The organism is Pseudomonas sp. GL-B-12, from assembly GCF_019955895.1.
In the GTDB taxonomy this organism is placed as follows: Bacteria; Pseudomonadota; Gammaproteobacteria; order Pseudomonadales; family Pseudomonadaceae; genus Aquipseudomonas.
Genome location: NZ_JAHBCX010000014.1, coordinates 57,389 through 105,679 on the forward strand (window position 1 = coordinate 57,389; position 48,291 = coordinate 105,679).

The window sequence follows — 48,291 nt, forward strand, 5'->3', positions numbered from 1 at the left end:
ACCTGGGAAAATGCGCAGTTCAGCGCCGAGGTGTTGCTGCCACAGGGTATCAAGCGTGTGGTACTCGTGACCCAGGCCTGGCATATGCCACGAGCGGTCTGGAGTTTTCGCAAGGCCGGGTTTGAGGTGGTACCGGCGCCAGTAGGGTTTCTGGGCGGCGACAATGCGCAGCCACTGGGTGGCTGGATGCCGGAGTTCAAGGCGATCTGGCAGAACGGGCAGTTGATGAACGAGGCGGTGGGGCAGGTCGGTTATTCGCTTTTCTATCGCTAAGCGCTAATCCCTGTGGCGAGAGAGCAAGCTCCCTCGCCACAAATGATTTCAGACGGTCTTGGCCATCCGGCTCGCAATCAGCGCCCAGCCAAACAACAACACGCAGAGAATGAGCAATGGCCACGAACGCCATTCCAGGTACGGCGTGAGGTTGTGCATCGGCACCACTTCGCCATACAGGATGCCGCGTTCGAACTGCGGGATCTGATCGGTAATCTGACCGAACGGGTTGATCAGGCCGGATACGCCGTTGTTGGTGGCGCGGATCATCCAGCGGCCGGCCTCCAGTGCACGCATCTGCGCCATCTGCAGGTGTTGCAGCGGGCCGATGGAGGTGCCGAACCAGGTGTCGTTGCTGATGGTCAGCAACAGGTCGCTGCGGGCGGCAAGGCTGGCGGCGAACTCCGGATAAACCACTTCATAGCAGATGAACGGCGCGATCTGATAACCCTTGGCCTGCAGCAGAGGCTGGTCGGCCGGGCCGCGGGCAAAGTCAGACATCGGCAGGTCGAAGAATGCGATCAGCCCGCGCAGCACATCCTGCAGCGGAACATATTCACCAAACGGCACCAGTTTTTGCTTGAGGTAAGTGCCGTCGCCTTCACCGGTAACGGTGATGCCATTGAAAAAGCGCTTCTCGTGGCGTACCTCCATGCGGACCGGGACACCGGTAATGAACGCCGATTTACGTTCGGCCGCGAAGTTGCCCATCATGTTCAGGTAGCCCTCGGCGGACTCCTTGAGCACCGGAATGGCCGTTTCCGGCCAGATGAGAAGATCGACGCGCCTGGAGCTGAAACTCATGTCGCGGTACAACGCCAGTTGCGCATTGAGCTGCGCCGGGTCCCACTTCATGCTCTGCTCGATGTTGCCCTGAATGGCGGCGACGCTCAGTGGCGGGCCTGACGGGCTGGTCCAGGCATGATGTTTGAGGGCCATGCCGAGCAGCCATGGACCGACCAACAGCAATGCTCCGGCAGCGATGAAGCCTTTGCGCCCCATGCGAACCAGGCGCAAGCCGTTGTAGATCAACGCAGCTGTCAGCGCCAGGGTGAAGGAAATCAGCCACATCCCGCCGATAGGGGCGAGCCCGGCCAGCGGGCCATCGAGCTGGCTGTAACCGGAATACAGCCACGGGAAACCTGTCAGGAACCAGCCGCGGAAGGCCTCCTGGCCGACCCACAGCGCCGCGAAGGCCAAGGCATCGGCCAGCGGCGCCTCATTTCGGCGCAGCCAGCGCGCCCAGATCCAGGCGGGCAGGGCAAAGAACCAGGCAATCGCCGCTGTGAAGAGCAGCATCAGGAAACCGGCCAGCAATACCGACGCGCCGCCGAAGTGGTGAATGCTGTAGTAGATCCAGCTGGTGCCGGCACCGAACAGGCCGAAACCGAAACACCAGCCGCGCCCCAGTGCCTGACGTGGGCTCAGCTCGCGCAGACCCGCATAGAACAGGCCGACGGCGAGCAGTGCCAGTGGCCAGATATCGAACGGCGCCAGGGCCAGTGTGGTGATTGCACCGGCCGCCACGGCCAGCAGGTTACCGGGCCAGCCGGGGCGGGTTGTCCAGCGCATTTCAATCCTTAGCGAGCAATGGGCGTCAGGCGAAGCAAGTGAATCCGACGGCTGTCGGCGTTCAGGATGCGGAAACGGTACGGGCCGATTTCAGTGATTTCGTTACGTTTTGGCAAATGCCCGAACGCGCTCATCACCAGGCCGCCAACGGTGTCGAATTCGTCGTCGGAGAACTCGCTGTCGAAAAACTCGTTGAAGTTCTCGATCGGCGTCAGGGCCTTGATCAGGAAATCACCGCTGGGCAGCGGCTTGATGTAGCTGTCTTCCTCGACGTCGTGTTCGTCTTCGATGTCGCCGACGATTTGCTCCAGCACGTCTTCGATGGTCACCAGGCCTGCCACGCCGCCGTACTCGTCGATGACGATGGCCATGTGGTTGTGGTTGGCGCGAAATTCGCGCAGCAGCACGTTAAGGCGCTTGGACTCCGGCACGAAGGTGGCCGGGCGCAGCAGGTCCTTGATGTTGAAGCTGTCGCCGTTCTCCTTGAGGATCAACGGCAGCAAGTCCTTGGCCAGCAACACGCCCATCACGTCATCGTGGCTTTCGCCGATCACCGGATAGCGGGAGTGGGCCGAGTCGACCACGGCAGGCAGGAACTCGCGGGGTGTCTGGGTCGCCTTGATGCTGACCATTTGCGAGCGCGGGACCATGATGTCCCGGACCTGCAAGTCAGCCACCTGGATGGCGCCTTCGACGATGGCCAGCGCTTCGCTGTCCAGCAGTTTGTTCTGGTGTGCATCGCGCAGCAGCTCCAGCAGCTCCTGGCGGTTTTTCGGCTCGTGGGCAAAAGCCTGGGTGAGCTTACCCAGCCATGACTTCTGCCCGTTGCTCGATCGATCTTCGCTCATAGCGATTACTCTGAATCCTTTGTTGTTTCGGTAGGGGATAAATCGGCTTCGTCGTCCGCGTACGGATCGGGAAAGCCCAGTTCTGCAAGCAACGTTCGTTCCAGTGCTTCCATTTCTTCGGCTTCGTCGTCATCAATATGGTCGTAACCAAGCAGATGCAAGCAGCCGTGAATCACCAGGTGTGCCCAATGGGCCTTGAGTTCCTTGCCTTGCTCGGCGGCTTCACGCTCGACCACGGCCACGCAGATCACCAGATCGCCTAGCAGCGGGATGTCGAGGAACTCATCCGGCACATCGGCCGGGAATGACAAGACGTTAGTTGCGTAATCCTTTTGCCGCCAGGTGTGGTTCAGCTCGCGTCCTTCGGCTTCGTCGACCAGACGAATGGTCATCTCCGAATCGGCGGTGCGCTGACGCAAAGCCAGTTCGCACCACTGGCGGAACTCGGCTTCGCTGGGGGCGCAGGCTTCGGTGGCGATTTGCAGGTCAAGCTCAAGCATCGCGGCGGCTATCCTTGGCGGCGGCATCATCGGCCGCTTTGGTTTCGAAGCGCTCGTAGGCTTCAACGATGCGCTGCACCAGTGGATGGCGCACGACGTCCTTGGGCTGGAAATGGGTGAAACTGATCCCCGGCACATCCTTGAGCACTTCAATAACATGGTGCAGGCCGGACTTGGTGCCGCGTGGCAGGTCGACCTGGGTGATGTCCCCGGTGATGACGGCCGTGGAGCCGAAGCCGATCCGGGTCAGGAACATCTTCATTTGCTCGACCGTGGTGTTCTGGCTTTCGTCGAGAATGATGAAGCTGTTGTTCAGCGTACGGCCGCGCATGTAGGCCAGTGGCGCGACTTCGATCACCTGGCGCTCGATCAACTTGGCGACGTATTCGAAGCCGAGCATTTCGTAGAGCGCGTCGTAGAGCGGACGCAGGTACGGGTCGATTTTTTGCGACAGGTCGCCGGGCAGGAAGCCGAGTTTTTCACCCGCTTCGACCGCGGGACGAACCAGCAGGATGCGGCGAATCTGCTCGCGCTCCAGTGCATCCACCGCGCAGGCCACAGCCAGGTAGGTCTTGCCGGTACCGGCCGGGCCGATGCCGAAGTTGATATCGTTACCGAGGATTTCCTTCACGTAGCGCAGCTGATTCAAGCCACGGGGGCGAATCATGCCTTTCTTGGTGCGAAGGGCCACGGACGGTTCGGCGGGGGAGTGGTTGTCCAGCTGCTCGACGGCCGATTCCTGCAGGAACAGGTGCACCATGTCCGGCGACAGCTCGGTACCCTTGGTTTCCCGGTACAGGCGGCGCAGGAGGTTTTCCGCGGAGGTGGTGTGTTTGGGTTCGCCGATCAGCTCGAACTGATTTCCGCGATTGCGGATCTCGATGGTCAGTCGCTGTTCGATCAAGCGCAAATGCTCGTCGAATTGCCCGCACAGATTGGCGAAGCGACGAGCTTCAAAAGGCTCGAGAATGAAACGATGTGGTTCTATGGGTGCGTTCAAGGTCGTATTTAGCCGCCCTGGGGCAATAGTGATGAATCAAGGATAGCGCCAGTGGCGTGGGTACGAAAGCTCTTATGCAGACCAAGTTAATTCACTGGCCTGGCGCTGTCCCTGTGGGAGCGGGCTTGCTCGCGAAGAGGGTGTGTCAGTCGACAATAATGTAGCTGACAGACCGCATTCGCGAGCAAGCCCGCTCCCACAGGGATCTTCGGTGTTACTGGACCAGCGAACCCCGCAGCGAGTGCGGCTGCGCGGCATCGATGTGCACGTCCGCGAACTGGCCGATCAGGGTCGGATTGTCACAGCGGAAGTTGACGATACGGTTATTCTCGGTCCGGCCTTGCAGCTCGCCCGGGTCTTTTTTCGAGTAATCGGTCACCAGGATCCGCTGGATCGAGCCGACCATTTGTCGGCTGATCTCGAAACCTTGCTGGTTCAAGCGATGCTGCAGGGCATTCAGGCGTTCTTTTTTCAGCTCTTCCGGGGTGTCATCGGCCAAGTCGGCGGCTGGTGTGCCCGGGCGCTGGCTGTAGACGAACGAGTAGGAAAAGTCGAAGCCGACGTCGGCAATCAGCTTCATGGTTTGTTCGAAGTCTTTTTCGGTCTCGCCCGGAAAGCCGACGATGAAGTCCGAGCTGATGCAGATCCCCGGCACGGCGGCCCGCAGCTTGCGCAGTTTGGATTTGTATTCCAGCGCGGTGTGGTTGCGCTTCATCGCGGCAAGGATGCGGTCCGAGCCCGATTGCACCGGCAAGTGCAGGTGCTTGACCAGCTCCGGCACGTCGGCGTGGGCCTGGATCAGGCTGTCGGAGAACTCCAGTGGGTGCGACGTGGTGTAACGGATGCGGTCGATGCCGTCGACCGCGGCGACCACGCGGATCAGCTCGGCCAGATCCGCCAGGCGCCCGTCATGGGTGAGGCCACGATAGCCGTTGACGTTTTGCCCCAGCAGCGTCACTTCGCGCACACCGTTTTCGGCCAGGTGAATGATCTCGGCAAGCACGTCGTCGAACGGCCGGCTGACCTCTTCGCCACGGGTGTAGGGCACCACGCAGAACGTGCAGTATTTGCTGCAACCTTCCATCACCGACACGTAAGCGCTCGGGCCGTCGATGCGGGGCTCGGGCAAATGGTCGAATTTTTCGATTTCCGGGAACGAGACGTCGACTTGCGGCAGTTTGCTGGTGCGCGCGGCGTCGATCATTTCCGGCAGGCGGTGCAGGGTCTGCGGGCCGAAGACCACGTCGACATAGGGGGCGCGATCACGGATGGCTGCGCCCTCCTGGCTGGCCACGCAACCGCCGACGGCGATCACCATGTCCGGGTTGGCCAGCTTCAGTTCGCGCCAGCGGCCGAGCTGGGAATAGACGCGATCCTGGGCACGTTCGCGGATCGAGCAGGTGTTGAGCAGGATCACGTCGGCGTCTTCAGCGCGGGCGGTGACTTCCAGGGCCTGATGTTCGCCCAGCAGATCGACCATGCGCGAGCTGTCGTACTCGTTCATCTGGCAACCGTGGGTTTCGATGTAAAGCTTCTTGGCCATGGAAAGAGTCATCACGTGATTCAAAGAACCGCGCATTATAGGGAACCTGTACCCAGGTTCCTACCGCTGCGCGTCCGATGGCTATGCTATAGTTCGCGCCCTCATTTTTATCCCCCGATGTATTTCGCCTGCCATGACCAAACGTGAAGCTCCAATCTACAAGGTGATTTTCCTCAACCAGGGCCAGGTGTTCGAAATGTACGCCAAGCAGATCTATCAAAGTGATCTGTGGGGCTTTCTGGAAGTGGAAGAGTTCGTCTTTGGCGAGCGCACGCAAGTGGTCGTCGATCCAAGCGAAGAAAAGCTCAAGGCCCAGTTCGAAGGCGTGGTGCGCAGTTTTGTGCCGATGCATTCGATCGTGCGTATCGACGAAGTCGAGCGTATGGGAACACCGAAAATCAGCGAAGCCCGTGGCGCGGTCGGCAATGTGATGCCGTTTCCGATGCCGATGCCTGAGAAGTAAGCGGTTTGCCTGATGGCTGAAGGGGCTTGTTGTGGCGAGGGAGCTTGCTCCCGCTCGGCTGCGAAGCAGTCGCAAGACCGAAACGCGCGGTGTGCCAGGCAGAGTGTGATTGCAGGATTTAGGGCCGCTTCGCGCCCCAGCGGGAGCAAGCTCCCTCGCCACAACAAGCCACCCCGCAGTCAGAAGTGCTCAGGGCAGTGGCGCGAAAGGCGTACGCCCGTCAGCGCTCTGCAATTCCATCAAATATTTACGGAAGATTTGCCCGAGCACCTGGGTAGCAAGCTCCAGTTCTTCGCGGGGCATCTTTTCGGTGACTTCGTCGGCGGTGTCCAGTGCGTCTTCGGCGCCGTTGACCGCCGCCATCTTCAGCAGGATGTACGCCTGAACGTTATTGGCCGGCACGCCTTCGCCGTGGAAGAACATGGTGCCGAGTTTGAATTGCGCCTGGGCGTGGCCTTGCAGCGAGGCTTTTTCGAAATAGCTCAGGGCTTGATTGAGGTCGCGTGGGGCGTTTTTGCCTTCGTAGTAGAACTCACCCAGCTCGTATTGCGCTTGCGCATCCCCTTCTTCCGACGCTTTCTGGCAGGCGGTGAGTGCCTGTTCCAGGTCTTGCGGTTGGGTATTGAGGGTGCAGCGACCCATCGCTGGGATTAACAACGAGTTGCCGCCTGCTTGTGCGTGCGCGAGCAGGGGCTGAAGAAGCAACAGGCAGCCCAGTGCAAGGGTGCGGCCGGTGCGGTTCATGGGAATCGACTTACCTCTGAAGGGCGCGCGGACCCATCGAGGGATCCAATAAGCGCGCATTATGAAATAAGCAGGGGCAACCTTACAAAGTCTTTACTCGTTTTTCTGCTGCGCGGGAAATTTATCGCCCACTTTGCGGGGGATTATTAGCAGATGAGTGGGAAAAATCGTGGGGTTGCAGGCGAAAGCTGACGCTGGCAAGGGCCAACGTCAGCATTTGAGCATTACTTCAAGGCAGCGAAGGCGCGCTCGGCGGCGTCCAGGGTCAGCTTCAGTTCAGCTTCGCCGTGGGCGATCGAAGTGAAACCAGCTTCGAATGCGCTCGGTGCCAGATACACGCCACCTTCGAGCATCAGGTGGAAGAAACGGCCGAACAGGGCTGCGTCGCTGGCCATCACGTCATCGAAAGTAACGATGTCGTCGGCACCGCTGAAGTACAGGCCGAACATGCCGCCGGCCTGGGTGGTCACGAACGGAATGCCGGCCGCATCGGCGCGCTGTTGCAGGCCGTCGAGCAGGCGAGTGGTGTAGTCGGTCAGCTCGGCGTGGAAGCCCGGACGGCTGATCAGACGCAGGGTGGTCAGGCCGGCGGCCATCGCCAGCGGGTTACCGGACAGCGTACCGGCCTGGTAGACCGGGCCCAGCGGGGCGATGCGCTGCATGATTTCGCGCTTGCCGCCGAAGCAGCCGACCGGCATGCCGCCACCGATGATCTTGCCGAAGGTGGTCAGGTCCGGCGTCACGCCGTAGTACGCCTGGGCACCGCCGAGGGCGACACGGAAGCCGGTCATCACTTCGTCGAAAATCAGCACCACGCCGTGCTTGTCGCACAGGGTCCGCAGACCTTCGAGGAAACCCGGTGCCGGCGGCACGCAGTTCATGTTGCCGGCCACTGGCTCGACGATGATGCAGGCCACGTCCTGGCCGACTTCGGCGAGCATGGTTTCTACCGCGTCGATGTCGTTGAACGGCAGGGTCAGAGTGTGTTTGGCGAATGCCGCCGGTACACCGGCCGAACTCGGTACGCCCTGGGTCAGTGCGCCGGAACCGGCCTTGACCAGCAGGCTGTCGGAGTGACCGTGGTAGCAGCCTTCGAACTTGATGATGCTGTCGCGGCCGGTGAAGCCACGGGCCAGGCGGATAGCGCTCATGGTCGCTTCGGTGCCGGAGCTGACCATGCGCACCATTTCCATCGACGGCACCAGCGAGCAGACCAGATCGGCCATCTGGGTTTCCATCTCTGTCGGGGCGCCGTAGGACAGGCCGTGCTCAAGCTGCTTGCGCACCGCGTCCAGTACGTCTGGATGGCTGTGGCCGAGGATCATCGGGCCCCAGGAACCGACGTAATCCACATAACGCTTGTCGTCCTCGTCGGTGACGTAGGCGCCTTCGGCGTGCTTGAAGAACAACGGCGTGCCGCCGACGCTCTTGAACGCGCGAACCGGCGAGTTCACGCCACCGGGAATGTGTTTCTGGGCATTGGCAAACAGCGTTTCGGAACGAGACATGATCGGGCTCTCAAATCAGATTTAAAGCTTAAATAGAAAACAATTCGTTGAAGGCGCGGGCGCGGCGGGTCACCTCAGCCGTGCTCTCGGCACCGAACAGGCCATGCACCACCGCCAGCAGATCGACGCCATGGGCCACCAGTGGGGCGGCGTTATCCAGGGTGATGCCGCCGATCGCACAGATCGGCAGGTGCAATTGCTTGCGTGCCTGGTCGAGCAGGTCGAGGCTGCAGGTCGGGGCGCCGGGCTTGGTGTTCGAATTGAAGAAGCGGCCGAAGGCGACGTAGCTGGCACCTTCCTTGGCGGCCTGTTCGGCCAGTTCGAGCTGCGCGTGGCAGGTCGAACCGATGATCGCCTGACGCCCGAGCAGTGCACGGGCCGGAGTCAGCGGGCCGTCGGTCTGGCCCAGGTGCACGCCCACGTTCAGGCGTGCCGCCAATTCGGCGTCGTCGTTGATGATCAACTGCGTCTTGTAACGTTCGCACAGCCCGCGCAAGGCTTCGGCCTCACGCAGGCGGCGGGCCTCGTCACTGCTCTTGTCGCGGTATTGCAGCAAGGTGACGCCGCCTTCCAGCGCCGCCTCCACGTACTTGAGCAACTTACCCTCCAGCAAATGGCTGTCGGTAATGGCGTACAGGCCACGTAGTTTCATCGGACAAGCCTCACCGCATTACAAATAGAAGTTACGAACAGAAATCCAGTGGCAAACGGCGCGGTACAAACTGGCCTTTGCCCAGCTGCTCGGCATCACGCAGGGTGCGCCATGTGTAGTTAAGCGCGGTCTGTACGGCACTGGCGAGATTTTCGCCCTGGGCCAGACGACCGGCCAGCGCACTGGCCAGGGTGCAGCCGGAACCGTGATAGCTGCCCGGCAAGCGCTGGCAGGTAAAGGTTTCGCGCAAGCCGTCGCGGCTGTACAGGCGATTGTGGATTTCGGTTTCGTCGCCATGGCCGCCGGTGATCAGCAGGTGTTTGACGAACGGCAAGAGTTTTTCAGCGCACTCGTCCGCGGTGCCTTCGGGCAGTTCGGCGAGGATGCGGGCTTCGGGAAGGTTGGGGGTCGCAATGATCGACAAGGGCAGCAGGCGTTCGCGCATGGCGTAGCCGACCTCGTCCTTGCCCAGGCGTCCGCCGCCGCCGGCGCGCAGCACCGGGTCGCAGACCACCGGCAAATGCGGGTGCGCCGAAAGCAGTTCGACCACGGTGTCGACCATTTCCAGGGAACCGAGCATGCCCAGTTTGACCGCCGCGACTTCGGAGTCGTTGAGCACGGCATTGGCCTGGGCCAGTACCCACTCACGGTCGAGGACGCGGAAGTCAGTGACATTGACAGTGTCTTGCACGGTCAGGGCGGTGACGGCCGGAGCCGCATGGCAACCCTGAGCGAGCAGGGCTTCGATATCTGCCTGCAAGCCGGCGCCACCACTTGGGTCGTGGCCGGAGAGACAGAGGACAACGGGGCGAGAGCTGTAGATATTCATGGTGCGCGAGCTTACCACCAAACAACGTTTTTCGGGTGTAGCGACAACCAGCCTGACTGTTGCATTGTGGCGAGGGAGCTTGTCGGATCGCCGCACCGTCCCGTTGGGTCGCGAAGCGGCCCCAACAAACTGTCAGGTTCATCAGTCGGCTGGATTTACGACTGCTTCGCACTCGAGCGGGAGCAAGCTCCCTCGCCACGGTGACTCATCAACCACAAAACGCCTTCTGGTAGTCGCTCTGAGACGCCCGTCCTAGAGCCTTTTTAGGAAAAATTTCAATGGTGTTTAATGGCTATCAACGGCTATGCTAGAGTGGATCCAAACCAATAACAGGTAATACCGGTTTTACGTCTGCTCAAAAGGAATGGGGGGCTTCCTGACAGAACCGGACAGGCCACGCTGGGGCTTCAATGCACTATTTGCTGATGTTGCTGTTGTGTTTGCCCCTCCTGGTAAACGCCGTCGAGTTCGATGAGTCCACTCAAAGCCTCCCCTTGGGCCGTACCCTGCAGGTCTATGAGGACGCAGGTGGTCAGGCGACCATCGCGGATATCCGTGCGCAAGCGGCGGCCGGCAACTTCAAACCGCACCACAAAGACACGCTCAACGCCGGGTACTCGCGTTCAGTGTTCTGGCTGAAAATCGACCTGCATTACCGTCCGGTCAATCCGGCGGCGCAACGGACCTGGCTGCTGGAATTGGCCTATCCGCCCCTCGATCATCTCGATCTCTATTTGCCCGATGCGGCCGGCAACTATCAGTTGGTCAGGCAGACCGGCGATGCATTGCCGTTCGCCAGCCGCGAGATTCGTCAGAACAGCTATTTGTTCGACCTGGCGTTCAAACCTGACCAGGCCGAAACCGTATTCTTGCGATTGCAAAGCGAAGGCTCGATCCAGGCGCCGGTGACCTTGTGGTCGAGCACCGCCTTCCTCGAAGAGCAGCCCTTGCGCCTTTACGTACTGGGATTGATCTACGGCGTGCTGTTGGGGATGCTGGTCTACAACCTGTTCATCTACCTCAGCGTGCGCGACACCAGTTACCTCTACTACATCTTCTATATCGCCTCGTTCGGCTTGTATCAGCTGTCGGTAAACGGTGCGGCCGTGCAGTATTTCTGGCCGGACAGTCCGTGGTGGGCTAATGCTGCGACGCCGTTTTTCATCGGCTGTGCGGGGCTGTTCGGCAGTCAGTTCGCCCGCAGTTTCTTGCAGATTTCTACCCACAGTCGCTGGCTCGACCGCTTGTTGCTGACGCTGGTTGCCTTTAGTGCGCTGGTGGTCGGCCTGTCATTGATGACCAGCTACGCCCTGGCCTTGCGCCTGGCCACGGCCCTGGCGCTGGCATTCACTGTGGTGATTTTTGCCGCCGGGATCTTTGCCTGGCTGCGGGGCCTGCGCGTGGCGCGGTATTTCATCATTGCCTGGTCGGCGTTTTTGCTCGGCGGCATCGTCAATACGCTGATGGTGCTGGGCTACCTGCCGAACGTGTTCCTGACCATGTATTCCAGCCAGATTGGCTCGGCCATCGAAGTGGCGTTGCTATCCCTGGCGCTGGCCGACCGCATCAACGATATGCGCGAGCAGCAGGCACAAACCCTGTTCGATGCCAGCCAGAAACTTGAAGTCCTCAACCAGCAACTGGCTCGCAGCAACAAGCTCAAGGACGAGTTCCTTGCCACCCTGACCCACGAACTGCGCACGCCCATGAACGGTGTGATCGGTTCGCTGGAACTGATGCAGACGGTCGAAATGGACCCGGAGCTCGAGCAGTATCAGCAGACAGCTTCGGGATCGGCACGGGACATGATGCGCATGGTCAACGGCATCCTGACCCTCACCGAATTGCAGGCCGGCAAGCTCAAGGCCTCGGCCGACACCTTCAGCTTGCGTGGCCTGGTCGAGGCACTGCGCACGCAGTTCGAGGGCAACGCATCGAGCAAGTCGCTGGACTTCAAGGTCGATGTCGCGCCAGGTGTGCCGGATCGTTTGCACGGCGACAACGTCAAGATCGCGCAGTGCCTGGAATGCCTGCTGGATAACGCCATCAAGTTCACCCGGATCGGTGGCCTGGCCTTGCGGGTGACCGGCAAGGCCATTGAGCCCGACCGGCTGGCGTTGACCTTTGCGGTGATCGACACGGGCATTGGTTTCACCGATTTGGGGGAGGCCACGATGTATCAACGGTTCTTCCAGCTCGATGGCTCGATGACCCGTGAATACGGTGGCCTGGGTGTTGGTCTGGCGATTTGCCGACAGTTGATCGAGTTGCTGGGTGGACGCCTGACGCATCGCACCGAGCCAGGACGCGGCAGCCGGTTTCAGCTGGATGTGGAAGTTGGGCTGGCGGTGGCCGAACGTCCGGTGACGCCGTTGATGACCGGGGATTTTCCGCGCCTGCGCTTGCCTCAGGATTGTGCTGTGCTGTTGGTGGATGACAACAGCATCAGCCAGTTGGTGATGCGCGGTATGTTACTCAAGCTGGGGTTCCGCGTGCGTACGGCCGATAGCGCCTACGTTGCGCTCGATCTCTTGCAGCGCGAAGTGTTTGACGCAGTGCTGGTCGATTGTCAGTTGCCGCTGCAGGGCGATGAGTCGGTGTGCTGCCAGATCCGCGCGTTGCCGGGTTATACCGAACTGCCGCTGTTCATGATCGCCCTGGGCGGTGACCGTGAGCGTTGCTCGATCGGCGCGGTGATTGATCACTTGAGCAAACCGGTGAAATTCGAAGACTTGCAGGCCGCGCTCTACCGCCGTGTGCTCTGCTCGCAATAGGGCGAAAGCGCCGACAGTTAGGCGTATATGACACTTTTTTCATCCGGGGGGCGGTGCTTAACTGAAGTCCCTTGGCCGACCAAAGGAGCCCTGTCATGAACCTGCATCAGTTCGCCGAAACCCACGAAGTCACCAACCAGCCACCGTCACTGGACGGCGCCAACCTGTACCGCATCGACTTGCCGTTGCAGGAATGGTCGCGGCGGTTCGGGGCCGGTTGGGCCGAATCGCGGATCGACGCCTACGGCGCGCTGGCCGGTGGCCCGTTGATGGAAGCCGGGTTCCTCGCCAATCAGAACAAGCCGGTGTTCAACAGCCATGACCGGTTCGGTCATCGCATCGACCTGGTGGAATTTCATCCGGCCTATCACCAATTGATGCGCACGGCGGTCGAGCACGGCTTGACCTCGTTGCCTTGGGCGCACCCGCAGGACGGCGCCCATGTCGCCCGCGCCAGCATGTCGTATCTGCACAGCCAGGCCGAAGCCGGCAGTGGCTGCCCGCTGACCATGACCTTCGCCAGCGTTCCGGCCATGCGCCTGCAACCGGACCTGGCGGAAAAGTGGCTGCCGAAAATCCTCGCCACCGAATACGACTCGCGCAATGTCGGCATGGCTCACAAGGCCGGAGTCACCATCGGCATGGCCATGACCGAAAAGCAGGGCGGCACCGACGTGCGGGCCAATACCACCAAGGCGTATCCGGTCGGTGCCAGCGGTCCGGGCCAGGCTTATGAACTGGTCGGGCACAAGTGGTTTTGCTCGGCGCCGATGTGCGACGCCTTCCTGACACTGGCGCAGACCGACAAGGGCCTGACCTGTTTCCTGCTGCCGCGCCATCGTCCGGACGACACGCGCAATCAGTTCTACATCCAGCGCTTGAAGAACAAGCTCGGCAATTGCTCCAACGCCTCCAGCGAAGTGGAGTTTCGTGGCGCACTGGCGTGGATGATCGGTGAAGAGGGCCGTGGCGTTCCGACGATCATCGAGATGGTCGCCATGACCCGTTTCGATTGCATGGTCGGTTCCAGTTCGCTGATGCGTCAGGCGCTGACCCAGGCCAGCCATCACTGTGCTCACCGTTCGGTTGGCGGCAAACTGCTCAGCGAACAGCCGTTGATGCAGAACGTGCTGGCGGATCTGGCGCTGGAAAGCGAAGCAGCCCTTGCCTTGAGCCTGCGCATGGGGCGGGCGCTGGATCATCTGGACGATTCGCAGGAAGCCAAATTCGCCCGGTTGGTGACGGCGGTGGGCAAGTACTGGATCTGCAAGCGGGCGCCGGCCATGATCAACGAAGCGGCCGAATGCATGGGCGGCGCGGGTTATGTCGAAGAAAGCATCCTGCCGCGGCTTTATCGCGAGGCGCCGGTGAATTCGACGTGGGAAGGTTCCGGCAACGTGCAGTGCCTCGACGTGCTGCGTGCCCTGTCGAAAGAGCCGGGTGTGCTCGATGCGCTGTTCAGCGAGTTGGGCGATGGCCATGGCGACAAGCGCCTGGCGGCGCACATCAGCCAGTTGCAGGCGGCCTTCAAGGACACCAGCGACATTCAGTACCGTGCCCGGCAGTTGACCGAGGACATCGCGCTGGGCCTGCAGGCCAAGCTGTTGCTGGAAGCCGGGAATGCGCTGGTCAGTGATGCCTTCATCGCCAGCCGTCTGGAGGGTGGCGGCCGAGTGTACGGCGCATTGCCTCGCGGCCTGGACGTGGAAGCCATTGTCGCCCGCTCGACCCCGCAAGCACTGTAAAGAACCTGTAGGAGCGAGCCTGCTCGCGATGACGGAGTAACATTCAACATTTGTGTTGGCTGATACACCGCTATCGCGAGCAGGCTCGCACAGTTGTTCTGTGTATACCGCAATGATGTATTGCCAACACACTACTGTTCCCGTGAAGCGACGATGCAGGCAAGATGAAGGTCTGCAAGTCAGAACACAGGATGCTGATCGTGACCGAAGCTTTTATTGTCGTTCAAACCGCCGAGCAAGCCGTGGATCGGCTTGCACTCTTGCACAATCGTGCAACCACCGCGCTGAGCCAGGCGCTCAAGCGCTACCTCAAGAATCGCGTCGAACCCGATGCCGAACAGCGCTCGATGTTCCGCTATCCCGAATTGCGCCTGACCTACCTCTGTCAGGGCGAAGTCCCGCAGACCACTCGTGCCTACGCCAAGGTCCAGCTGCCGGGCACCTACAGCGTCACCGTCACCCATCCGTCGGCGTTCCGTAAATACCTGCTGGAACAGCTCGTTCCGTTGATGCACGACTTCACCGTGACCGTGGAAGTCGGTGTCAGCCAGCAGAACATTCCGTATCCGTATGTGGTCGAGCAGGGCGATGAGCTGGCGGGTTCCGGCGTCACCGCCGCCGTGCTGGCGCGGGTGTTCCCGAGTACCGACCTGTCGGCGGCGACCGACGGCATTGCCGACGGTTTGTACGATTGGGAAAACACTGATCCGCTGCCCCTGGCCCTGTTCGATGCCGCACGGGTGGATTTCTCCCTGCGCCGACTGGTGCATTACACCGGCAGCGACTGGCGGCATGTGCAGCCTTGGATTCTGCTGACCAACTATCACCGCTACGTCGACCAGTTCATCGTCCATGGTCTGGAACAATTGCGTAGCGATCCGCGTTTTGTGCGCATGGTCCTGCCGGGCAACGTGATCATCGAAAAGAGCATGGATCACGGTGAAGCCTCGGCGATTGCCGCCGGGGTGGTCTGGCACCGCTACCAGATGCCGGCCTATCACCTGATCGCCAGTGATGGCCACGGCGTGACCCTGGTCAACATCGGTGTCGGCCCGTCCAACGCCAAGAACATCACCGACCACCTCGCCGTGCTGCGCCCGCATTGCTGGCTGATGATCGGTCACTGCGGCGGCCTGCGTCAGTCGCAGACCATTGGCGACTACGTGCTGGCCCACGCCTACATGCGTCGCGACGGGATTCTCGACCGGGTGGTGCCGCCGAACATTCCGATTCCGGCGTTGGCCGAAGTGCAGCTTGCGCTTCAGCAAGCTGCGGCCAACGTCACCGGCGAGAAAGGTGACGAACTGAAGAAACGCCTGCGTACCGGCACCGTGCTGACCTACGACGACCGTAACTGGGAGCTGCGCTGGGCGCAGGAGCGGCCGCTGATCAACCTGTCCCGCGCCGTGGCGGTGGACATGGAAAGCGGCACCATCGCCGCCCAGGGTTATCGCTTGCGGGTGCCGTACGGCACGTTGCTGTGCGTATCGGACAAGCCATTGCACAGCGAAATCAAGTTGCCGGGCTCGGCCAACGCCTTCTATGAGCGCGCGGTCAGCCAGCACTTGAAGATCGGTATCGAGGCGGTGGATCTGTTGCGCACCGAACTCAACTCGCTGCACTCGCGCAAACTGCGCAGCTTCGACGAGCCGCCGTTCCGCTAACGGTTGTCATGGTCATTTGGCGGTCAGGGCACTAGCATTAGCAGCCCTGATCGCTAGATGCTCACGTCGCCATGTCCCGTCCTCAACGCCCCGTTTCCCGCCGCCCTGGCGCGAAACCCTCTCCTGCAGCCCCGCGTCGTGTCGCCAAGGCGCCGCCGGCCGAGCCGAAACTGATCCTGTTCAACAAACCCTTCGATGTGCTGACGCAATTCAGCGACGGGGAAGGGCGGGCAACGCTCAAGGATTACATCGATGTACCGGGAATCTATCCGGCCGGTCGGCTGGACCGCGACAGCGAAGGCTTGTTGCTGCTGACCAACGACGGCCAGCTTCAGGCGCGGATAGCCGACCCGAAACACAAGCTGGCCAAGACCTATTGGGTGCAGGTCGAGGGCGAGCCGGACGCCGAGCAATTGCAGCGCTTGCGTGATGGAGTCGAATTGAATGACGGCATGACCTTGCCCGCCGAGGCGCGGCAACTGGACGAGCCTGAGCTGTGGCCACGCAATCCGCCGGTGCGCTTTCGTAAAAGCGTGCCGACCAGTTGGCTGGAGTTGGTGATTCGCGAAGGGCGCAACCGGCAGGTGCGGCGCATGACCGCGGCGGTCGGGTTGCCGACATTGCGCCTGGTGCGAGTCAGAATCGGTGACTGGACGATCGAAGGGCTCGATCAGGGACAGTGGAAAGAAGTGCCGGCGCGCTTATAAGGCGCCGGATTCGATCAGGCCGATCACCACGCTCTTGATGATGAACGCCGCCACGCCCAGGCCCAGCACGAAGAACAGAATGAACGAGCCAAAGCGCCCGGCCTTGGACTTCTTCGCCAGATCCCAGACGATGAAACCCATGAAAATGATCAGGATGCTGACCAGTCCGGTCATCATCCATTCTTCGAAAACGGCAGGATCCATCGAACATCTCCAGCGCGGGCGTGGCTAAAAGGGCGCGGGGAGTATACGCCTCACTGGCTTCGCGCTGTATTGACCTGCGTCGGTGTGTCGCACCTGTGGCGAGGGGGCTTGCCCCCGTTGGGGTGCGCAGCAGCCCTAAAATCTGCAAGCAGGTTACACCTGACACGCCGCATTTGCTGAGTTTGCGACTGCTGCGCAGCCGAACGGGGCGGTGCGGCGTCCCGACGAGCCCCCTCGCCACAATCAGCTACGCAGATGAGTCAAAGGCAGTTCGGTGCTATTCAACACCTGATTCAGCACAAAACTCGAACGCACACTGGTCACGCCTTCAATCCGCGTCAGATGCCCCAGCAGCAGTTTCTGGTAGTGATCCATGTCCGGCACCACGACCTTGAGTTGATAGTCGGCATCCATCCCGGTCACCAGGCTGCATTCGAGCACTTGGGGCAGGGTACGGATGGCAGCTTCGAAATTCTCGAAACGCTCCGGCGTGTGACGGTCCATGCCGATCAGCACGTAAGCGGTCAGGCTCAGGCCGAGCATCTTGCGGTCGAGCAGGGCAACCTGGCGGGAAATGTAGCCGTCGTCTTCCAATTGCTTGACCCGCCGCGAGCACGGTGAAGGGGACAGGCCGATGCGCTCGGCCAGCTCCTGGTTGGAGATGCGTGCGTCGCGCTGCAATTCCGCCAGAATACTCAGGTCATAACGGTCGAGCTTGCTCATCAAACGGTCCTTTGTCGTAACTATTGCGTAGGATTATGTATCAGGGGTTAAAAATTGCGCAAGTGATGTTTAATTAAGCAATATTAGCAATCCTCTGCCGGGGCTCCCAGCCTATTCTTATCACCAGAATCACTGCTCGGACAAACAGTCCAGTGCGGCTCGCCGAATCAGGCCCGCCGCGGTCGCCACCCCCACCGGGGATGTGCCGGCCCCCGAGCTACACACTGTCCAGAAGACGGCGTGAGGTGAGCCGACGCCACAAGTGTCGAGCCAGGACGAAGTTCTCTAAGGGGAGGCCGACGGGTCTCCCCTTTTTCTTGTGCGGAATTTGCCCCCCGCCCCTCAATAAATAAGTTGCGTGACTGATAACCTGTTGCAGAACCGGCCACTGCTTTCCCAGTCTTATGTACAGGCCCTAACCCGCAATGAGGAAAAGCATGAAGTCGCGCATCTGGCGTTTGGCCGGCGTTGGTTTGCTGTGTGTCAGTGTCACCGCGCAAACGATGGCCGATGAGCCGCAAAACCGTGGCCATGATGACTGGGACCACGGCCAGGGTGGGCATCAGGGCGATAACCAGGGCCATGGTGGCAGCAACCAGCCACACCCGCAAAACGGCCAGCAACAGAATCAGCCCCGTGCGCAGAACAACGACAACCGCCAGAACGAGCACAACGGCCAGAATCAGCATCAGAACAATGGCCAGTGGCAGAACCGTCCTGCGCCGGATTTCAACAGCCGGGTTCGCTCGCCGCCACCTCCGCCGCAGTTGCCGGCCACTGACATGCCAATCCAACCCCGGCCCGACACCGTGCGCCAGACTCAGCAGCCGCAGCGCGGTTACTACCAGGGCCAGCCGCGTCGCAACGATTACAACCAGCGCTGGAATGGCTACACAGTCGCACCGTCCTATGACAATCACATGCAGGGGCGCCCGAGTGGATACGGTAACAGCTGGGGGCCAGGCCCCAGGTATCGCCCCGGCCAAGTGATCGACCGCTTCCCCGAACGCAACTTCCGCGTGCCTTACCGTGGCATGGATTACTACTATTCCGGCGGTTACTGGTATCGCCCGCTCGGTCCGCGCTATGAAGTGGTGGAGCCACCGCGCGGAATTCGCGTCAGATACCTGCCTGATTACGCACAGCAAGTGTGGATCGGCGGGGCGCTGCTGTTTCTGGCGGCCGGTTCGTATTACGCCTATCAGGAAAGCACTCAGGACTACGTTGTGGTCGAGCCGCCGGTTGGTCAACCGCAGTCGCAACCACCAGCCGCCAGCAATGGTTATGACGTGGAGGCGTATCCGGCCAACGATCAGTCGCCGGAGCAGGTCAGTCGGGATGGTTACGAGTGTTATCAATACGCGGTGCAGCAGAGTGGTTTCGATCCACGAACCGCCACCTACCAGCCAGACCCGTCGGTGGTGCAAGCCTACCGACAGGCCCAGGGCAACTGCCTGAGCAGTCGCGGTTATCAGGTGACTTACTGACCCCGGGCGGCTTTCACCACTTCCCGCGGGTCGGCGTGCACCAGCACTTCGGCGCGCGGGTAGGCGCTGTGAATGGCGGCGGCAGCCTGATCGCTGATGCCGTGGGCGACTGACAGTGTCAGTTCCCCCGGCAACTCCAGATGCAACTGCACAAACCACTGGTTGCCGGAGATCCGCGTACGCAAGTCATGGGCACCCAACACGCCGGGTACGCTGCACGCCAGCTCCAGCATGTGCTGGCTGACCTCCGGTGGCAGTTCTTCATCCATCAACACTGCAAAACTCTCTCGGGCGATCTGCACCGCGCTCCAAAAGATATAAGCGGCGATGCCCAGACCAAACCAGGCGTCGACCTGATCCCAGCCAAATCCGGCCAGTATCAGCGCCAGCAGAATGCTGCCGTTGAGCAACATGTCCGAACGGTAATGCAGCGAGTCGGCACGCACGGCGTTGGAGCCCGTGGCCTTGATCACCCGATGTTGCAGCATCAGCAAGGCCAGGGTCAGGACGAGCGAGAACACAATCACACCGATGCTGATCCACGGCGCGCCGACCGGTTCGGGATGTTTCAGCCGATCAAAGGCCTGCAACGCAATCAGCACCGCACTGCCGCCAATGAACAACGCCTGGGCCATACCCGCCAACGACTCGGCCTTGCCGTGTCCGTAGCGATGATCATTGTCGGCGGGGCGCAGGGCGTAATGCACCGCCAGCAGGTTGAGCAGTGACGTGACACCGTCGAGTGTCGAGTCGGTGAGCCCGGCGAGCATGCTCACCGAGCCGCTCAGCCACCAGGCGATGGCTTTGGCGACGATCAGGATGCACGCCACCGCCACCGAGGCACGGGTCGCCAGCCGCAGCAGGCGGGCGTGTTCGGAGCTGGAGGTCATAGAGGCCATCGTTCCTTGGAGAGTCCTTTCGCGTGTAGGGATTACGCGGCTGGTTGCAGGCCGAACATCGCCAGTTGCTGGGCGCTGCCTTTGCTCTGGATCAGGCGTGGATCGTCCAGCGGGAAGCTGCGGCCCAGCTCGCTTTCCAGAATAGTCTGCAACTTGCGGTTATCGACCTTGCCGTCGGGACCGATGGCGTCCTTGAGTTTTTGCGGGTCGACTTGGGCGGTCTTGCCCGGCTCGAAGTAAATCGCGCCAGTGGCGAAGTCCACAGCAAACGCGATCAGGCCGGGGATGATGTAGAACAGCAGGCCCACGGCGTCGAGCGCGGCGATGGCCGGGTCGATCTTGCCTTCGATCTGGCCACGTCGATCCGGGTAGAAAATCGACCCGCAGGCGGTCACTTGAGTCAGCAAGGTTGCGACCAGAACACCGCCAATCAGGCGAAAGGGAGCACGCATATGAAATCTCCTGAGTAGAACGCCAATAACGTTACTGGTTAGAGCCCAGACTACGCCAAACAGTTCGCCGTTATACTCGGCCCGGCAGGGCGTGCCCACAGTAAATTGCGGCCGCGTCTCACCCCTACAGAAAAAGTTGAGGATGGACGTTGTTTTTTTCAGTTCAACAACGCGTAACGGCTGACAGATGTAATCGGGGTTCGGCCCTCCGGGCTGAAGCTGTGGACGCGCCATGCTGCGTTGCGGAACTTGGTAAGGAAACGACCCTTACCTGCGTCCCGCGCCTTGCCTGGCACGCCCACAGCTTCAACGCGACTCGCAATTTACTGTGGGCACGCCCTGGGGAGCCAGCATGATTTCTTTGCCGATCGATGAAGTTTTACCCGCCCTGCGTGAAGCCCTCGCTACACGCCACGAAGCCGTGCTCGAAGCGCCGCCCGGCGCCGGTAAAACCACCCGCGTGCCTTTGGCCTTGCTCAACGAACCGTGGCTGGCCGGGCAGACCATCCTGATGCTCGAACCCCGCCGGTTGGCCGCGCGTGCAGCGGCGGAACGCCTGGCCAGCGAGCTGGGGGAGAAGGTCGGCGAAACCGTGGGTTATCGCATTCGGCTCGACAGCAAGGTGGGCCCCAACACCCGCATCGAAGTGGTCACCGAAGGCATCCTCACCCGGCGTTTGCAGGACGACCCGGCGCTCGAGGGCGTTGGCCTGTTGATCTTCGATGAATTTCACGAACGCAGCCTCGACGCTGATCTGGCGCTGGCCCTGAGCCTCAATGGTCGGGAACTGTTCCGTGACGATCAGCCGCTGAAAATCCTCTTGATGTCCGCCACGCTCGAAGGCGAACGCTTGGCCGGGTTGCTTGACGATGCGCCGATCCTGCGCAGCGAAGGGCGCATGTACCCGGTGGCGATGCGCTGGGGCCGACCGTTCCAGTCCGGTGAATTCATCGAGCCGCGTCTGGTGCAGACCATCCTTGAAGCCTTGAACGACGAGACCGGCAGCGTGCTGGTGTTCCTGCCGGGGCAGGCTGAAATCCGCCGCGTGCATCAGCAACTGGCCGATGCATTGGGCGAAAACACTCAGGTTCTGTTGTGTCCGTTGCACGGTGAACTGGACCTCGCCGCGCAACGGGCGGCGATCGATCCGGCACCGGCGGGCAAACGCAAAGTGGTGCTGGCCACCAACATCGCCGAAACCAGTTTGACCATCAACGGCGTGCGCGTGGTGATCGATGCCGGGTTGGCGCGGGTGCCGCGTTTCGACCCCGGCAGCGGCATGACCCGTCTCGACACCCAACGCATTTCCAAGGCCAGCGCCACCCAGCGCGCGGGCCGGGCCGGGCGCCTGGAACCGGGCGTGTGTTATCGCTTGTGGTCGCAGGATCAGCACGAGCAACTGGCGGCCTACGGCAGTGCGGAAATTCTTTCGGCGGACCTCGCCGGGCTGGCCTTGCAACTGGGGCGTTGGGGCGTGACGCCCGGGCAACTGGTGTGGCTCGACGTGCCGCCGGCCGCCGCTTATGCACAGGCTCAGGACCTGCTCGAACGCCTGGGGGCGCTGGAGGGGGACGCATTGACCCGCCACGGTCAGGCCATGGCCGAACTGCCGGCGCATCCGCGTATCGCGCATTTGCTGTTGCGCGGTCAGGCGCTGGGACTGGCAGATATGGCCTGCGATGTCGCGGCACTGCTCGGCGAGCGCGATATCTTGCGCGGTGCCGGGGCGGACTTGCACAGCCGACTGGTACTGCTGTCTGGCGAAGAACGCGCCACACGCGGTGCCCAGGGGGGCGTGCAGCGCGCACGGCAACTGGCGCGGCAGTATCGTGGTTACCTGCGGGGTAAAGCCTCGGAGCCGGTCAGCGATCCGGATCATCCGCGCTGGCTCGGTGCATTACTGGCGCTGGCCTATCCCGACCGGGTCGCCCAACAACGGCGCGCCGGTGGTGCGGAGTATCGCTTGGCCAACGGACGTGCCGCACTGTTCGCCGAGGCCGACAGCCTGATGAAGCAAGCGTGGCTGGTGATCGCCGATCTGGGCAGTCGCCAGGGCCAGCGTGAGGAGCGGATTTATCTGGCGACGGACTTCGATCCGGCGCTCTTCGATTCCGTGCTGGCCGAGCAGGTGCGCTGCGTCGATCAACTGGATTGGGATGAACGCGAGGGCGTGCTGCGGGCCGAGCGTCAGCGCAAGGTTGGCGAACTGATCCTCAGCCGCGAGCCACTGACGGGCCTCGACGAAACCGCCCGCAGCCAGGCACTGGTGAACTTGGTGCGGCGCAAAGGCCTGGAGCTGTTGCCGTGGACCCCGGAGCTGCGTCAGTGGCAGGCGCGGGTCGACTTGTTGCGGCAACTGGACCTCGCCGGCAAGGGCGAGAGTGAGTGGCCGGATGTCAGCGACACGGCATTGCTCAAGAGTCTGGAGCACTGGCTGATGCCGTATCTGGGCAAGGTTTCGCGGCTCAGTCACTTTGCCAACCTGGACCTGTCGAGCATTGTCCATAACCTGTTGCCATGGCCGCTGCCGCAGCGGCTGGACGAGCTGGCGCCGCATCATTTTAGCGTACCGTCGGGCTCTTCGATTCGTCTGGACTACAGCGAACAGCCGCCGATTCTGGCGGTGCGTTTGCAGGAGTTGTTCGGCCTGGCCGAGACCCCGCGCATCGCCGGGGGCCGGCAGGTGGTCAAGCTGCATCTGTTGTCCCCGGCGCGGCGGCCGGTGCAGGTGACTCAGGACCTGGCCAACTTCTGGCGCAGCACCTATGCCGAGGTGAAGAAGGATTTGAAGGGGCGTTATCCGAAGCATTACTGGCCGGATGATCCGCTGGTGGCGGAGGCGACTGCGCGGATCAAGCCCCGTAAATAATCGCCAAGGCAACACCCCAACCTGTGGCGAGGGAGCTTGCTCCCTCGCCACAGGGGTTACTGTGGATTTTCGGATTTGGCGGTCAGTTGTTCGCGGCAATAGTCCGCAAACAACTGCGCCGGTTTGGTCAGTTGCCCGCGCTTGAGCCATGCCGCCACCAGGCCGGATCCGGTGACGTCTTCGGCGATGTCCACGCACACCACTTTCTGCCCGTCGTAGGTGCACTCCGAGTGCGGCTTGGTCACCAGTATCGAAAACCCGAACCCCTGGCCAACCATGCCGCGCACCATCTCGATCGATGGCGAGCTGAAGGCGATGCGTGGGGTCAGGCCCAGCTCTTCGAACAGGCTGACGAAGTAGGTCCGGCTCGGCTGCACGTCCAGAAGAATCATTGGCTCCAGGCACAGATCCCGCAGCGACACCTGCGCCTGCTGGGCAAAGCGGTGATCCGCCGGCAGCAGCGCGTAAGGTCGTTGCGCCGGCATCAGCGGTTCGGTCTCGATGGTGCCGTCCAGATCGTGCTCGTAAAGGATCGCCAGATCGAAGGCGCCGGAGGTCAGGCCCTGCACCAACTCTTGTTGCTCGCCGTCGCGGATGCGGATTTCCACCCCCGGGTACAACGCCGAAAACCCGGCGATCAATTGCGGCAGATACAGCGGCGCGACGGTTTCGAAACAGCCGATATCGATCTGCCCGGACACCACGTCGTTGTCGGCCAGGGCGTTCTGCTCGAACTCCTTGGCCATGCGCAGCAGTTCCTGGGCCTTGCGGTAGAAACGTGCACCGCTGGGGGTCAATGACACGCCCTGTGCATGGTGACGAATCAGTAGTTGCACGCCGAAGCTGTCTTCCAGCCCTTTGATGGCCGTGGAGATCGAAGGCTGGGCGATGTACAGCTTGCGCGAGGCCTCGGCGACGCTGCCACACTCGACGGTGGTGATGAAGTATTTCAGTTGACGCAGATTGTAGGCAGCCACAGCAAACCTCGGGGGAGAACGGATCAGGCATCCTGGCAATTTGCGCGCCACCCCTATCCGCTCGGGCAGCGATTTGTTGTGTTTGAACAATAACCACATGCTGCGCCAGAAGGGAGATTGGCTACGTAGTTTTTTCTTGGCCTGCGAACACATTTTTACTGGTTTTCCACCGCTCGGGCCTGAGCGACTATCCAATACACAAGAATGTCCTCTGGAGCATCTGAACGTGTTCGAGCTTGAGTATTGGCAACGCAAGGCCGCTTCCCTGCGGTTTCCCGACCAGGCCGTGATCGACGGCCAGCGCCGCGCGGCGCAATCGGGGCAGACTTTCGCCGCGATAAACCCTGCCACCGGGCAATGCCTGGCCAACATTGCCGCCTGCGGTGAAGAAGACGTGAACGCGGCGGTGCACAATGCGCGGCAGGTCTTCGAGGCTGGCACCTGGGCTGCGCGCTCGCCGACCGAACGCAAGCAAGTGCTGTTGCGCCTGGCCGACTTGATCCTCGAAAACCGTGAAGAGCTGGCGCTGCTCGATTCGCTGAACATGGGCAAGCCCGTCGCCGATGCCTACAACATCGACGTACCGGGTGCCGCGGGAGTGTTCCGCTGGTACGCCGAAAGCCTCGACAAACTCTACGATCAGGTCGCGCCGAGTGCGCAGAACGTGCTGGCAACCATTACTCGTGAAGCCTTGGGCGTGGTGGCTGCCGTGGTGCCGTGGAATTTCCCCCTGGACATGGCGGCGTGGAAACTCGCCCCGGCCCTGGCCGCCGGTAACTCGGTAATCCTCAAACCGGCCGAGCAGTCGCCGTTTTCTGCCCTGCGACTGGCTGAGCTGGCGCTGGAGGCGGGGATTCCGGCAGGCGTACTCAACGTACTGCCGGGCCTCGGCGAACAGACCGGCAAGGCACTGGGCCTGCACCCGGACGTCGATTGCCTGGTGTTCACCGGCTCCACCGAAGTCGGCAAATATTTCATGCAGTACTCGGCCCAGTCGAACCTCAAGCAAGTGTGGCTGGAGTGCGGCGGCAAGAGCGCGAACCTGGTGTTCGCCGATTGTCAGGACCTGGATCTGGCCGCCGAGAAAGCCGCGTTCGGCATCTTCTTCAATCAGGGCGAAGTCTGCTCGGCCAACTCGCGGCTGCTGGTGCAACGCTCGATTCATGACGAGTTCGTCGAACGCCTCAAGGCCCAGGCCGAGCGCTGGTTGCCGGGGGATCCGCTGGACCCGTCGAGCGCCGCCGGGGCCATCGTCGACAGCCGTCAGACCGCGCGCATCATGAAATTCATCCAGCAGGCCGAGCAGCAAGGCGCGACCAAGGTTTGTGGCGGTCGGCAGTCGATCTTCAACGGCTCGGACAACTTCATCCAGCCGACGATTTTCACCGGCGTGACCCCGGACATGCCGCTGTTTCGCGATGAAGTGTTCGGCCCGGTTCTCGCCGTCACGGTGTTCGACGACGAGGCCCACGCCTTGCAGTTGGCCAACGACAGCGTCTACGGTCTGGCGGCTTCGCTGTGGACCGACGACCTCAACCGCGCCCACCGTGTGGCGCGACAATTGCGGGCCGGTACGGTGTCGGTCAACAGCGTCGATGCGCTGGACGTGACCGTTCCTTTTGGCGGCGGCAAACAGTCGGGTTTCGGCCGCGACCTGTCCCTGCATTCATTCGATAAATACACCCAGTTGAAGACCACCTGGTTTCAATTGCGCTGATAACAAAACGGAGAACTGGCGATGACCACACCACGTGATACCCGCGACTACCAGGCCGCCGACGCTGCGCACCACATCCATGCGTTCGTCGATCAGAAAGCCCTCAACGACGAAGGGCCACGGGTGATGGTCCGTGGCGAGCGCCTGCACCTGTGGGACAACGATGGCCGGCGTTACCTCGACGGCATGTCCGGGTTGTGGTGCACCAACCTCGGTTACGGGCGCAAGGACCTGGCCGCCGCGGCGAGCCAGCAACTGGAACAGCTGCCGTACTACAACATGTTTTTCCACACCACCCACCCGCAGGTGATCGAGCTGTCCGAGCTGCTGTTCAGCCTGCTGCCGGCTCACTACAGCCACGCGATCTACACCAACTCCGGTTCCGAAGCCAACGAGGTGTTGATCCGCACGGTGCGTCGCTACTGGCAGGTGCTCGGCAAGCCCGAGAAGAAAATCATGATCGGCCGCTGGAACGGTTACCACGGTTCGACCCTGGCCGCGACGGCGCTGGGCGGCATGAAGTTCATGCACGAAATGGGCGGCATGATTCCGGACATCGAACACATCGACGAGCCGTACTTCTTCGCCCACGAGGGCAACCTGACGCCGGCCGAATTCGGCCTGCACGCGGCGCAGCAACTGGAAGCGAAGATCCTCGAGCTGGGTGCAGACAAGGTCGCGGGCTTTATCGCCGAACCGTTCCAGGGCGCCGGCGGAATGATCTTCCCGCCCGAAAGCTACTGGCCGGAAATCCAGCGCATCTGCCGCAAGTACGATGTGCTGCTGTGCGCCGATGAAGTGATCGGCGGCTTCGGTCGTACCGGCGAATGGTTTGCCCACGAGTACTTCGGTTTCGAGCCGGACACCCTGTCCATCGCCAAGGGCCTGACCTCGGGCTACATCCCCATGGGCGGCTTGATCCTGTCGAAGAAAATGGCCTCGGTGCTGGTGGAGCAGGGCGGCGTGTTTGCCCACGGCCTGACCTATTCCGGGCACCCGGTGGCGGCGGCGGTGGCGATTGCCAACCTCAAGGCCCTGCGTGACGAAGGCGTGGTGACGCGGGTCAAGGACGACATCGGTCCGTACCTGCAACAGTGCCTGCGCGAAGTGTTCGGCAAGCACCCGCTGGTGGGTGACATCCAGGGCACCGGCATGGTCGCGGCGCTGCAACTGGCCGAAGACAAATCCACTCGCAAGCGTTTCGCCAAGGAGAACGACATCGCCTGGCGCTGCCGGACGATTGGTTTCGAGGAAGGGGTGATCATTCGCTCGACCTTGGGCCGGATGATCATGGCGCCGGCGTTGATTGCCAGTCGTGAAGAGATTGATGAGCTGATCAGCAAGACCCTGAAAGCGCTGGATCGCACGGCTCAGGAATACGGCCGGCTCTGATCATGTAGCGCTCTCTCGGGCCTCTTCGTCGGAACGCCGCCCGGAGCAAGCCCGCTCCCACATTGGATTTGTGTCTGACACGGATCCCCTGTGGGAGCGGGCTTGCTCGCGAATGCGATGGCCCATTCAACACATTGTCAACGCCTTGCACCCTCCTCGGGCATCCCCGCCCACAGCGCCCTTTCACAGTGCGCGCTAACGAGTTTTTTCATCGTTCGCATCCACATATTTCCTCATTTTCCTAATCCCGCCCTTGGGCCAACATCGGTCTCGCCAGCCCGCCGAATGCTGCCCGCCGAAGGGTCCCTGAGAGACCACAGGTTGCAGCCGATTCAGGGCTCGCCGTACTGCCCATGACAAAACTAAATCAACAGCTTTGGGAGTGCTCCATGATCAAGTCCTTGCTTACCCGCGTTGCCCATCCACTGGCGGTCACCGCCATCGCCGCGACGGTCGCAACCAGCGCCCAGGCCGGCACCCTGTCCATCGGTCATACCACCTGGGTCGGCTACGGCACCCTGTACCTGGCCCAGGACCTTGGCTACTTCAAGGAAAACGGTTTGACCGTCGAGTTGCCGGTGGTCGAAGAAGCGGCGATGTACATGGCCGCACAAGCTTCCGGCGAGTTGTCCGGCTCGGCGTCGACCATCGACGAGGTGCTCAAGTACCGTCCGCAATTCTGCTTCAAGGCCGTGGCCGCGCTGGACGACAGCCATGGCGGCGACGGCGTGCTGGTAGGCAAGGACGTCAAGAGCCTGCAAGAGCTCAAAGGCCAGGCCGTGGCGGTGAACGAAGGTTCGACCTCGCAGTTCTGGTTGTCTTATCTGCTGAAAAAGAACGGCATGAAAATGAGCGACATCACCGTGCAGAACATGACGGCCGACGACGCCGCCACCGCGTTCATCGCCGGTCGCGTACCGGCTGCCGTGACCTGGGAACCGCACCTGTCGATGGTTCGCGACAAGAAGCAAGGCAAGGTGCTGGTCGACAGCAGCAGCACACCGGGGGTGATCGTCGATGTGGTCGCACTGAACTGCACCGTCATCGAAAAACAGCCGGAAGACGTCAAGGCCCTGGTGGCCGGTTTGTACAAAGCCGTGCAGTACACCAAGGATCATCCGCAGGAAGCCTACAAAATCATGGCCAAGGGTGTCGGCGGTTACCTGGCCGATCCAAAGGAACTGGAAGCGGCCGCCCAAGGCGTACGTTTCTACGATCAGGCCATGAGCGAAAAACTCTTGGGCGCGCCGGGTAAACCGGGTGACAGCGCACCGCTGATCAAACTGGCCAACGAGACCGCCAGTGAGCTGCAAGGCAAACCGTACAACGTCAGCAATGACGACCTGATCGACAACCGCTTCGTCACCCCGCTCTAGGAGGCTGCATGTTCAAGCGCAATTCATGGCTGAGCCGTTGCATCACGCCCAAGACCGGTTTGCCGGTCTCGGTGATCTGGAGCGCGAGCGGCCTGGCCTGGGTGTTGTTGGTCGGCCTGTGGGCCGGCTTGTCCTACGGTGGCGTGGTGCCGGGCATGTTCCTGCCGACGCCGGGCGCGGTGGTCGAGGCCGCCGTGCGCCTGGGGCGCGACGGCACCCTCGGTCAGCATGTGTGGGCCAGCGTCGAAGTGGTGATGGTCGGTTTCATCGTGTCGTCCCTGGTGGCGGTGCCGTTGGGGCTGTTGATGGGCAGCTTCCGCATCGTCCAGGCCTTTCTTGAGCCGCTGGTGAATTTCATTCGCTACCTGCCGGTGACTTCCTTCGTGCCGCTGTTCATCCTGTGGATCGGCATCGGTCTGGAGCAGCGGGTGTCGGTGATCATCTTCGGCGTGTTCTTCCAGCAACTGGTGATGATCGCGGACGTGTCCAAAGGCATCTCCAAGGACTTGATCAACGCCTCCTACACCCTCGGTTCGAACCGTCGTGATGCGGTGCTGCACGTGATCGCTCCGGCTTCCCTGCCAGGTGTGCTCGATACCCTGCGCGTGACCATGGGCTGGGCCTGGACTTACCTGGTGGTGGCTGAACTGGTCGCCGCGTCCAGTGGCCTGGGTTACCTGAGCCTCAAGGCCATGCGTGGCTTCCAGGTGGATGTGATTTTCCTCGCCATCGCGATCATCGGCCTGCTGGGCCTGGTCACCGATCAACTGTTCCGTTTCCTACGTCTGAGGATCACCGCATGGGCTCAGTAACCGCCGCCACTCATCGTTTTACCGCCCCTCATGCTGCCCCGGTGAACGCGCCTCGGCTGAAGGTGGACAAGGTCAGCCTGAGTTACAAGAAACCCGATGGCGGTACTTTTACCGCGTTGGAGGAAGTGTCGTTCGAGGTGCCGGACCAGCAATTCGCCGTACTGGTGGGGCCTTCGGGTTGCGGCAAGTCGAGCCTGCTGTACCTCACCGCCGGCCTGGCCGAACCGACCTCGGGCGAGATTTACGTCGGCGGCCAACAGGTGGAAGGCCCCGGTGCAGATCGCGGCATGGTGTTCCAGAGCTACACACTGTTCCCGTGGCTGACGGTGCGGCAGAACGTCGAATTCGGCCTCAAGCGGCGCGGCATGCCGGCGGCGCAACGCAAGGACATCGTCGATTACTACGTCAACGAAGTGGGCCTGAGCGGCTTTGCCGACAACTACGCCAAGCAGTTGTCTGGCGGGATGATGCAACGCGTTGCCATCGCTCGGGCACTGGCCAATGACCCGCAGATCCTGCTGATGGACGAACCCTTCGGCGCCCTCGACAGCCAGACGCGCCTGCAAATGCAGCAGTTGTTGCTGCGGGTGTGGGGCAACAGCAAGAAGACTGTGTTGTTCGTGACCCACGACATCGACGAAGCGATTCTGCTGGGTGACCGGGTCTACGTCATGGGCGCTAGACCTGGCAGGATCAAACAGATTCTGGATGTGCCGATCGAGCGCCCACGCAACCTGGACATGGTCATGGAGCGCTCGTTCATCGAGATGAAGCGCGAGATCTTCGGGCTGCTGCATGATGATCTGGAGGAGGTGCATTAAGGCTGATTGAGGCCATGCACCATCCCTGTGGGAGCGGGCTTGCCCGCGATAGCGATTTATCATTCAACAATGATGTCGACTGACACTACGTCATCGCGGGCAAGCCCGCTCCCACAGGTATTGCGTTTACCTGGAGCCGGCGCTAAGGCGCAGCCGACAACAGGAACCGGGCAATCACCGGCAGGTGATCGGAGATACGCAACGTATCGTCCTGCCGCACCATCGCCTCCACCCGTTTGATCCGCGGGCTGTAGAACAGGTAGTCGACAGTCCGGTCCGGGCCGTTCAGCCCGGGATCGTTTGGGTAATGGGTCAGCCAGCGTTCGCGGTCGATACCACTGGCTTCGTTGTTGCTCGGGATCATCGGGTACTTGTCCCACAGCAGGTGCAACGGGCTGTCGGCGGAGTAGGGCGCGCGTTGTGCGTCGGACAGGCGTCGATACTGGCCCAGCGGCAACAGGTTGAAATCCCCACCGATTAGCCACGGCGTGCCACGGCTTTCGAATTTATCGAGGGTCCTGGCCACGGAGTTCACCTGGTTTTGCAAGGTGTTGTCGGCTTGGTTGGCGCGGTCCAGATGAGTATTGAGCACCGCTATTTGCCCGCCATCACTCAACGGCAAGTAGCTCACCAGCAAGGCATCTCTGGGTTTGAATTGGCGGCTGAGCGGATTGCCCGAGGTGATGGGCAGTTGCAGGCGTTCGGCATGTTCGATCTGGTAACGGCTCAGGGTCGCCAGTTGCCGGCCGACACTGCCGAAAATGTGCGGGTTCGGCACGAAGTCGGCCTTCCAGTCGAACGCGCTGGTGCCACACGGATACAAGTCGGCGAGCCGCTCCTGCAGCAGTTTGAGCTGGTTCTGGTAAGCGCTGGCCTTGGCACCGTTGTCGAGTTCCTGCAACAGCACGATGTCCGGTTGTTCGTCGCGAATCACCCGCGCCACTTCGTCGAGGCTGAAGGCCATGTCTTCCGCTGTGGGGCGTTCGTCGGTACCGGCGGCCAGGTCATTCCAGAATACGTAACGCTTGCCGGCCAGGTACTGGACGTTCCAGGTCATCACCTTCAACGCCTGCCCGGGGACCAGGGCGGGGGCCTGGGCACTGCAACTGACGGGCAACACTTCTTTGGCATCGGGGCGCCAGGTCAGGCTGTAGGTCATCGCGGCGATCAGGCCGATCACGATCAGCAAGCCCAGCAGGGTGTAGCGCAGTAGGCGGGTCATGGCTCGGCTTATTAGCGTTACAGGATTGTTCCCGAGCATACCCGAGAGCGATGGTCGCGCCCAAGGTCAGAGCGCGCTGTCATTTCGCTCAGGCAGCGGGTTGATCAGCATGAACAGTCGGAACAGCACCACGCTGGTAAACAGCTGCAGGAAACTGTGGGCGCTGTCGATCAGCACTGAAACCACCGGGTTCTGAGGTTCCGGGTACACCGCCAGGGTGGCCCCCTTGAGCAGCCACAGTGGCCCCATCACACACAGAATGCACAGCAGGATGCGCAGGAAGTGACCTTTAGTCATGCGCAGGCTTTCCTTCATGGCCGCCAGCGGCGCGAGGCCGCGCAACACCAGCAGGTATTCGCCAAACGCCAGGGTCACCATCAGGTAGATACCCGGCAGGAAATACAGCGACAGGCCCAGCAGAATCAACACGGTATTGAGCGCCGTCAGCAGGGCGAAGCGCGGCCACAGGTAGGCGGACCTAGACAGCAGCTCGCGGTTGCTCGGCGACTCGCCGCGGCTGCGGGCGTCGAGAAACAGAATCAGCGCGGCGGTGTACAGCGGGTATACCAGCAAGCCGACAATCACGCTGATGCCGGGGAAACTGTCCGGCTCCGTGGAGTGGTCGACCACTTGTTGCAGCAGTGCCTCAAGCATCACCAGTGGCAGGCACAGCTGCACGATCTGGCCCAGATTGCGCTTGAAGAAATACAGGGAGTCACGCAGCACATCTAACGGATTCATCAGTCGGTATCGCAGGTTGGAGGCAGTGACTCACTTTAACCGATCAAGCGCTCGCAGACGCAAACGTAAACGTTCGGTAAAGGACATTGAAACATCTTGTTTCAGCCTCCATTAAGGTTGAGCACCTTATCCTCATCGGATAAAGGCAACGATTTTCCCGGCAATCTACGAGGTCGCCATGAACAGCGAAGAACAAACCCTGATCGATGGACTGTTTTCCCGGCTGCAACAGGCCGAAACGGACTCAGCCCCGCGCGACGCCCAGGCCGAGGCGCGGATCAAGGAACACCTGACGCGCCAGCCCGCGGCAGGTTATTTCATGACCCAGGCGATTCTGGTGCAAGAGGCAGCAATCAAGAGCCTCGATGAACAGAACCGGCAACTGACCCAGCAAGTCCAGCAATTGCAGGCCGAACTGCAACAGGCCAAGGCCCAGGCGACCCCGGCTCCTGCGCCGAGTAGTGGTGGCTTTTTGTCGAGCATCTTTGGCGGCAGCTCTCGTGAGCCACAGACCGCGCCAACCCAGAGCGCACCGCCATCGAGCGGTGGCTGGCGTGAGCCGGGACGCTCGTCGTTCGGTTCGCAACCGCCACAGCAGAACTTCGGCGCCCCGCAGCAGAACTTTCCACAGCAGGGCTATGCACCCCAGCAACAGGCTCCGGCAGCGGCCGGCAGCAGTTTCCTCGGCGGTGCGCTGAAAACCGCCGCCGGCGTGGCGGGTGGCGTGATGCTGGCACAAGGCATCAGCAGCCTGTTCCATCACAATCAGCAACCGGAAGTCGTCGAAGTCATCAAGGAAGAGCCGGCCCAGGTCAACGACCAGGGCAACAATGGCTGGGGCGATGACCAGCGCATGGCTGGTAACGATTCATATAGCAACGATCAGGGCGGGTTCAGCGACGCCGACTACAGCGATGACAACTCATCGTTCTTCGGCGGCGACGACGATTCCTTCGTCTGACACGTCAGTGGCAAGGGAGCTTGCTCCCTTGCCACATAGCCGATTATTCGCGGAACAATCCTTTGGGCTGGCATACTGGGCAACCTTTCGGGCCTGGTGCCTGATTCAGCCTTGAGGAAAGCCGGTGAAAAAAATCGCAGTGTTCGCCGATGTCCAGAACCTCTACTACACCGTGCGTCAGGCTTATGGTTGCCACTTCAACTACGCCGCACTGTGGGCTGACATCAGCAAACAGGGCGAGATCGTCGAAGCCTACGCCTACGCCATCGACCGTGGCGACAGCAAACAGCAACAGTTCCAGCAAATCCTGCGCAACCTCGGTTTCACCGTGAAGCTCAAGCCGTACATCCAGCGCAGCGATGGTTCGGCCAAGGGCGACTGGGACGTGGGCATCACCCTCGATATCATGGACGCCGCCGACCATGTCGATGAAATCGTCCTGGCCTCCGGCGACGGTGATTTCGACATGCTGCTGGAACGCATCATCAGCAAGCACGGGGTGCAAGCGGTGGCCTACGGCGTGCCGGGCCTGACCGCCAACTCGCTGATCCGCGCCGCCAGCCGCTACGTGCCGATCGAAGGCGCGTTGCTGCTCAAGAATTGATTTTTACGGAGTTGAACCAGGTTTGGAACGCATAGCAGTCATCGACTTTGAAACCACCGGGATCTCCCCGAGCAGCAGCTGCCGGGCCACGGAAATCGCCGTGGTGATCCTTGAACAGGGGCGCATCGTCGAGCGTTACCAAAGCCTGATGAACGCCGGCGTGCGCGTCCCGGCCTTCATCGAGCAACTCACCGGCATCAGCAACGCCATGCTGCGTACCGCTCCGTCGGCGGAGCAGGTGATGAACGAGGTGAATGAATTCGTCGGCTGCACCCCGTTGCTTGCGCATAACGCCGCATTCGACCAGAAGTTCTGGGACTTCGAGCTCGGGCGAATCAAACGCACCCGCTTGCAGAACTTTGCCTGCTCGCTGCTGCTGGCCCGCCGCCTGATGCCCGCCGCGCCGAACCACAAACTCGGCACCCTCACCACCTTCGCCAACCTGCCCAACACCGGCAAGGCCCACCGGGCCATGGCCGACGCCGAGATGGCAGCCAACCTGACGGTGCATCTGGCTGAAGAGTTGCGCCAGAAGCATGGCTTGCGCGAGCTGTCCCATGACTTGCTGTGCAAGTTGCAGAAGGTCCCTGCGGCGAAAGTGGGCGAGCACCTCAAGCGTTATCGCTGATCCCGAAAACACCGCAAATCTTCTGTGGGAGCGGGCTTGCTCGCGAAAGCGCCAGTTCAGTCAACATCATTGTTGAATGACACACCGCTTTCGCGAGCAAGCCCGCTCCCACATTTTGATCTGCTGTGGTCTTGGGTTTATTTGCCATTCCCCTCGATATGCCCCAACGGCACCCGCTTCTCGATGGCGCTGGACAACACAATCGACGTCTTGCTGAACCCGAACGTGGCGATCCGGTTGATCAGTTCTTCCAGCTCCGGCATCGAGCCCACCGCCGCTTGCATGATCACGCACGGGTCGCCCGTCACCCGATGGCATTCAGTCAATTGCGGGATTTTGATCAGGTCGTCGTAGGCTTTCTGGTTGCCGTGCTGGTTCAGGCGCAGTTCGATCACGCACTGGATCGGCAGGCCGAGCTTGGCCATGTCGACTTTCGCCTGATAGCCGGTGATCACGCCGCTGGCTTCGAGCTTGGCCACGCGCTCGGCCACGGCAGGGGCGGACAGGTTGACCTTGCGCGCCAGGTCCGCGTAGGACGCGCGACCGTTTTCCAGCAGGGCGCTGAGCAGCATGCGGTCGTACTTATCCATCGGGGTGACTCCTGAAAATGGCCGACTTTCGAAAACACGGTTTATAGCGCTGAACTCCGTGTTTTGAAAAGTGTACTGGCGCTTTAAACAGGTTTTGTAACTTATTTTTCGACGCTGGCCTTTCTAGAATAGCCGTTCACTTGTCCTTGCCTGTGAGCTGCCCCCATGTCCGGCCTTCGTCGCTTTCCCTTACCCTTGATCGCTGCCTTCTTCGCCTTGTATGTGATTTGGGGCTCGACCTACCTGGTGATCCGCATCGGCGTGGAGTCCTGGCCGCCGTTGCTGCTTGCGGGCATCCGCTTCGTGATCGCCGGAACCTTGATGTATGCCTTCCTGCGCTGGCGCGGGGCGCCGGCGCCGACCTGGGCGCAATGGAAAGCCGCCGGGATCATCGGGATTTTGCTGCTGGCGTGCGGCAACGGCGCGGTGAGCGTGGCCGAACACACGGGCGTGGCCTCCGGGGTGGCGGCGTTGGCAGTGGCGACGGTGCCGCTGTTTACCTTGCTCTGTGGGTATTTCTGGGGCGCGCGCAATACTCGTCTGGAATGGGCCGGGATCGTACTCGGGCTGATCGGCATCGGCATGCTCAACCTCGGCTCCAACCTGCAATCGAGCCCGTTGGGCGCGGCGTTGCTGATATTCGCGGCGGCGACCTGGGCCTTTGGTTCGGTGTGGAGCAAACACTTGCCGTTGCCTCAAGGTGCAATGGCCAGTGCCGTGGAAATGCTGGTGGGCGGCGTCGTGTTGCTTATCGCCAGTGCGGTCAGCGGTGAACACCTGGAAAAGGTGCCGCCGATCGAAGGCTGGGCCGCGTTGGCGTACCTGACGGTGTTCGGTTCGATCATCGCCTTCAACGCCTACATGTACCTGTTGAAACACGTGCGTCCGGCCGCGGCCACCAGTTATGCCTACGTCAACCCGGCGGTGGCGGTGTTGCTGGGGATCGTGTTCGTCGGTGAAACCATTGGTATCGAAGAAGCCCTGGCGATGGCGGTGATCATCAGCGCCGTGGTGTTGATCGGCTTGCCACAATGGCGTCGCACGCCAGAGCGGCCAGTGGTAACGACGGCAGTACCGGCAGAATCCCGTGTGAATTAGGGTAAACTGCGCGCCATTGCACACTCGTTTTGCACAACCGCGCTGAATTTTCCTACGGTACTCCCATGACTTTCGCCACCCTTGGCCTGATCGAACCCTTGCTGCGCTCCCTCGAGACGCTCGGCTACCAGACTCCGACGCCGGTTCAGGCGCAAGCCATTCCGGCGGTGCTGGCCGGTCGCGACCTGATGGCCGCCGCCCAGACCGGCACCGGCAAGACCGCCGGTTTCGCCCTGCCGCTGTTGCAACTGCTGGCCATGGAAGGGCCGAAAGTCACCGCCAACTCGGTCCGCGCGCTGATCCTGGTGCCGACCCGCGAACTGGCCGAGCAGGTTCACGAAGCCGTGCGCCAGTACGCCGAAAACCTGCCGCTGCGCACCTACGCGGTATACGGCGGCGTCAGCATCAACCCGCAGATGATGAAGCTGCGCAGCGGTGTCGACCTGTTGGTGGCGACCCCGGGCCGTTTGCTCGACCTGTTCCGCCAGAACGCGCTGAAGTTCAACCAGCTGCAAACCCTGGTGCTGGACGAAGCCGACCGCATGCTCGACCTGGGCTTTTCCGAGGAGCTGGCGAACATTTACCGCGCGCTGCCGAAGAAACGTCAGACGTTGCTGTTCTCCGCGACCTTCTCCGACGACATCCGCCTGCTGGCCGGGCAGATGCTCAACGACCCGCTGAGCATTGAAGTCAGCCCGCGCAACGTTGCGGCCAATACGGTCAAGCAATGGATCGTGACGGTGGACAAGAAGCGCAAGCCGGAGCTGTTCGTGCACCTGATGCGCAAGGGCAAGTGGAAGCAGGTACTGGTGTTCGCCAAGACCCGCAACGGCGTGGATGCGCTGGTGGATAAACTCCAGGGCCTGGGCATCAATGCCGACGGCATCCACGGCGACAAACCCCAGGCGACTCGTCAGCGCGCACTCGACAGGTTCAAGGCGAGCGAAGTGCAGATTCTGGTCGCCACCGACGTGGCGGCCCGTGGCCTGGATATCGAAGACTTGCCGTTGGTGGTCAACTTCGACTTGCCGATCGTTGCTGAAGACTACATCCACCGCATCGGTCGTACCGGCCGTGCGGGGGCGACGGGCGAGGCGATTTCCCTGGTGTGTGCTGATGAAGTGAATTTGCTGTCGGCCATCGAGATGCTGACCCGCCAGACCTTGAAGCGGCAGAACGAGCCGGACTTCGAACCCGAGCACCGTGTGCCGGACACCGATGCCAGCGGTCAGGTCGTCAAGAAACCGAAGAAACCGAAGAAGCCCAAGGCTTCCGGTGGTGGCGGTGGTAAACGCAATCTGGGTCGCTGGGTTGATAGCGGTGAGGTTGCGCCGGCGGAGCCTTCGATCAAGCCTGTGCGCAAGGTGCCGGTGTTCAATACCGGGCCGCGCAAGCGCAAGCCTTAAAGAAGCAGCTGCAAGCGGCAAGCTACAAGCTACAAGCGGCAAGTTAGAGCCGTTAGCTTGCAGCTTGCAGCTTATAACTTGTCGCTGCCTCTAAGCCATTCCACCATCCCCAACCCTGCCGCTCGCCCACTGGCGAAACACGCGGTCAGCAGATAACCGCCGGTCGGCGCTTCCCAATCGAGCATTTCCCCGGCGCAGAACACGCCGGGCAGTTGCTTGAGCATCAATCGCTCATCCATCGCCTCGAACAACACACCGCCAGCGCTGCTGATGGCCTCGTCCAGTGGGCGGGTCTTCACCAGCGTCAGTGGCAATGCCTTGATCGCGTTGGCCAGCAAGGCCATGTCGGCAAAGCAGTCGGCGCTGGTCAGTTCACGCAATAGCGCCGCTTTGACCCCATCGATACCCAACTGACTGTGCAGGTGCTTGGCCATGGAGCGCGATCCCCGGGGTTTGCTCAACGCCGCCATAACTTTATCCACAGGCCGGCCCGGCAACAGGTCCAGATGAATGGTTGCCGAACCGTGCTGGTTGATCGCCTCGCGGATGGGGGCCGACAGGGCGTAGATCAGACTGCCCTCGATCCCGGTGGCGGTAATCACGCATTCGCCGAGTCGTGGAACGTCATCGTTAAGGCCGATGGCGATGTTTTTCAGCGGCGCGCCGGCGAATTTGCTGACCATCAAACCGCTCCAGGCCTGCACCTCGAAGCCGCAATTACTGGGTTGCAACGGCGCCAGTCCTACGCCGTGTTGCTCCAGTGCCAGCATCCACGCGCCGTCCGAACCCAGGCGCGACCAACTGCCGCCGCCGAGGGCGAGCAGGGTGGCATCGGCTTGCACGGTTTTTTCGCCTTCCGGGCTGTCGATGCGCAACCCGCCACGCTCGTCCCAGCCGAGCCAGCGGTGGCGGGTGTGGATAACTACGCCGCTGTCACGTAGGCGCTTGAGCCAGGCGCGCAGCAGCGGCGCGGCCTTCATGTCGGAGGGGAATACCCGGCCGGAGCTGCCGACGAAGGTGTCGATGCCCAGTTCATGAATCCACTGGCACAGCGCTTCGGCGCCGAAGCCGCGCAGCAGCGGGGCGATCTGCGGGGCGCGTTCGGCGTAGCGCGAGAGAAACGCCGGGTAGGCTTCAGAGTGCGTGATGTTCATGCCGCCGACGCCGGCCAGGAGGAATTTTCGTCCGACCGAGGGCATGCCGTCGTACAGATCGACCTTGATCCCGGCCTGGCTCAACACTTCTGCCGCCATGAGGCCGGCGGGGCCGCCGCCGATGATGGCGACGTGAGTGGGAAGGGCTGACGAGGATTGGGTCATGGGATGCGCTGCGGTCTGACGGGATAAGCCGGGCATTCTACCAGCCCGAATACCTGTGGGAGCGAGCCTGCTCGCGAAAGCGTTGTATCAGTCGACATCTATGTTGAAGGACAGATCGCCTTCGCGAGCAGGCTCGCACACAGTTGATTTGTGGTGTTTTCAATAGGTGGTTAAAAAACAACCAGTGTTCTGTAGCCTATACGCAGCATGGGCTGCAGGCCCTTTCACTCAGGTTATCCACAGGCAGTTCCACAGGCATTGTGGGTAAAGCATCCACAGCTCAATGACAACCTGATGACTGCCAGACGCGCTGTGCGCTGTGATGGAGGATGCCGTGACGGCGGGCCAGGGCCTGGCGGTCCTTGCTGTAGCCGCCGCCGATTACCCCAACCAGCGGAATGTCGCGGCCCAGGCAATGGCGCATCACGCTTTCATCGCGGGCGGTGACGCCTTCGTCTGTCAGCTTCAGATAACCCAGGGCGTCGTCCTTATGCACATCGACCCCGGCGTCATACAGTACCAGGTCTGGTTGGTAGAGCGGCAGCAGGTAGTTGAGTGCATCGTCCACCACCTTCAGGTAGTCGGCATCGCCCATGCCGTTGGGCAGCGGAATGTCCCAATCACTTTCGGCCTTGCGTGCGGGAAAGTTCTTCTCGCAGTGCAAGGAAACGGTTACCGCTTCCGGAGTGTTGTGCAGTATTCGTGCAGTCCCGTCGCCCTGATGCACGTCGCAATCGAAGATCAGCACCCGATTCACCCGACCACTTTCCAGCAGGTAATGGCTGATCACCGCCAGGTCATTGAAGATGCAGAAGCCGGCCGGGTAATCGTAGTGCGCATGGTGGGTGCCGCCCGCCAGGTGGCAGGCCAGACCATGTTCCAGCGCCTGCTCGGCCGCCAGCAACGAGCCACCGACCGCCCGCACCGTACGCCGGGCCAGGGCTTCGGTCCAGGGCAGGCCGAGGCGGCGCTGGTCTTCGCGGGATAATTCGCCACTCATGTAGCGTTCGATATACGAAGGGTCATGGGCGAGGGCGAGAATCTCTGCGGGACACAGATCCGGGCGCAGCAGGTCGGTGTCGCAGGTCAGGCCGCTGTCCACCAGGTGATCGCGCAACAGGCGGAACTTGTCCATGGGGAAGCGGTGATCCGCCGGAAACTCGGGACTGTAGTCTTCGTGATAAATCAGCGGCAGTGGCATGGTCATTTCATGTAGGAATGAGAGAAGGATCCTACCAGCGTTGTAGACTTGCGACATTGAAATGGAGGGGCGGGGCACGATGGAGCCAATACTGGAACTTGAAAGCGCTCGGCTGCTGTTGCGCCAGTGGCGCGATGAAGATTTAGCGGATTTTGCGGCGATGTGTGCCGATCCGCAGGTGATGCGCTATTTCCCGGCAACCTTGAGCCGGCTGGAAAGCGCATCATTGATCGGGCGAATCCGTGGTCATTTCGCCGAGCACGGTTATGGTCTCTGGGCCTTGCAGCGAAAGGACTCTGGCCAGTTCATCGGGTTTACCGGGCTCAACGTGGTCGGATTCGACGCGCCTTTCACCCCGGCCACGGAAATCGGCTGGCGCCTGGCCCGCGAGCACTGGGGCCTCGGTTACGCCAGTGAAGCGGCGTGGACCGCTCTGCGCTGCGGGTTCGACCGCTTGCCGCTGAAAGAGGTCGTGGCCTTCACGACGCAAACCAATCTGCCGTCAGAGAAAGTCATGCAGGCCATCGGCATGCACCATGATCCGGAAAATGACTTCGATCACCCGCGACTCGAGGCCGATCATCCGTTGCGTCGGCATGTGCTGTATCGCATCAGCCGCGAGCAATGGCTGCAAACCTTGCATGGATAACCTGACACGGACGTTTACAATGGCCCTCATGGGCCCTGTCCAGAAACTGAATCGACCGTTGCAGCCAAGGCTGCGCGGCAATGTTTTGCGTGAGGAGCATCTGAATGAGCCAAGTGTTGGATGATCTGGTCGACCTGCTGACCCTGGAACCGATCGAAGAAAACCTGTTCCGTGGCCGTAGCCAGGACCTGGGTTTTCGTCAGCTGTTCGGTGGTCAGGTGCTCGGCCAGTCGCTGTCGGCGGCCAGTCAGACGGTTGAAGAGGCGCGCCATGTGCATTCGATGCACGGCTATTTCCTGCGTCCGGGCGATGCCGGGTTGCCGGTGGTGTATCAGGTTGACCGGGTGCGTGACGGTGGTAGTTTCAGTACGCGCCGGGTGACGGCGATCCAGAAGGGCCACCCGATCTTCACGTGCAGTGCGTCGTTCCAGTACGACGAAGAAGGCTTCCAGCACCAGACCGAAATGCCGCAAGTGGTCGGGCCGGAAAACCTGCCATCGGAACTGGAAATCACCCAGCAGCGCGCGCATCTGATCCCCGAGAAAATGCGCGAAAAACTGCTGTGCCCGAAGCCGATCGAATTTCGCCCGGTGACCGAGAAAGACCCGTACAACCCGCTGCCCTCCGATCCGGTCAAGTACGTCTGGTTCCGCGCCGACGGCGCCTTGGCCGATTCGCCGGCGCTGCATAAATACCTGCTGGCCTATGCATCGGATTTCGGTCTGCTGGTCACCTCGATGCAGCCCCACGGCAAGTCGGTGTGGCACAAGGACATGCAGGTCGCCAGCCTCGATCACGCGCTGTGGTTCCACCAGGATCTGCGTGCCGATGACTGGTTGCTCTACGCGATGGACAGTCCGTGGGCTGGCAACTCCCGTGGATTCTCCCGTGGCAGCGTGTTCAACCGCGCCGGGCAACTGGTGGCCTCGGTCACCCAGGAAGGCTTGATCCGTCACCGCAAGGATTGGGCATGAGCCTGGCCGACGTGCGTCACTGGGTGTTTGACATGGACGGCACCCTGACGGTGGCCGTGCACGACTTCGCGGCGATTCGCGTGGCGTTGGCGATTCCTGCCGAACACGACATCCTGACCCACCTCGCCGCGCTGCCGGCCGATGAAGCCGCAGCCAAACATGCGTGGCTGCTGGAGCATGAGCGGGACCTGGCCCTCGGTTCGCAACCGGCGCCGGGTGCGGTGGAGTTGGTGCGTGAACTGGCCGGGCGCGGTTATCGCCTGGGCATTCTCACGCGCAATGCCCGGGAGCTGGCACATGTCACGCTGGAGGCCATTGGCCTGGCCGACTGCTTTGCGCTGCAGGATGTGTTGGGCCGTGATGATGCACCGCCCAAACCGCATCCGGGCGGGTTGCTGAAACTGGCTGAAGCGTGGAAGGTGCCGGCGAGCGAGATGGTGATGGTTGGCGACTACCGCTTCGATCTCGATTGCGGGCGAGCGGCGGGAGCGCGGACTGTTTTGGTGAATCTGCCGGATAATCCATGGCCGGAATTGACCGATTGGCATGCGGCGGATTGTGTTGAGTTGCGGCAGATGCTTTTGGCTTGAGTGCTTCGTTGCTTGGTCAACCGCCATCGCGAGCCTGCTCGCGATGGCGTCAGTTCAAACCTCGAAAATCCTACTGCCCAAACAAAGCCTTCTGCCCCTCCGGCGAGGTAAACATCCCGTCCCCGTCATGCCCGACTCCGGGTACTTCAATCAGTTGCTGATTCAACCCTTGCGGTTGCAGCCGCTTCAGATAATCGAAGTAGTAACGCCCTCGGGCCAATCGATACGGCCCTTGCGCCCTGGCCTCACAGCTCTTGTCCAGCGCCGGATGATTCGGGTCGATGTCCTGCTGCCCCAGCAGATAAACGACTTCACGCTTGAGGTAACTTTCCTGCAACTGCGCGGCGGTTTGCCCTTCGGCGTAGGCTGGTAAATCCGCCAGCCCGTACTTCCAGCGATTGAATTGCGGGCAACCGGCGTGGCTGAACGCCACGGGCCGGCGCTCATCGAAATAAGCATAGGAGGACGGATTGGCGATTACGTAGCGCACCTGCACGCCGGCCGCATCGAGCTCGGATTGCGCGTGACCGAGCAACGCATAGCGCTGAACCACCTGCGCGCCGCCGGAGTGCCCGGCGATGACGATTTTCTTCACATCCGGAAACTGCTGGCGGTCACCCAGGCGGGCGATGATTTCGTCGAGCGCCGCGTAGGAACTCAGCCGAAACGGTGCCGTGGATTCGCCGCCGGCCATCCATTCATTGCCTTGCCAGCGCAAAACGGAGTCGGCCACCGGATGGACAGCAACATCGGTTTCATTGAGGAATTGCGGGGCGATCACCAGGGTCGTAGCGCTTTGCCCGGCCAGTTCGGCCGCGTGCTCACCGCTCTGCAGATAGGTTTGCGCGTTGCGCAAGCGACCGTGGAGGATGATCAGCACCCGTTCGATTTTTGCCGGGGCGGGGCTGATGCCCACCGCGATTTCACCTGATTTCAACAACAGGCGCCCTGAGCTGAGGTCTTTGACCCCATGCTCGGCGGCCTGGGACGTTGCGCAAGTAAACAGAACAACCAACAACCACTTCTTCATTTACAGATTTTTCGCCGCAAAGGTATCGCACTGGCCAACCTGGCCTTGGGCGAAACCGGTTTTGAACCAGCGCACCCGTTGCGCCGACGTACCGTGGGTGAACGAGTCCGGGACCACGCGGCCCTGACCCTGTTGCTGCAAACGATCGTCGCCGATGGCGTTCGCTGCGTTCAGTGCTTCTTCGATGTCGCCCGGTTCCAGCCAGTTCAGGCGCTTCTGCGCATTGTTGGCCCAGACGCCGGCCAGGCAATCGGCTTGCAGTTCCTGACGAACCAGCAAACCGCCGTCGCCTTCCATCTGCCGGCCTTGTTGGCGTGCTGCCTGAATTTTTGCGGACACCCCAAGCAGGGTCTGCACGTGGTGTCCGACTTCGTGAGCGATCACGTAGGCCTGGGCGAAGTCGCCCGCGGCGGAAAAACGTTGGGACATCTCCTGGAAGAACGCCATGTCCAGGTAGACCTTCTGGTCGGTGGGGCAATAGAAGGGGCCGGTCGCCGAGGTGGCCAGACCGCAGGCCGAATTCACGCGATTGCTGAACAGCACCAGGGTCGGGTCCTTATATTGGCGGCCGGCCTGCTGGAAAATTGCGCCCCAGGTGTCCTCGGTATCGCCGAGGATCGAGCGCACGAATTCCGCGCTCTCATCATTGACCGGTGGTGCCTGGCGACTCTGGTTGGTGGCGGGTGCCGATTGCTGGTCCATTTGCCCGGTCAGTTGTCCGAGGATTTGCAGCGGATCCTGGCCGGTGATCCAGCCGATGCCGACGATCAGCAGGATCGCCGTCAGGCTCAGGCCTTTGCCACCGCCAAAACGCATGCCGCCGCCACCGCCGCCAACATCATCGCCACGGGCGTCGACCACGTTGTCGCTGCGTCGGCCTTTTTTCCATAGCATGTGGGAATCCTCTTCTGTTCCGGGTAAAGCTCCGTGCGATGAGTGTTGCCGCCAAGTGGGAGCGGCGCCAGTCCGGTCGTCCGTCTTTTTCTCGCGCACAGGCTGATTCCCGGCACCCCGCGAGAGGCTGCCGAGAACATTTCAGGTTTGTATTGAACACGGATATCCCGTCGAATTCCGTCCTGCGATGGGTTTTTATCGAGAGGGCGATCGCCGGTCTTGCGGATTATTCGTCGAATGCATCCCACACCGGGGCAAAGTCAGGGCTGACCTGACGCTCGCGTTTGGACAGGCTGGCGATCAAGGCACGGTCTTCATCATCCAGTTGCACATCCAGCGCTGCAAGATTGGCCTGTTGATTGGACTCGCTGCTGGCCTTGGGGATCGCGGCCACGTTGGGTTGGTCGAGCAGCCATTTGAGCGCGACCTGGGTCGGCAGTACGCCGTGTTTCGCGGCGATCTGCTGGATGGCCGGAATGTCGGATACCTTGTTGCGCGCCAGTGGCGTGTAGGCTGTCAGCGCAAGATCCTGTTGACGGGCGTAGTTGAGCAGGGCGTTTTGTCCGAGCAGCACGTGGTACTCAACCTGGATCGCTGACAGCGGCGCCCCCAGTTCTTCGACGACTTTGCGTAGCAAGGGCAGTGGAAAATTCGCCACGCCAATGTTGCGCGCCAGGCCTTGCTCCCTGAACGACACCAGGGTTTCTATGGTGCGCGGCAAATCCCAATCGGTGGTTGGCCAATGGAGCATGAACAGGTCGACGTATTCGCTGCGCAGGGCTTTGAGGCTGCGGTCCATGGAGTGGCGCATGGCGTCGGGTTGCAGTTGGTCCCACCAGACTTTGGTCGTGACATGGATCTGCTCGCGGAGTGTCGGACTGTTCGCCAGCGCCTGGCCGACAGCGTCTTCGTTGTTGTAGGCTGCTGCCGTGTCGATGTGTCGGTAACCCAGGGCCAGAGCCTGCTCCACGGCACGGGTGCATTCCTCGCCGAGCATTGGCCAAGTGCCGAGGCCGAGTTTCGGCATGTTCAAACCCCGTGCGTTAACGATGTGCTGCATGGTCGATCTCCTTTTCATAAGCAGTGACGCCTGCGATATGGCGCGCGGCGATGTAGCCGAAGGTCAGCGCTGGGCCAAGATTGATGCCGCCAGCGGGGTAGTGACCGCCCATGATGCTGGCCATGTCGCCGCCCGCCGCATACAGGCCGGCGATGGGTTGCGCCGCGCCATCCAGGACCTGGGCATGTTGGTTGACCTTGAGCCCGGCGAAGGTGCCGAAGCAGCCCGGCTGGACTTTCACGGCATAGAACGGGCCTTGCTCGATCGGTGCGACGCATGGGTTGGGTTGTTGCAATGCGTCACCCTGCTTACGGTTGTAGGGCGTGGAACCACGACCGAACTGCGGGTCCTCGCCGTTGCGCGCGTGGCGGTTGTAGTCCGACACGGTGCTGCGCAAGCTAATCGGGTCGATGCCGCAGGCTGCAGCCAATTCCTCAAGGGTGTTGCCGGTTTTCAGATAGCCGCTGCGGATGAAGGATGACAGCGGCACCGGAAATGGCCGAGAGATGCCCAGGCCATATCGGCGCTGAAAGCCATGGGTGCAGATCAACCACGACGCTACTTCTTCACCCGGCGGGGCGGCGGCGACCATGGCCGTGACGTAGTCGTAGTAGCCGTTGGCTTCATTGACGAAGCGCTGGCCGTTGCTCAGCACACCGATGATGCCTGGTTTGCCCCGCTCGATGATGTGCGGGAAGTGTCCCGTGCTGCCGTCGCTGTGCGGCACCTGCGACACCGGCGCCCAGGCGACGGCGGACGCCATGTCGCTATTGACCCGGGCACCGACACTTTCGCCCAGGCGCAGGCCATCGCCGCAAACGCCGAGGGGCGGCAAGGCCAGATGCTCATGCCCGGTCGGTGTGCGGGGGAACAGTGCCTTGCGGCGTTCAATGTCATTGGCGAAACCACCCGCGGCGAGCACCACGGCCTTGCGTGCATGGACGCGCACCGAGCCTTTGGCGGTGCTGACCACTGCACCTCGTACCTGATCATTCTCGCGCAGCAATCGGCTCACGGGCGCTGATTCCCAGAGCAATACGCCGAGGTCATCGGCGGATTTCGCCAGGCGTGCCACCAAGGCCACGCCGTTGACCAGTTGCATCGCCCGGCCATGTACGACGAGATCGAACAGGTGACGGCTGAAACGCCGCGTAACGTGCCAGGCCGCCGACAGCGAACGGGTCAGGTTGAGGAATGCCGTGAGGTCCGCCCCCGCCATGATCGGCATGCCCATGAACGAGGTTTCCCACATGGTTTTGCGCAGACGCTTGAGCAGAGTGCCGACTTTTCGTGCGTCGTAAGGGGCGGCGATCACCGAGCGTCCACCGGTGCCTGCCCCGGGCGTGTCGCCATGAATGTCGGCAATGGCGTTGCCGTCGGCGAATTGCAGCGAGGTGAACTGTTCGAAGAACGACACCATCCGCGGGCCGGCCTCCAGGAAAGCGTCGATCATCGCCGGATCAAAGCGCTCGCCCAGTTCGTGTTTCAGGTAAGTGCGCGGCAGGTCAACGTCTTCGACGATGCCCGCGCGTCGGGCCAGCGGGTTGCATGGCACCCAGGCCCAGCCACCGGACCAGGCCGTGGCACCGCCGAACACCGGGTCCTTTTCCACCACTATGACTTTCAGCCCGTGCCACGCGGCGGTCACGGCCGCCGACAGTCCCGCCGCACCGGAGCCAACGATCAGCACATCGCAGTCGATGTCGGGAAGAAAGTGCGCTTCGGCAGGCATTGTTTGAGCTCCGGTGTTTTATTGTTTTGGAATCTTGTTCCAGAAAATATAAGAATCAGGTGAAGAGGAACAAGTCTGGAGGGCGTAAAGCGGGCGGTTATCGAACGGTCAGTTCCAGATTTCGCATTCGTGCGGTTGTCTTCTAGAATCGAGCAAATTTTGCGTGGAAGCGACCATGGCCGGCAGTCAGATCGAACGTGTTTTCAGTGTGCTCGAAAGCCTCACCAGCGATCCCCGTGGCCTGCCGATGCAGACCCTGGCGGAGCAGTTGGACATCCCCAAGAGTGCGACTCATCGCCTGCTGGCCGAGCTGATCCGCCTCGGTTATGTGCGGCAGAATCCGGATAATTTGCGTTATCACCTCTCGACCAAACTGGTGGCGATGGGCTTCCGTTACCTTTCGAGCAGCGGTGCCGATATCGTGCAGCCGGTGCTTGACCGCCTGGCTCAGGAAACCGGTGAGCTGGTGCGCTTGGGCGTGATCGACGGCGAGCGTCAGACCTGGATCGCCAAGTCCCAGGGCGCGCGCTCCGGCCTGCGTTACGACCCGGACATGGGCCGCGATGCGCCGTTGTTTTACACCGCCTCGGGGCATGCGTGGCTGGCGTGCATGAGCGATGCCGAAGCCTTGTCGCTGGTGGAACGGCAGGGCGCGCAGGTGCCGGAACATGTGGGGCCGAACGCGCCGCGCTCGAACATCGAATTGCTCGAACGCCTGCGTCTGGCGCGGGAACAGGGCTACGCCTGGGTCGAGGAGAGTTCGGCGATCGGCACTTCGGCGATTGCGGCAGTGGTGCGCCATCCCGCCGATGGACGGGTGATCGGCGTGCTCAGCATCGCCGGGCCGAGCGCGCGGATGCCGGGGGCGCGGCTGCATGAGCTGGCGCCGTTGTTGCTGGCGTACACCGAGGAGTTGTCGGCGGCGAGTTTGGCGTCGGAGTTGTTCAGCTAAGGCCTGTGCAAATCGACTGTGGGAGCGGGCTTGCTCGCGAATGCAGTGTGCCAGTCGCCATCCAGATCGCATGACACACCGCATTCGCG

45 protein-coding genes (1 of these 45 running past the window's edge) are annotated in these 48,291 nt (G+C 61.6%); 22 read left to right on the top strand and 23 right to left on the bottom strand.

From position 1 onward, the window contains the following. Positions 1-273, top strand: the 3' portion of a protein-coding gene (locus tag KGA85_RS09455; protein ID WP_223453577.1) for a YdcF family protein. 489 nt of this gene lie to the left of the window's left edge; only the last 273 of its 762 coding nucleotides appear in the window; the start codon falls outside the window, past its left edge; it ends in the stop codon at positions 271-273. A gap of 48 nt (positions 274-321) precedes the next feature. Here the strand turns inward: KGA85_RS09455 and lnt are convergent, their stop codons facing one another. The 5 genes from lnt to miaB form a co-directional block, all read right to left on the bottom strand. Beyond that, on the bottom strand, positions 322-1,845 hold the full coding sequence (lnt, locus tag KGA85_RS09460) for an apolipoprotein N-acyltransferase (RefSeq protein WP_223532906.1): 1,524 nt from the start codon (positions 1,843-1,845) through the stop codon (positions 322-324). A gap of 8 nt (positions 1,846-1,853) precedes the next feature. Then, positions 1,854-2,693, bottom strand: coding sequence for an HlyC/CorC family transporter (locus KGA85_RS09465; protein WP_027924283.1), 840 nt, complete (start codon positions 2,691-2,693; stop codon positions 1,854-1,856). Positions 2,694-2,698: 5 nt separating this feature from the next. Next, positions 2,699-3,193 carry an rRNA maturation RNase YbeY gene (ybeY, locus tag KGA85_RS09470; RefSeq protein ID WP_223453573.1) on the bottom strand — a complete coding sequence of 165 codons (495 nt, stop codon included), beginning with the start codon at positions 3,191-3,193 and terminating at the stop codon, positions 2,699-2,701. Then, positions 3,186-4,193 carry a PhoH family protein gene (locus KGA85_RS09475; RefSeq protein ID WP_008022966.1) on the bottom strand — a complete coding sequence of 336 codons (1,008 nt, stop codon included), beginning with the start codon at positions 4,191-4,193 and terminating at the stop codon, positions 3,186-3,188. The genes ybeY and KGA85_RS09475 overlap by 8 nt, the downstream gene beginning before the upstream one ends. Before the next feature lie 214 nt (positions 4,194-4,407). Further along, positions 4,408-5,736 carry a tRNA (N6-isopentenyl adenosine(37)-C2)-methylthiotransferase MiaB gene (gene miaB / locus KGA85_RS09480; RefSeq protein WP_223453571.1) on the bottom strand — a complete coding sequence of 443 codons (1,329 nt, stop codon included), beginning with the start codon at positions 5,734-5,736 and terminating at the stop codon, positions 4,408-4,410. A gap of 133 nt (positions 5,737-5,869) precedes the next feature. Between miaB and KGA85_RS09485 the strand changes: the two genes are divergently transcribed. Then, positions 5,870-6,199: a DUF1820 family protein gene (locus KGA85_RS09485; RefSeq protein WP_008052403.1), complete on the top strand. Its 330-nt coding sequence runs from the start codon at positions 5,870-5,872 to the stop codon at positions 6,197-6,199. 189 nt (positions 6,200-6,388) lie between these two features. Here the strand turns inward: KGA85_RS09485 and KGA85_RS09490 are convergent, their stop codons facing one another. The 4 genes from KGA85_RS09490 to KGA85_RS09505 form a co-directional block, all read right to left on the bottom strand. Further along, a complete protein-coding gene (locus tag KGA85_RS09490) occupies positions 6,389-6,943 on the bottom strand; it encodes a tetratricopeptide repeat protein (RefSeq protein ID WP_223453569.1) in 555 nt (184 codons plus the stop codon). Positions 6,944-7,167: 224 nt separating this feature from the next. Next, positions 7,168-8,451, bottom strand: a complete 1,284-nt coding sequence (hemL, locus tag KGA85_RS09495; protein WP_056728829.1) for a glutamate-1-semialdehyde 2,1-aminomutase — start codon at positions 8,449-8,451, stop codon at positions 7,168-7,170. 28 nt (positions 8,452-8,479) lie between these two features. Beyond that, positions 8,480-9,103 (bottom strand): thiamine phosphate synthase, encoded by a 624-nt coding sequence (thiE, locus tag KGA85_RS09500; protein WP_223453565.1) that lies wholly within the window; start codon positions 9,101-9,103, stop codon positions 8,480-8,482. 31 nt (positions 9,104-9,134) lie between these two features. Continuing rightward, a complete protein-coding gene (locus KGA85_RS09505) occupies positions 9,135-9,932 on the bottom strand; it encodes a hydroxymethylpyrimidine/phosphomethylpyrimidine kinase (RefSeq protein ID WP_057713171.1) in 798 nt (265 codons plus the stop codon). 410 nt (positions 9,933-10,342) lie between these two features. On the opposite strand from KGA85_RS09505, the gene KGA85_RS09510 reads away from it, so the two are divergent. From KGA85_RS09510 to KGA85_RS09525, 4 genes are all read left to right on the top strand, one after another. After that, positions 10,343-12,706 carry a hybrid sensor histidine kinase/response regulator gene (locus KGA85_RS09510; RefSeq protein WP_223453563.1) on the top strand — a complete coding sequence of 788 codons (2,364 nt, stop codon included), beginning with the start codon at positions 10,343-10,345 and terminating at the stop codon, positions 12,704-12,706. A 95-nt stretch (positions 12,707-12,801) separates the two neighbouring features. Continuing rightward, a complete protein-coding gene (locus tag KGA85_RS09515; protein WP_223532902.1) occupies positions 12,802-14,451 on the top strand; it encodes an acyl-CoA dehydrogenase family protein in 1,650 nt (549 codons plus the stop codon). A gap of 164 nt (positions 14,452-14,615) precedes the next feature. Then, positions 14,616-16,115, top strand: a complete 1,500-nt coding sequence (amn, locus tag KGA85_RS09520) for an AMP nucleosidase (RefSeq protein ID WP_223453559.1) — start codon at positions 14,616-14,618, stop codon at positions 16,113-16,115. Positions 16,116-16,186: 71 nt separating this feature from the next. Beyond that, positions 16,187-16,822: a pseudouridine synthase gene (locus tag KGA85_RS09525; protein ID WP_223453557.1), complete on the top strand. Its 636-nt coding sequence runs from the start codon at positions 16,187-16,189 to the stop codon at positions 16,820-16,822. On the opposite strand, the gene KGA85_RS09530 is transcribed toward KGA85_RS09525, so the two are convergent. Then, positions 16,817-17,026 carry a DUF2788 domain-containing protein gene (locus KGA85_RS09530; RefSeq protein WP_003228500.1) on the bottom strand — a complete coding sequence of 70 codons (210 nt, stop codon included), beginning with the start codon at positions 17,024-17,026 and terminating at the stop codon, positions 16,817-16,819. The two genes, KGA85_RS09525 and KGA85_RS09530, sit on opposite strands and share 6 nt — an antisense overlap. Positions 17,027-17,269: 243 nt before the next feature. Further along, positions 17,270-17,749 carry an Lrp/AsnC family transcriptional regulator gene (locus tag KGA85_RS09535; protein WP_007937367.1) on the bottom strand — a complete coding sequence of 160 codons (480 nt, stop codon included), beginning with the start codon at positions 17,747-17,749 and terminating at the stop codon, positions 17,270-17,272. A 437-nt stretch (positions 17,750-18,186) separates the two neighbouring features. On the opposite strand from KGA85_RS09535, the gene KGA85_RS09540 reads away from it, so the two are divergent. Continuing rightward, the gene (locus tag KGA85_RS09540; protein WP_223453555.1) at positions 18,187-19,236 is read left to right on the top strand and encodes a DUF6515 family protein; all 1,050 of its coding nucleotides are present in this window, start codon (positions 18,187-18,189) and stop codon (positions 19,234-19,236) included. On the opposite strand, the gene KGA85_RS09545 is transcribed toward KGA85_RS09540, so the two are convergent. Further along, positions 19,230-20,126 carry a cation diffusion facilitator family transporter gene (locus tag KGA85_RS09545; protein ID WP_223453553.1) on the bottom strand — a complete coding sequence of 299 codons (897 nt, stop codon included), beginning with the start codon at positions 20,124-20,126 and terminating at the stop codon, positions 19,230-19,232. The genes KGA85_RS09540 and KGA85_RS09545 overlap by 7 nt on opposite strands. A 41-nt stretch (positions 20,127-20,167) precedes the next feature. Beyond that, entirely contained in the window at positions 20,168-20,587 is a 420-nt protein-coding gene (locus KGA85_RS09550) for a hypothetical protein (protein ID WP_008022979.1), read from the bottom strand. A 352-nt stretch (positions 20,588-20,939) separates the two neighbouring features. Between KGA85_RS09550 and hrpB the strand changes: the two genes are divergently transcribed. Beyond that, positions 20,940-23,456 (top strand): ATP-dependent helicase HrpB, encoded by a 2,517-nt coding sequence (gene hrpB / locus KGA85_RS09555; RefSeq protein ID WP_223532900.1) that lies wholly within the window; start codon positions 20,940-20,942, stop codon positions 23,454-23,456. A gap of 56 nt (positions 23,457-23,512) precedes the next feature. Here hrpB and KGA85_RS09560 read toward each other — a convergent pair whose 3' ends face one another. Then, positions 23,513-24,433 carry a LysR family transcriptional regulator gene (locus tag KGA85_RS09560; protein WP_046041711.1) on the bottom strand — a complete coding sequence of 307 codons (921 nt, stop codon included), beginning with the start codon at positions 24,431-24,433 and terminating at the stop codon, positions 23,513-23,515. A 226-nt stretch (positions 24,434-24,659) separates the two neighbouring features. On the opposite strand from KGA85_RS09560, the gene KGA85_RS09565 reads away from it, so the two are divergent. From KGA85_RS09565 to KGA85_RS09585, 5 genes are all read left to right on the top strand, one after another. Beyond that, entirely contained in the window at positions 24,660-26,150 is a 1,491-nt protein-coding gene (locus KGA85_RS09565; RefSeq protein WP_223543078.1) for an aldehyde dehydrogenase, read from the top strand. 21 nt (positions 26,151-26,171) lie between these two features. Further along, the gene (locus KGA85_RS09570; RefSeq protein ID WP_223543079.1) at positions 26,172-27,542 is read left to right on the top strand and encodes an aspartate aminotransferase family protein; all 1,371 of its coding nucleotides are present in this window, start codon (positions 26,172-26,174) and stop codon (positions 27,540-27,542) included. A gap of 389 nt (positions 27,543-27,931) precedes the next feature. Further along, positions 27,932-28,918: an ABC transporter substrate-binding protein gene (locus KGA85_RS09575; protein WP_046041714.1), complete on the top strand. Its 987-nt coding sequence runs from the start codon at positions 27,932-27,934 to the stop codon at positions 28,916-28,918. An 8-nt stretch (positions 28,919-28,926) separates the two neighbouring features. Beyond that, on the top strand, positions 28,927-29,730 hold the full coding sequence (locus KGA85_RS09580) for an ABC transporter permease (RefSeq protein WP_007990681.1): 804 nt from the start codon (positions 28,927-28,929) through the stop codon (positions 29,728-29,730). Beyond that, positions 29,718-30,551 carry an ABC transporter ATP-binding protein gene (locus KGA85_RS09585; RefSeq protein WP_046041715.1) on the top strand — a complete coding sequence of 278 codons (834 nt, stop codon included), beginning with the start codon at positions 29,718-29,720 and terminating at the stop codon, positions 30,549-30,551. Before KGA85_RS09580 ends, KGA85_RS09585 begins: the two co-directional genes overlap by 13 nt. 142 nt (positions 30,552-30,693) lie before the next feature. Here the strand turns inward: KGA85_RS09585 and KGA85_RS09590 are convergent, their stop codons facing one another. Together KGA85_RS09590 and KGA85_RS09595 are read right to left on the bottom strand one after the other, a co-directional pair. Further along, positions 30,694-31,773, bottom strand: coding sequence for an endonuclease/exonuclease/phosphatase family protein (locus KGA85_RS09590; RefSeq protein ID WP_223534513.1), 1,080 nt, complete (start codon positions 31,771-31,773; stop codon positions 30,694-30,696). A 66-nt stretch (positions 31,774-31,839) separates the two neighbouring features. Then, a complete protein-coding gene (locus KGA85_RS09595) occupies positions 31,840-32,514 on the bottom strand; it encodes a YciC family protein (RefSeq protein ID WP_223453540.1) in 675 nt (224 codons plus the stop codon). A 178-nt stretch (positions 32,515-32,692) separates the two neighbouring features. Here KGA85_RS09595 and KGA85_RS09600 point away from each other — a divergent pair, with 178 nt between their 5' ends. The 3 genes from KGA85_RS09600 to KGA85_RS09610 all read left to right on the top strand — a co-directional run bounded on the left by KGA85_RS09600 (position 32,693) and on the right by KGA85_RS09610 (position 34,707). Then, complete coding sequence (locus KGA85_RS09600) at positions 32,693-33,475, top strand: DUF2076 domain-containing protein (protein WP_223534506.1); 783 nt, start codon at positions 32,693-32,695, stop codon at positions 33,473-33,475. A 124-nt stretch (positions 33,476-33,599) separates the two neighbouring features. Beyond that, positions 33,600-34,079 carry an NYN domain-containing protein gene (locus KGA85_RS09605; protein WP_007990686.1) on the top strand — a complete coding sequence of 160 codons (480 nt, stop codon included), beginning with the start codon at positions 33,600-33,602 and terminating at the stop codon, positions 34,077-34,079. Positions 34,080-34,101: 22 nt separating this feature from the next. Next, positions 34,102-34,707: a PolC-type DNA polymerase III gene (locus KGA85_RS09610; RefSeq protein WP_223453536.1), complete on the top strand. Its 606-nt coding sequence runs from the start codon at positions 34,102-34,104 to the stop codon at positions 34,705-34,707. A 137-nt stretch (positions 34,708-34,844) separates the two neighbouring features. Here KGA85_RS09610 and KGA85_RS09615 read toward each other — a convergent pair whose 3' ends face one another. Further along, positions 34,845-35,297, bottom strand: coding sequence for an Lrp/AsnC family transcriptional regulator (locus KGA85_RS09615; RefSeq protein ID WP_007990688.1), 453 nt, complete (start codon positions 35,295-35,297; stop codon positions 34,845-34,847). A 165-nt stretch (positions 35,298-35,462) separates the two neighbouring features. On the opposite strand from KGA85_RS09615, the gene yedA reads away from it, so the two are divergent. Both yedA and KGA85_RS09625 read left to right on the top strand, forming a co-directional pair. Then, positions 35,463-36,395 (top strand): drug/metabolite exporter YedA, encoded by a 933-nt coding sequence (gene yedA, locus KGA85_RS09620; RefSeq protein WP_223453534.1) that lies wholly within the window; start codon positions 35,463-35,465, stop codon positions 36,393-36,395. Positions 36,396-36,460: 65 nt separating this feature from the next. Then, complete coding sequence (locus KGA85_RS09625; protein WP_223533933.1) at positions 36,461-37,801, top strand: DEAD/DEAH box helicase; 1,341 nt, start codon at positions 36,461-36,463, stop codon at positions 37,799-37,801. Between the two features lie 71 nt (positions 37,802-37,872). Here KGA85_RS09625 and KGA85_RS09630 read toward each other — a convergent pair whose 3' ends face one another. Continuing rightward, positions 37,873-39,120 carry a TIGR03862 family flavoprotein gene (locus tag KGA85_RS09630; protein WP_223453530.1) on the bottom strand — a complete coding sequence of 416 codons (1,248 nt, stop codon included), beginning with the start codon at positions 39,118-39,120 and terminating at the stop codon, positions 37,873-37,875. A gap of 280 nt (positions 39,121-39,400) precedes the next feature. Further along, positions 39,401-40,321, bottom strand: coding sequence for a histone deacetylase (locus KGA85_RS09635; RefSeq protein ID WP_223453528.1), 921 nt, complete (start codon positions 40,319-40,321; stop codon positions 39,401-39,403). Between the two features lie 79 nt (positions 40,322-40,400). On the opposite strand from KGA85_RS09635, the gene KGA85_RS09640 reads away from it, so the two are divergent. The 3 genes from KGA85_RS09640 (at position 40,401) to KGA85_RS09650 (ending at position 42,534) form a co-directional block, all read left to right on the top strand. Next, a complete protein-coding gene (locus KGA85_RS09640) occupies positions 40,401-40,970 on the top strand; it encodes a GNAT family N-acetyltransferase (protein WP_046041725.1) in 570 nt (189 codons plus the stop codon). A 104-nt stretch (positions 40,971-41,074) separates the two neighbouring features. Next, on the top strand, positions 41,075-41,944 hold the full coding sequence (tesB, locus tag KGA85_RS09645; RefSeq protein WP_046041726.1) for an acyl-CoA thioesterase II: 870 nt from the start codon (positions 41,075-41,077) through the stop codon (positions 41,942-41,944). Continuing rightward, entirely contained in the window at positions 41,941-42,534 is a 594-nt protein-coding gene (locus tag KGA85_RS09650) for an HAD family hydrolase (protein ID WP_223453526.1), read from the top strand. Before tesB ends, KGA85_RS09650 begins: the two co-directional genes overlap by 4 nt. A gap of 70 nt (positions 42,535-42,604) precedes the next feature. Here KGA85_RS09650 and KGA85_RS09655 read toward each other — a convergent pair whose 3' ends face one another. The 4 genes from KGA85_RS09655 to KGA85_RS09670 form a co-directional block, all read right to left on the bottom strand. Next, positions 42,605-43,564 carry an alpha/beta hydrolase gene (locus KGA85_RS09655; RefSeq protein ID WP_223534504.1) on the bottom strand — a complete coding sequence of 320 codons (960 nt, stop codon included), beginning with the start codon at positions 43,562-43,564 and terminating at the stop codon, positions 42,605-42,607. Then, a complete protein-coding gene (locus KGA85_RS09660) occupies positions 43,565-44,458 on the bottom strand; it encodes a neutral zinc metallopeptidase (RefSeq protein WP_223453522.1) in 894 nt (297 codons plus the stop codon). It abuts the gene before it with no gap. Between the two features lie 226 nt (positions 44,459-44,684). Continuing rightward, positions 44,685-45,518 (bottom strand): aldo/keto reductase, encoded by an 834-nt coding sequence (locus tag KGA85_RS09665; RefSeq protein WP_223453520.1) that lies wholly within the window; start codon positions 45,516-45,518, stop codon positions 44,685-44,687. Then, the gene (locus tag KGA85_RS09670) at positions 45,502-47,250 is read right to left on the bottom strand and encodes an FAD-dependent oxidoreductase (protein ID WP_223534502.1); all 1,749 of its coding nucleotides are present in this window, start codon (positions 47,248-47,250) and stop codon (positions 45,502-45,504) included. The genes KGA85_RS09665 and KGA85_RS09670 overlap by 17 nt, the downstream gene beginning before the upstream one ends. 175 nt (positions 47,251-47,425) lie before the next feature. On the opposite strand from KGA85_RS09670, the gene KGA85_RS09675 reads away from it, so the two are divergent. Then, on the top strand, positions 47,426-48,202 hold the full coding sequence (locus tag KGA85_RS09675; protein WP_223453516.1) for an IclR family transcriptional regulator: 777 nt from the start codon (positions 47,426-47,428) through the stop codon (positions 48,200-48,202). Positions 48,203-48,291: the final 89 nt, after the last annotated feature.

What these genes read in the sequence shown, in the direction of transcription:
- KGA85_RS09510 (WP_223453563.1), top strand. Translation starts at nt 10,343, where the DNA reads ATGCACTATTTGCTGATGTTGCTGTTGTGTTTGCCCCTCCTGGTAAAC.
- KGA85_RS09630 (WP_223453530.1), bottom strand. Translation starts at nt 39,120, where the DNA reads ATGACCCAATCCTCGTCAGCCCTTCCCACTCACGTCGCCATCATCGGC.
- thiE (WP_223453565.1), bottom strand. Translation starts at nt 9,103, where the DNA reads ATGAAACTACGTGGCCTGTACGCCATTACCGACAGCCATTTGCTGGAG.
- KGA85_RS09570 (WP_223543079.1), top strand. Translation starts at nt 26,172, where the DNA reads ATGACCACACCACGTGATACCCGCGACTACCAGGCCGCCGACGCTGCG.
- hemL (WP_056728829.1), bottom strand. Translation starts at nt 8,451, where the DNA reads ATGTCTCGTTCCGAAACGCTGTTTGCCAATGCCCAGAAACACATTCCC.
- KGA85_RS09670 (WP_223534502.1), bottom strand. Translation starts at nt 47,250, where the DNA reads ATGCCTGCCGAAGCGCACTTTCTTCCCGACATCGACTGCGATGTGCTG.
- KGA85_RS09600 (WP_223534506.1), top strand. Translation starts at nt 32,693, where the DNA reads ATGAACAGCGAAGAACAAACCCTGATCGATGGACTGTTTTCCCGGCTG.
- KGA85_RS09595 (WP_223453540.1), bottom strand. Translation starts at nt 32,514, where the DNA reads ATGAATCCGTTAGATGTGCTGCGTGACTCCCTGTATTTCTTCAAGCGC.
- KGA85_RS09515 (WP_223532902.1), top strand. Translation starts at nt 12,802, where the DNA reads ATGAACCTGCATCAGTTCGCCGAAACCCACGAAGTCACCAACCAGCCA.
- KGA85_RS09635 (WP_223453528.1), bottom strand. Translation starts at nt 40,321, where the DNA reads ATGCCACTGCCGCTGATTTATCACGAAGACTACAGTCCCGAGTTTCCG.
- lnt (WP_223532906.1), bottom strand. Translation starts at nt 1,845, where the DNA reads ATGCGCTGGACAACCCGCCCCGGCTGGCCCGGTAACCTGCTGGCCGTG.
- KGA85_RS09535 (WP_007937367.1), bottom strand. Translation starts at nt 17,749, where the DNA reads ATGAGCAAGCTCGACCGTTATGACCTGAGTATTCTGGCGGAATTGCAG.
- KGA85_RS09660 (WP_223453522.1), bottom strand. Translation starts at nt 44,458, where the DNA reads ATGCTATGGAAAAAAGGCCGACGCAGCGACAACGTGGTCGACGCCCGT.
- KGA85_RS09580 (WP_007990681.1), top strand. Translation starts at nt 28,927, where the DNA reads ATGTTCAAGCGCAATTCATGGCTGAGCCGTTGCATCACGCCCAAGACC.
- KGA85_RS09650 (WP_223453526.1), top strand. Translation starts at nt 41,941, where the DNA reads ATGAGCCTGGCCGACGTGCGTCACTGGGTGTTTGACATGGACGGCACC.
- KGA85_RS09655 (WP_223534504.1), bottom strand. Translation starts at nt 43,564, where the DNA reads ATGAAGAAGTGGTTGTTGGTTGTTCTGTTTACTTGCGCAACGTCCCAG.
- KGA85_RS09585 (WP_046041715.1), top strand. Translation starts at nt 29,718, where the DNA reads ATGGGCTCAGTAACCGCCGCCACTCATCGTTTTACCGCCCCTCATGCT.
- miaB (WP_223453571.1), bottom strand. Translation starts at nt 5,736, where the DNA reads ATGGCCAAGAAGCTTTACATCGAAACCCACGGTTGCCAGATGAACGAG.
- KGA85_RS09625 (WP_223533933.1), top strand. Translation starts at nt 36,461, where the DNA reads ATGACTTTCGCCACCCTTGGCCTGATCGAACCCTTGCTGCGCTCCCTC.
- KGA85_RS09490 (WP_223453569.1), bottom strand. Translation starts at nt 6,943, where the DNA reads ATGAACCGCACCGGCCGCACCCTTGCACTGGGCTGCCTGTTGCTTCTT.
- KGA85_RS09665 (WP_223453520.1), bottom strand. Translation starts at nt 45,518, where the DNA reads ATGCAGCACATCGTTAACGCACGGGGTTTGAACATGCCGAAACTCGGC.
- KGA85_RS09505 (WP_057713171.1), bottom strand. Translation starts at nt 9,932, where the DNA reads ATGAATATCTACAGCTCTCGCCCCGTTGTCCTCTGTCTCTCCGGCCAC.
- amn (WP_223453559.1), top strand. Translation starts at nt 14,616, where the DNA reads ATGAAGGTCTGCAAGTCAGAACACAGGATGCTGATCGTGACCGAAGCT.
- KGA85_RS09525 (WP_223453557.1), top strand. Translation starts at nt 16,187, where the DNA reads ATGTCCCGTCCTCAACGCCCCGTTTCCCGCCGCCCTGGCGCGAAACCC.
- tesB (WP_046041726.1), top strand. Translation starts at nt 41,075, where the DNA reads ATGAGCCAAGTGTTGGATGATCTGGTCGACCTGCTGACCCTGGAACCG.
- KGA85_RS09590 (WP_223534513.1), bottom strand. Translation starts at nt 31,773, where the DNA reads ATGACCCGCCTACTGCGCTACACCCTGCTGGGCTTGCTGATCGTGATC.
- KGA85_RS09485 (WP_008052403.1), top strand. Translation starts at nt 5,870, where the DNA reads ATGACCAAACGTGAAGCTCCAATCTACAAGGTGATTTTCCTCAACCAG.
- KGA85_RS09615 (WP_007990688.1), bottom strand. Translation starts at nt 35,297, where the DNA reads ATGGATAAGTACGACCGCATGCTGCTCAGCGCCCTGCTGGAAAACGGT.
- yedA (WP_223453534.1), top strand. Translation starts at nt 35,463, where the DNA reads ATGTCCGGCCTTCGTCGCTTTCCCTTACCCTTGATCGCTGCCTTCTTC.
- KGA85_RS09675 (WP_223453516.1), top strand. Translation starts at nt 47,426, where the DNA reads ATGGCCGGCAGTCAGATCGAACGTGTTTTCAGTGTGCTCGAAAGCCTC.
- KGA85_RS09550 (WP_008022979.1), bottom strand. Translation starts at nt 20,587, where the DNA reads ATGCGTGCTCCCTTTCGCCTGATTGGCGGTGTTCTGGTCGCAACCTTG.
- KGA85_RS09575 (WP_046041714.1), top strand. Translation starts at nt 27,932, where the DNA reads ATGATCAAGTCCTTGCTTACCCGCGTTGCCCATCCACTGGCGGTCACC.
- ybeY (WP_223453573.1), bottom strand. Translation starts at nt 3,193, where the DNA reads ATGCTTGAGCTTGACCTGCAAATCGCCACCGAAGCCTGCGCCCCCAGC.
- KGA85_RS09465 (WP_027924283.1), bottom strand. Translation starts at nt 2,693, where the DNA reads ATGAGCGAAGATCGATCGAGCAACGGGCAGAAGTCATGGCTGGGTAAG.
- KGA85_RS09540 (WP_223453555.1), top strand. Translation starts at nt 18,187, where the DNA reads ATGAAGTCGCGCATCTGGCGTTTGGCCGGCGTTGGTTTGCTGTGTGTC.
- KGA85_RS09530 (WP_003228500.1), bottom strand. Translation starts at nt 17,026, where the DNA reads ATGGATCCTGCCGTTTTCGAAGAATGGATGATGACCGGACTGGTCAGC.
- hrpB (WP_223532900.1), top strand. Translation starts at nt 20,940, where the DNA reads ATGATTTCTTTGCCGATCGATGAAGTTTTACCCGCCCTGCGTGAAGCC.
- KGA85_RS09545 (WP_223453553.1), bottom strand. Translation starts at nt 20,126, where the DNA reads ATGACCTCCAGCTCCGAACACGCCCGCCTGCTGCGGCTGGCGACCCGT.
- KGA85_RS09640 (WP_046041725.1), top strand. Translation starts at nt 40,401, where the DNA reads ATGGAGCCAATACTGGAACTTGAAAGCGCTCGGCTGCTGTTGCGCCAG.